Annotated in this window: 57 protein-coding genes and 1 pseudogene (1 of these 58 running past the window's edge); 13 read left to right on the top strand and 45 right to left on the bottom strand. The window is 57.6% G+C overall.

What is annotated here, in order from left to right; all coding sequences use genetic code 11:
• Positions 1-198: the final stretch of an ABC transporter ATP-binding protein gene (locus tag L9059_RS22155; protein WP_247293041.1), read on the top strand. The gene continues 489 nt to the left of window position 1, outside the view; the window shows 198 of its 687 coding nt (coding positions 490-687); the start codon falls outside the window, past its left edge; it ends in the stop codon at positions 196-198.
• A 45-nt stretch (positions 199-243) separates the two neighbouring features.
• Here the strand turns inward: L9059_RS22155 and L9059_RS22150 are convergent, their stop codons facing one another.
• The 14 genes from L9059_RS22150 to L9059_RS22085 all read right to left on the bottom strand — a co-directional run bounded on the left by L9059_RS22150 (position 244) and on the right by L9059_RS22085 (position 13,422).
• Entirely contained in the window at positions 244-867 is a 624-nt protein-coding gene (locus L9059_RS22150) for an NIPSNAP family protein (protein ID WP_247293040.1), read from the bottom strand.
• A 110-nt stretch (positions 868-977) separates the two neighbouring features.
• Positions 978-1,976, bottom strand: coding sequence for a 3-hydroxybutyryl-CoA dehydrogenase (locus L9059_RS22145; protein WP_247293038.1), 999 nt, complete (start codon positions 1,974-1,976; stop codon positions 978-980).
• Positions 1,973-3,079 (bottom strand): NAD/NADP-dependent octopine/nopaline dehydrogenase family protein, encoded by a 1,107-nt coding sequence (locus L9059_RS22140; protein WP_247293037.1) that lies wholly within the window; start codon positions 3,077-3,079, stop codon positions 1,973-1,975. Before L9059_RS22140 ends, L9059_RS22145 begins: the two co-directional genes overlap by 4 nt.
• Before the next feature lie 159 nt (positions 3,080-3,238).
• The gene (locus tag L9059_RS22135; RefSeq protein ID WP_247293036.1) at positions 3,239-4,426 is read right to left on the bottom strand and encodes an alpha-hydroxy acid oxidase; all 1,188 of its coding nucleotides are present in this window, start codon (positions 4,424-4,426) and stop codon (positions 3,239-3,241) included.
• Between the two features lie 124 nt (positions 4,427-4,550).
• Positions 4,551-5,828: an OprD family porin gene (locus tag L9059_RS22130; RefSeq protein WP_247293035.1), complete on the bottom strand. Its 1,278-nt coding sequence runs from the start codon at positions 5,826-5,828 to the stop codon at positions 4,551-4,553.
• A gap of 215 nt (positions 5,829-6,043) precedes the next feature.
• Positions 6,044-6,544 carry a flavin reductase gene (locus L9059_RS22125; protein ID WP_122838390.1) on the bottom strand — a complete coding sequence of 167 codons (501 nt, stop codon included), beginning with the start codon at positions 6,542-6,544 and terminating at the stop codon, positions 6,044-6,046.
• 19 nt (positions 6,545-6,563) lie between these two features.
• Positions 6,564-7,523, bottom strand: coding sequence for a PDR/VanB family oxidoreductase (locus L9059_RS22120; protein ID WP_247293034.1), 960 nt, complete (start codon positions 7,521-7,523; stop codon positions 6,564-6,566).
• A gap of 77 nt (positions 7,524-7,600) precedes the next feature.
• Positions 7,601-8,341, bottom strand: a complete 741-nt coding sequence (locus L9059_RS22115; protein WP_247293033.1) for an SDR family NAD(P)-dependent oxidoreductase — start codon at positions 8,339-8,341, stop codon at positions 7,601-7,603.
• A 10-nt stretch (positions 8,342-8,351) separates the two neighbouring features.
• Positions 8,352-8,828, bottom strand: a complete 477-nt coding sequence (locus tag L9059_RS22110; protein WP_247293070.1) for an aromatic-ring-hydroxylating dioxygenase subunit beta — start codon at positions 8,826-8,828, stop codon at positions 8,352-8,354.
• A gap of 19 nt (positions 8,829-8,847) precedes the next feature.
• On the bottom strand, positions 8,848-10,122 hold the full coding sequence (locus tag L9059_RS22105) for an aromatic ring-hydroxylating oxygenase subunit alpha (protein ID WP_247293031.1): 1,275 nt from the start codon (positions 10,120-10,122) through the stop codon (positions 8,848-8,850).
• Between the two features lie 30 nt (positions 10,123-10,152).
• Complete coding sequence (locus L9059_RS22100; protein WP_247293030.1) at positions 10,153-10,707, bottom strand: nuclear transport factor 2 family protein; 555 nt, start codon at positions 10,705-10,707, stop codon at positions 10,153-10,155.
• A gap of 16 nt (positions 10,708-10,723) precedes the next feature.
• Positions 10,724-11,083: an IacB protein gene (locus L9059_RS22095; protein WP_247293028.1), complete on the bottom strand. Its 360-nt coding sequence runs from the start codon at positions 11,081-11,083 to the stop codon at positions 10,724-10,726.
• A 27-nt stretch (positions 11,084-11,110) separates the two neighbouring features.
• Complete coding sequence (locus tag L9059_RS22090) at positions 11,111-12,283, bottom strand: acyl-CoA dehydrogenase family protein (protein ID WP_247293027.1); 1,173 nt, start codon at positions 12,281-12,283, stop codon at positions 11,111-11,113.
• A gap of 26 nt (positions 12,284-12,309) precedes the next feature.
• Complete coding sequence (locus L9059_RS22085) at positions 12,310-13,422, bottom strand: amidase (RefSeq protein ID WP_247293025.1); 1,113 nt, start codon at positions 13,420-13,422, stop codon at positions 12,310-12,312.
• Between the two features lie 717 nt (positions 13,423-14,139).
• Between L9059_RS22085 and L9059_RS22080 the strand changes: the two genes are divergently transcribed.
• From L9059_RS22080 to L9059_RS22050, 7 genes are all read left to right on the top strand, one after another.
• On the top strand, positions 14,140-15,291 hold the full coding sequence (locus L9059_RS22080; protein WP_247293024.1) for an ABC transporter substrate-binding protein: 1,152 nt from the start codon (positions 14,140-14,142) through the stop codon (positions 15,289-15,291).
• A gap of 92 nt (positions 15,292-15,383) precedes the next feature.
• Positions 15,384-16,421 (top strand): branched-chain amino acid ABC transporter permease, encoded by a 1,038-nt coding sequence (locus L9059_RS22075; protein ID WP_247293022.1) that lies wholly within the window; start codon positions 15,384-15,386, stop codon positions 16,419-16,421.
• Entirely contained in the window at positions 16,418-18,220 is a 1,803-nt protein-coding gene (locus L9059_RS22070) for a branched-chain amino acid ABC transporter ATP-binding protein/permease (protein ID WP_247293021.1), read from the top strand. Before L9059_RS22075 ends, L9059_RS22070 begins: the two co-directional genes overlap by 4 nt.
• Positions 18,217-19,011, top strand: coding sequence for an ABC transporter ATP-binding protein (locus L9059_RS22065; protein ID WP_247293019.1), 795 nt, complete (start codon positions 18,217-18,219; stop codon positions 19,009-19,011). Before L9059_RS22070 ends, L9059_RS22065 begins: the two co-directional genes overlap by 4 nt.
• A 90-nt stretch (positions 19,012-19,101) precedes the next feature.
• Positions 19,102-20,088, top strand: a complete 987-nt coding sequence (locus L9059_RS22060; protein WP_247293017.1) for a ketopantoate reductase family protein — start codon at positions 19,102-19,104, stop codon at positions 20,086-20,088.
• Between the two features lie 23 nt (positions 20,089-20,111).
• Positions 20,112-20,876, top strand: a complete 765-nt coding sequence (locus tag L9059_RS22055) for a class II aldolase/adducin family protein (protein WP_247293015.1) — start codon at positions 20,112-20,114, stop codon at positions 20,874-20,876.
• A gap of 15 nt (positions 20,877-20,891) precedes the next feature.
• Positions 20,892-22,463, top strand: a complete 1,572-nt coding sequence (locus L9059_RS22050) for a methyl-accepting chemotaxis protein (protein ID WP_247293014.1) — start codon at positions 20,892-20,894, stop codon at positions 22,461-22,463.
• Between the two features lie 18 nt (positions 22,464-22,481).
• Here the strand turns inward: L9059_RS22050 and L9059_RS22045 are convergent, their stop codons facing one another.
• Entirely contained in the window at positions 22,482-23,462 is a 981-nt protein-coding gene (locus L9059_RS22045) for an AraC-like ligand-binding domain-containing protein (protein ID WP_247293013.1), read from the bottom strand.
• Between the two features lie 325 nt (positions 23,463-23,787).
• Here L9059_RS22045 and L9059_RS22040 point away from each other — a divergent pair, with 325 nt between their 5' ends.
• A complete protein-coding gene (locus L9059_RS22040) occupies positions 23,788-25,131 on the top strand; it encodes a spinster family MFS transporter (protein WP_247293012.1) in 1,344 nt (447 codons plus the stop codon).
• 97 nt (positions 25,132-25,228) lie between these two features.
• Entirely contained in the window at positions 25,229-25,705 is a 477-nt protein-coding gene (locus L9059_RS22035) for a MarR family winged helix-turn-helix transcriptional regulator (RefSeq protein ID WP_247293011.1), read from the top strand.
• Between the two features lie 9 nt (positions 25,706-25,714).
• Here the strand turns inward: L9059_RS22035 and L9059_RS22030 are convergent, their stop codons facing one another.
• The gene (locus tag L9059_RS22030; RefSeq protein ID WP_247293010.1) at positions 25,715-26,647 is read right to left on the bottom strand and encodes a 2-hydroxyacid dehydrogenase; all 933 of its coding nucleotides are present in this window, start codon (positions 26,645-26,647) and stop codon (positions 25,715-25,717) included.
• The gene (locus tag L9059_RS22025) at positions 26,628-27,971 is read right to left on the bottom strand and encodes an MFS transporter (protein ID WP_247293009.1); all 1,344 of its coding nucleotides are present in this window, start codon (positions 27,969-27,971) and stop codon (positions 26,628-26,630) included. The genes L9059_RS22030 and L9059_RS22025 overlap by 20 nt, the downstream gene beginning before the upstream one ends.
• A gap of 329 nt (positions 27,972-28,300) precedes the next feature.
• Between L9059_RS22025 and L9059_RS22020 the strand changes: the two genes are divergently transcribed.
• A complete protein-coding gene (locus tag L9059_RS22020; protein WP_247293008.1) occupies positions 28,301-28,840 on the top strand; it encodes a DUF1523 family protein in 540 nt (179 codons plus the stop codon).
• 188 nt (positions 28,841-29,028) lie between these two features.
• Here the strand turns inward: L9059_RS22020 and L9059_RS22015 are convergent, their stop codons facing one another.
• From L9059_RS22015 to L9059_RS21915, 21 genes and pseudogenes are all read right to left on the bottom strand, one after another.
• Entirely contained in the window at positions 29,029-29,508 is a 480-nt protein-coding gene (locus tag L9059_RS22015; RefSeq protein WP_247293007.1) for a DUF2059 domain-containing protein, read from the bottom strand.
• Between the two features lie 63 nt (positions 29,509-29,571).
• Positions 29,572-30,423 (bottom strand): SH3 domain-containing protein, encoded by an 852-nt coding sequence (locus L9059_RS22010; RefSeq protein WP_247293069.1) that lies wholly within the window; start codon positions 30,421-30,423, stop codon positions 29,572-29,574.
• Positions 30,424-30,449: 26 nt separating this feature from the next.
• The gene (locus tag L9059_RS22005) at positions 30,450-31,709 is read right to left on the bottom strand and encodes a hypothetical protein (RefSeq protein ID WP_247293006.1); all 1,260 of its coding nucleotides are present in this window, start codon (positions 31,707-31,709) and stop codon (positions 30,450-30,452) included.
• Positions 31,710-31,854: 145 nt separating this feature from the next.
• On the bottom strand, positions 31,855-33,048 hold the full coding sequence (locus tag L9059_RS22000) for a DUF4236 domain-containing protein (protein ID WP_282615578.1): 1,194 nt from the start codon (positions 33,046-33,048) through the stop codon (positions 31,855-31,857).
• A 224-nt stretch (positions 33,049-33,272) separates the two neighbouring features.
• Positions 33,273-33,542 carry a hypothetical protein gene (locus L9059_RS21995; protein ID WP_247293005.1) on the bottom strand — a complete coding sequence of 90 codons (270 nt, stop codon included), beginning with the start codon at positions 33,540-33,542 and terminating at the stop codon, positions 33,273-33,275.
• Between the two features lie 266 nt (positions 33,543-33,808).
• Positions 33,809-34,327 carry an isochorismatase family protein gene (locus L9059_RS21990; RefSeq protein WP_247293004.1) on the bottom strand — a complete coding sequence of 173 codons (519 nt, stop codon included), beginning with the start codon at positions 34,325-34,327 and terminating at the stop codon, positions 33,809-33,811.
• A 365-nt stretch (positions 34,328-34,692) separates the two neighbouring features.
• Positions 34,693-34,932: pseudogene (locus L9059_RS21985) on the bottom strand (transposase domain-containing protein); the annotation flags it as partial.
• 114 nt (positions 34,933-35,046) lie between these two features.
• Positions 35,047-35,625, bottom strand: a complete 579-nt coding sequence (locus L9059_RS21980; protein WP_247293003.1) for a TerD family protein — start codon at positions 35,623-35,625, stop codon at positions 35,047-35,049.
• A 32-nt stretch (positions 35,626-35,657) separates the two neighbouring features.
• Positions 35,658-36,233: a TerD family protein gene (locus L9059_RS21975; RefSeq protein WP_247293002.1), complete on the bottom strand. Its 576-nt coding sequence runs from the start codon at positions 36,231-36,233 to the stop codon at positions 35,658-35,660.
• Between the two features lie 29 nt (positions 36,234-36,262).
• On the bottom strand, positions 36,263-37,261 hold the full coding sequence (locus L9059_RS21970; RefSeq protein WP_247293067.1) for a TerC/Alx family metal homeostasis membrane protein: 999 nt from the start codon (positions 37,259-37,261) through the stop codon (positions 36,263-36,265).
• 44 nt (positions 37,262-37,305) lie between these two features.
• Entirely contained in the window at positions 37,306-37,755 is a 450-nt protein-coding gene (locus L9059_RS21965) for a tellurite resistance TerB family protein (protein ID WP_247293001.1), read from the bottom strand.
• A gap of 46 nt (positions 37,756-37,801) precedes the next feature.
• Positions 37,802-38,971 carry a TerD family protein gene (locus L9059_RS21960; protein ID WP_247293000.1) on the bottom strand — a complete coding sequence of 390 codons (1,170 nt, stop codon included), beginning with the start codon at positions 38,969-38,971 and terminating at the stop codon, positions 37,802-37,804.
• Positions 38,971-39,555 carry a TerD family protein gene (locus tag L9059_RS21955; RefSeq protein ID WP_247292999.1) on the bottom strand — a complete coding sequence of 195 codons (585 nt, stop codon included), beginning with the start codon at positions 39,553-39,555 and terminating at the stop codon, positions 38,971-38,973. The genes L9059_RS21960 and L9059_RS21955 overlap by 1 nt, the downstream gene beginning before the upstream one ends.
• A gap of 4 nt (positions 39,556-39,559) precedes the next feature.
• Positions 39,560-40,318 carry an HAD-IB family hydrolase gene (locus L9059_RS21950; protein WP_247292998.1) on the bottom strand — a complete coding sequence of 253 codons (759 nt, stop codon included), beginning with the start codon at positions 40,316-40,318 and terminating at the stop codon, positions 39,560-39,562.
• The gene (locus L9059_RS21945; RefSeq protein WP_247292997.1) at positions 40,315-41,265 is read right to left on the bottom strand and encodes an HpcH/HpaI aldolase/citrate lyase family protein; all 951 of its coding nucleotides are present in this window, start codon (positions 41,263-41,265) and stop codon (positions 40,315-40,317) included. Before L9059_RS21945 ends, L9059_RS21950 begins: the two co-directional genes overlap by 4 nt.
• Entirely contained in the window at positions 41,262-42,359 is a 1,098-nt protein-coding gene (locus L9059_RS21940) for a cysteine protease StiP family protein (protein WP_247292996.1), read from the bottom strand. The genes L9059_RS21945 and L9059_RS21940 overlap by 4 nt, the downstream gene beginning before the upstream one ends.
• A complete protein-coding gene (locus tag L9059_RS21935; protein WP_247292995.1) occupies positions 42,356-43,111 on the bottom strand; it encodes an HAD family hydrolase in 756 nt (251 codons plus the stop codon). The genes L9059_RS21940 and L9059_RS21935 overlap by 4 nt, the downstream gene beginning before the upstream one ends.
• Positions 43,101-44,228, bottom strand: coding sequence for a phosphoribosyltransferase domain-containing protein (locus tag L9059_RS21930; RefSeq protein WP_247292994.1), 1,128 nt, complete (start codon positions 44,226-44,228; stop codon positions 43,101-43,103). Before L9059_RS21930 ends, L9059_RS21935 begins: the two co-directional genes overlap by 11 nt.
• 60 nt (positions 44,229-44,288) lie before the next feature.
• On the bottom strand, positions 44,289-45,428 hold the full coding sequence (locus L9059_RS21925; RefSeq protein ID WP_247292993.1) for a trypsin-like peptidase domain-containing protein: 1,140 nt from the start codon (positions 45,426-45,428) through the stop codon (positions 44,289-44,291).
• Positions 45,429-45,500: 72 nt separating this feature from the next.
• Positions 45,501-46,499, bottom strand: coding sequence for an ATP-grasp domain-containing protein (locus L9059_RS21920; RefSeq protein WP_247292992.1), 999 nt, complete (start codon positions 46,497-46,499; stop codon positions 45,501-45,503).
• Between the two features lie 680 nt (positions 46,500-47,179).
• A complete protein-coding gene (locus L9059_RS21915) occupies positions 47,180-48,319 on the bottom strand; it encodes a glycerate kinase (protein ID WP_247292991.1) in 1,140 nt (379 codons plus the stop codon).
• A gap of 122 nt (positions 48,320-48,441) precedes the next feature.
• Here L9059_RS21915 and L9059_RS21910 point away from each other — a divergent pair, with 122 nt between their 5' ends.
• The gene (locus L9059_RS21910) at positions 48,442-48,882 is read left to right on the top strand and encodes a MerR family transcriptional regulator (RefSeq protein WP_247292990.1); all 441 of its coding nucleotides are present in this window, start codon (positions 48,442-48,444) and stop codon (positions 48,880-48,882) included.
• On the opposite strand, the gene L9059_RS21905 is transcribed toward L9059_RS21910, so the two are convergent.
• The 3 genes from L9059_RS21905 to L9059_RS21895 all read right to left on the bottom strand — a co-directional run bounded on the left by L9059_RS21905 (position 48,764) and on the right by L9059_RS21895 (position 52,523).
• Positions 48,764-49,801 carry an NAD-dependent epimerase/dehydratase family protein gene (locus L9059_RS21905; protein ID WP_247292989.1) on the bottom strand — a complete coding sequence of 346 codons (1,038 nt, stop codon included), beginning with the start codon at positions 49,799-49,801 and terminating at the stop codon, positions 48,764-48,766. The genes L9059_RS21910 and L9059_RS21905 overlap by 119 nt on opposite strands.
• Before the next feature lie 614 nt (positions 49,802-50,415).
• Positions 50,416-51,240, bottom strand: coding sequence for an alpha/beta fold hydrolase (locus L9059_RS21900; RefSeq protein WP_247293066.1), 825 nt, complete (start codon positions 51,238-51,240; stop codon positions 50,416-50,418).
• A gap of 251 nt (positions 51,241-51,491) precedes the next feature.
• Positions 51,492-52,523 carry an SMP-30/gluconolactonase/LRE family protein gene (locus tag L9059_RS21895; protein ID WP_247292988.1) on the bottom strand — a complete coding sequence of 344 codons (1,032 nt, stop codon included), beginning with the start codon at positions 52,521-52,523 and terminating at the stop codon, positions 51,492-51,494.
• A gap of 245 nt (positions 52,524-52,768) precedes the next feature.
• On the opposite strand from L9059_RS21895, the gene L9059_RS21890 reads away from it, so the two are divergent.
• Positions 52,769-53,179, top strand: coding sequence for a helix-turn-helix transcriptional regulator (locus tag L9059_RS21890; RefSeq protein ID WP_247292987.1), 411 nt, complete (start codon positions 52,769-52,771; stop codon positions 53,177-53,179).
• A 10-nt stretch (positions 53,180-53,189) separates the two neighbouring features.
• On the opposite strand, the gene L9059_RS21885 is transcribed toward L9059_RS21890, so the two are convergent.
• The 4 genes from L9059_RS21885 to L9059_RS21870 all read right to left on the bottom strand — a co-directional run.
• Positions 53,190-54,137 carry a helix-turn-helix domain-containing protein gene (locus tag L9059_RS21885; protein ID WP_247292986.1) on the bottom strand — a complete coding sequence of 316 codons (948 nt, stop codon included), beginning with the start codon at positions 54,135-54,137 and terminating at the stop codon, positions 53,190-53,192.
• 134 nt (positions 54,138-54,271) lie between these two features.
• The gene (locus tag L9059_RS21880; RefSeq protein WP_247292985.1) at positions 54,272-54,835 is read right to left on the bottom strand and encodes a cysteine hydrolase family protein; all 564 of its coding nucleotides are present in this window, start codon (positions 54,833-54,835) and stop codon (positions 54,272-54,274) included.
• A gap of 619 nt (positions 54,836-55,454) precedes the next feature.
• Positions 55,455-56,255 (bottom strand): GNAT family N-acetyltransferase, encoded by an 801-nt coding sequence (locus L9059_RS21875; RefSeq protein WP_247292984.1) that lies wholly within the window; start codon positions 56,253-56,255, stop codon positions 55,455-55,457.
• Between the two features lie 167 nt (positions 56,256-56,422).
• The coding region (locus L9059_RS21870; RefSeq protein ID WP_247292983.1) for a LysR substrate-binding domain-containing protein at positions 56,423-57,047 on the bottom strand (625 nt) is incomplete at its 5' end.

Raw genomic sequence — 57,047 nt, 5'->3', positions numbered from 1 at the left:
CGCGAAACCATCTGGAGCTGCCTGGCGAGTTTGAAGGCCGAGGGTGAGACGATCCTGGTGATCGACAAGAACCTCAAGGAAATGGCGCGGGTGGTCGACTGTCACCACATTATCGAAAAGGGGCGACAGGTGTGGAGTGGGACGCCGGGGCAGCTGGCTGATACGCCGGAGTTATCCCGGCGTTATCTGGGGGTTTGAAGAGAGTGGTTCACAGTCCCTGCCGTGGCCGCTGGCTTGCCCGGCTCATTGCAGCGGCGAAAAACTCGCCGGCAGATAAATCGTCGAATGCATATCGAGCAACTGCGGCCCTGAGTTTTCCGGCGGCCAGACGCCGTCTTTCACGGCGCGGGTGCGCACATCCAGGCGTTGTTCGAGCGAGGCATAGGGCCAGATGTGCAAGTACCGGGGCAACTGACCGTCGGTGGCGTAAAAGGCCGCATACACCGGGGAGTACTGCTCGGCGGTTCTGGGTGTGACGGCTTTTTTCCAACCCTCTATCGTCGGTGCCAGGCCCGACGGCACCAGGTCGTACATGCGCAGTTCGTAGAACGGCCCGTGACGTCCGGCTGGTAACGGCTCGATAAAGGGAAACAGGCTGTAGTTTTCCACGCGCATGTTCAGTAAGTACGCCTCGATGCCAAACGCATCGGCGCTCGACAGATACCGTTCACGCTCAGCCTGGCGCGATGCCTCGTCGGTGAAACCGCGCAGTACTGCAATCTGATTCAGCGGGCCGATCTCCGAAGCCCAGCAACCCATCAATTCGCCACCCGCATTCGCGCTGCGCAGTTTCTGCTCCAGACATTCCATGGCCGTGGCAACGGTGCGCACGCGCACGGTGAACGTGATCAATTCGTACAGCTTCATGACAACCTCGATTTAAGACCAGACAGTTCGTTAACCGACGCAGCCGGTGTGGCGCGTCGGTTGGGTAAATCAGAGTGTGAACCTGAAGCGATCCTGCTCCAGCTCCGTGCTCAGGACGTTGTCACCCCGCCATTGAACACCGGCGACAACCCCATCAACTCTAGCTTGCGGGTGAACTCACCCAGCCTCTGCAATTTGTAGGCTTCCAGGTCTACGTCCTGGTAGTCATAAAACCCGTGCCCCTCGCGCAGCCCGTTGCGCCCTTGCGCCATGTTGTCGGCGATGACCTGAGGCGGCAGGAAGCGCGGATCGATGGCTTGCGCCAGGTAGTGCGAGGCATAGAACAGAATGTCGCCGCCACCCCAGTCGATAAATTCGAGCATCCCCAGGACCGAGAAACGCAGGCCAAAACCGACACGAATCGCTGTGTCGATGTCATCGGCGCTGGCCACGCCCTCCTCGACCATGCGTGCCGCTTCGTTCATCGCCAGCGCCTGGATTCTCGGCACGATATAACCTGCGGCCGGGGAGCACTGCACCGGGACTTTGCCGATGCGCTTGAGCAGGACCATCAGGCGCTGCAGCACCTGCGGGCAGGTGGCTTCGCTGCGGCTGACTTCCACAAGCGGCATGAGGAATGCCGGGTTCAACCAGTGGGCGTTGACGAAACGCTGCGGATGGGTGACCAGCGCCGCCAGTTGCGTCACCAGGAAGGTTGAAGTAGTAGATGCGATCACGGTTTGAGCGGCGCACGCCTGGCTCAACCAGGCAAAGGTTAGGGTCTTGAGTTCGAGCAATTCCGGCACGGCCTCAAACACCACTGCGGCGTCTTGCAGATAGGCGCCACTGCCCTCGCGGTTGCACAGACGCACATGGCTCATCGCTTGCTCGGCTTGTGCAGCGTCCAGTGAACCGAGGCGCACCAGCGTCGCCAATTCGCCACGCAAATGGTCTTCGACCTCGCTGAAGTAACGTGCCTGCGCCGCCGCGTCTCGTGGTTTGATGTCGATCAGGGTCACCGGCAGCCCGGCGAACATGAACGCCAAGGCAATGCCTTCGCCCATGCGTCCGGCACCGACGATGCAGATGCCTTGCAGGTCGACACTCATGCTGGCAACCCCTGGCAGAGGTACTGCGTCATCTGGCTGCGGCTGAGTTGATCAAGGCCGAGGTTTTCCAGGGTTCGGCCCTGGGCATACAGGTCGATGCCGCTGACCGCCGAGGCCACACTCAGCAGGCCCTGGGCCACCGGGGTCGGCACGCCGGCCCAGCGCCCCACCGACACCAGAAACGACAGGCCCAGGCGCGTGTCTTCAAGCATGTAGCGGTGCTTTTGCAGGTCGATATCTTCGCGCCAGTCGCCGCTGTCAGTGAGTTTGCCGTGAGCTCCACGACCATACATCCACTCATCGCCTTCAGTGGCATAGTGATCGGCCAGCGGGAAATGCGGTGCGCCATAGCCCAACGCTTCACGCACGGCGATGCGTTCGGCGTCGAGGGCATTGGTCACACGTCGGATCGAAGGGACGGTGCCTTCGTTGTGAATATCCCAGGTGTCGAAATGTTCGAGGGGCCCTGCGTTCATCAGGATCAACGGCGGATGAATGATCGGCCCGGCGTTCATCAGTGCGCCGCTCAGGGCATCCTCGATTGGCTCGACGCTGGGGTAAGCCTCGCGCAGTACGGCAAACGCAGACTCGCCCAGACGACTCGGGAAAACCCCGGTTGGCAGACGTGTCGCATAGCCGCTGATCACTACCCGATTAGCGCCATGCTTGCGCGCCAGATAGGGCAAGGTGCCGGTTTCGGCGAACGCCACTTCAGCGTGGTTGCCGACCTTGGCCATCGCTTGGGCGAACACCATGCTACCGAACGTGCCCGGTGGCAGGAAAACCACTTGTCCGTCGCGCAGCAGCGGCGCGAGTTCAGTGGCGAGGTCCTGGTGGGTGGTCGAGGGCAAAGCGATGACCAGCAACTGCGCATCGACCACGGCGTGTGCCAGGTCGAACGTCAGGCTCAGGCCGTCACCGGGCTGGCCCAGGCTTACTTTGCGCTCGCCACGAAAGTCGCGCACCAGTAGATGACCGAGGCCTTGCAAGGTTTCCAGTGCGGCACTGTCACGGCGCCACAGACGTACCGCATGGCCTTTTTCCACCAACTCTATGGCTGCCGCATAGCAACCATGCCCACCGCCGATAACACTGATATTCATGAGTACACTCCTGTAGAAGAGCCTCGATCCTAGCAACGGCCCCGGGGTTTCACTGGCCGAAACGCGCAAACCTGATTCCGATTGTGCAAAGCAATCCCCCGCGCCGCACTGGGCGCCACAATCGGCCTCGGTCCTACAGAATGGGTGTGGATGTTCAGATCATCGTGGGACGCGCCGGCGCGGGAACAGGCTGTCGCGGTCCAGGTGGTTGAGGTGGGTGCAGCCCATCAGGTTCATGGTCCGCACCAGTTCTTCGCTCAATAGATCCAGGGCCCGGGTGACACCGGGTTCGCCTGCCACGGCCACGCCGTAGAGCGTGGAGCGGCCGAGCATGACCGCATCGACCCCAAGGGCCAGCGCCTTGACGATATCGCTGCCACGGCGAATGCCGCCGTCGAGCAGCAGGCTGAGTTTGCCTTGGGCCTGGGGCGCGATGGCCGCCAGTGCGTCGAGGCTGCTCAAGGCGCCATCCAGTTGACGGCCGCCATGGTTGGAAACCACCACGCCATCGAGGCCCAGCGCAATGGCGCGCTCCACATCCGCCGGATGCAATACACCCTTGAGCAACAGTCGGCCGCTCCAATGCTCGCGCAGACGGGCCAGCGTGTCCCAGTCGAGCAAAGTGTCCATTTGCTTGCCGATAAACGCCATCGACCCCAGGGCGTTGCGTTCACTCGCTGGTAGGTAAGGTTCGAGGTTGCCCATGCCTGGCATGCCCGACGGCCACAGTGTCTGCTTGAGCCAGCGCGGGTGCCGGACCACGTCGAATTTGTTGCGCCACGACAGCTGTCGCGGCCTGGCAAAACTGCGCCGATCCCATTCGCGATTGCCCAGCACCATTGCGTCACAGGTCAACACCAGCGTCCGGCAACCGACAGCGCTGGCGCGCTGCAGCAAATCCTTCTGCACCTGAGGATCGCGCATGGCGTACAGCTGGAACCACAGGTCAACCCCCGGTGCCGCGGCAACAAGCTTCTCAAGTGAGGTGTTGGACGCAGTACTCAAGGTGAACGGCAAACCTCTGGCCGTCGCCGCCCTGGCCAGGTGAATGTCGGCATCGCGATGCAGCAGGCCGTTGTAACCGGTCGGCCCGATCAGCATCGGCAGGGGCAGCACCTGGCCCATCACCAGACGCGAAGTATCCGGGGCATGGCACGGCACCATGGCTCTGGCGTGCAGCCCATAACCACGGAAGGCCTCGAGATTATCCTGCAGTGTCAGCTCGGCTTCGGCCCCGCCGTTGAGGTATTCCCACGCGAAATACGGCAGGCGTCGTTGAGCCATGTCGGCCAGTTCGGCAATGCTGTGCACCCGACTGAGGTCGGTGCCGGTATGGAAACGCCGCATAAACAATCCTTTGAACAGAGCAAAAAAATGCCCGGGAGGAGCGGTCCGGGCTAAGGAAAAACGCTGGCCAACACTGCCCGATGCGCGGGCAGTGTTGGAAGCTGCGAACGGTTCCCGCAGGCCCTCAGAACTTCCAGGTGTAAGTGGTGATCAGGCGGTTTTCCTGATAGTCCGGGCCGGACGCATTGCCATTGCCATAACGTGTCTTGACGTCGATGCGACGCCATTCAAAACCCACGTCCTTGAGCGCGCCGCTTTGCACCACATAACCGAGCACGATATTGCGCTCGCTTTCGACGTTCTGGTCGAGGGCATTGCTGCCGCGGTCGACTCCGGTGCCGCGCATGTAACGGGTCATGAACTTAAGCCCCGGCAAACCCATGCCCGCGAAGTTGTAGTCGTAACGCAACTGCCAGGAACTTTCGTTCGGTTTGACGAAGGCCACGGTCGACCAGTTCACCAGATAAGGTTGCGGCGCATAGCCGTTCAGCGTCGGGAACGTCGATTCGCCGAGCATGCGCTGATAACCGACACCGAAGGCATGGGCGCCCTTTTTCAGGGTGGTCATGATCCCGTAGGATTTGTTGTCGATATCGCCATACAGCGCTTTGCCGTCTTCACTGTTATTGAAATAACGCAGGTCGGTCTTCAAACCGTAACCGGCCCCCAGGTCATGGTTGTAGGTCAACCCCAGATAGTGCTGTTTGTAGATATCTTCCAATTGCCCGAAGAAATAAGTACCGGACAAGTTCGGGGTGAATGCATAAGTGGCACCCCCGAAATTCAAACCGTCACTGCGCCGTTTAACATTGGGACCATTGAACAGATACATTTTCTCCCTGTCGGAAGACTCCCGGGAACTGATCTCGGTAAAGCGCCCGCCGGTCAGCGTCAGGTTGTCCACTTCCTTGGATTCGAGCTGCACGCCGTGATACGTAGTGATCAACTGCCGGGAATCATCTATATAGGCCACCGGCAAGGTCGGTCGAAGTTCACCGACCTTGAGTTCAGTCTTGTTATAACGAACCTTACCGGTCAACGCCGCACGACCGTAGTCGCGGACCTGCTCGCCCTTGCTGGTGTCGTAGGGAATGATCGTGTCTGGACCACGACCTCCCCCACCATCCAGGCGATAGGCGTACTGGGCCGAAAGGTCCAGGCCGAACTGCAGCGTGCCTTCGGTATAACCCGAAATAGCACGGAAATCGAAGCCCTGGGTCCAGCTGCCGACCCGTGATTTCGGCGCGTCATGCTGTTTGAAATCGCGGTCAATGTAAAAATTGCGCATGCCCAGGCTGACCTGACTATCATCTGCAAAATCGGCGTGCGCAAGCAACGGTGTGAAGACCCCCATCACGGCCGCGGTGGAAAGACCCCGGTTTATCCAGTTCTTCTGAAACATAAAACTTTCCTTCTTTTTTACATGCACAAAGGCACGGCTAGTGGAAGCAGATCAATTCAGCAAAGTGCAACTTTGGCAGTCAATCCGCAGTATTGTTTTTATAACCACTTACTGCAAAAAAGTCGTAACTCAGTCATTCGTCGGAACAACGACAACCGCTTATAGTTATTTTTAAACTTTCAACGACACGGGAAAGTTATAGCAATTCAACTCACTCAACAGTTGGCTTTGGAAGCATCTCCCAAGCGGTGATAGGCGCGATTGAAATACACCAGGCCCTCCTGGCTTTCGCCATTGCGAATACCCAGAACCTCGCAATAGAAAATGGTGTGCGACCCGACCTCGTGGGCCTGGGCGATCCGGCAGTCGAAACTCACCAGTGCCTCATCGAGCAGCGGCGCACCGCTTTCCAGGGTGCTCCAGGATGCGCAGGCAAATCGCTGGTCGGTATCGAGGTGGCGATTGGAAAACGCCCCCGACACTTCCTGATGACCCGCGGTCAGCACGTTCACGCTGAGCACACCGTTGCTCTTGAAATGCACGTTGGAAAACGAAGAACGATTCATGCATACCAGTAACGTCGGCGGCTGGTCGGTGACGCTGCACACGGCCGAAGCGGTGAACCCGAACCGACCTGCGGGGCCATCGGTGGTGATGACCGAAACTGCGCCACCAAGCATTGCCATTGAGTTACGAAATCCAGTTGTATCGACCATGGTCTTACCCTCCGGTCTATCAGATATCCAGTACCAGCTTCTTGGACTTGGCCCGCGAACAGCACACCAGAATCTGGTCATTGGCGGACTTTTCGTCATCCGTAAGGTAGACGTCGCGGTGATCCGGTTCGCCTTCGATGACGTCGCACAAACAGGTGCCGCAAACACCCTGTTCGCAGGACACTTCAATCTTGATGCCCACGGCGGTCAGGGCATCGACAATGCTCTGGCCTTCGGCGACCTGGACAGTCTTTCCACTACGTTGCGCTACCACCTCGAAGCCCGCACCCGAGGCATCGACTTCCACCTGGAAGTACTCGCGATGCACGTGATCATCGGCGTAGCCCGCTTCGAGGGCCTGGGCGATGACCCAGTCCATGAACCCTGCAGGTCCGCAGACATACACATGGACGCCGGCTTGCGAGGTGCCCAGCACATCGGCCAGATCCAGCTTCTGCTCAGGCGCTTCGTCGTCGAAATGCGTGTGCAGGCGGGCCGCGAACGCCGCGTTACCCAGTTCATCGAGAAACGCGCTGCGGCTACGGGAACGCCCGCAGTAGTGCAGGTCGAAATCACTGTCACGGGCATTCAACGCATAGGCCATGGCGACCATCGGCGTGATCCCGATACCACCGCCGATCAGGATCGAGCGCTTGGCATTGCTGGCCAGCGGGAAGTGATTGCGCGGTACGCTGATCTCGATCTCGCGCCCTTCGTGCAACAACTCATGCACGGCCACCGAACCACCGCGGGACGCCGGGTCCTTGAGTACGCCCAGGCGATAGGCGCCGGCGTTAGCCGGGTCGCCACACAGCGAATACTGGCGAACCAGCCCGGTCTTGAGGTGGATATCGACATGCGCGCCCGCCTCGAAGGCGGGCAAAGGCTGGCCGGCCGGATCACTCAGGTCCAGTACGACCACACCTTCGCCCTGCTCTTCGCGCCTGCGCACGACGACTTTCAACAATTGATCGCTCATACAGGACCATCCGAATTTGTTGTCAGGGGGACGCATCGGCGCGGCCCCGCTATTGGTTCAAAACATACAACGGTGTCTCAGCGCATGAAGATCCCGCCATTCACATCCCAGGTGGCCCCAGTGGTGAAGCACGCGTCTTCGCTGGCCAGTTGCACGATCAACTTGCCGAGAAACGCGGCGTTGCCCAGCTGCCTGACCGGGATCGCCTCAATCAGTTTTTCCAGGCGCTCGGGTGGCACGGCGGCACGTACCGCGGGCGACTCGATGGGACCAGGCGCGATGGCGTTGACCGTGACCCCGGACGCCGCCAGTTCCTTGGCGAAAATCTTCGTCAGCGTGATGATTGCCCCCTTGGACGCGGCGTAATGCGCACCGGTCGCGGTGCCGCCATTCTGTCCGGCGAGGGATGCCATGTTGATAATCCGCCCGTAACCCTGGTCCGCCAGATAACTGCCGAACACTTGGCAACCAACAAAGGTGCCGCGCAGATTAACGCTCACTACATGGTCGAACTCTTCCGGGCTGATCTGCATCACCGGGGTGGTCATGGTGATCGCGGCGTTGTTCACCGCCACGTGCAATACACCCCAATGCGCAATCACAGCCGCCAACGCTTGCTCAAAATCAGCCTTGCTCGATACGTCCAGCTTAAGCGCCAGGACCCGCTCGCCGGAGGCGTCGAGTGCAGTGGCGGTGGCTTGTGCCGACTCCAGCGAACGATCGCTGACTACCACCCGGTAACCGGCCTCGAGCAATTGTCCGGCGATGCTCTTGCCCAGCCCCTGGGCCGCGCCGGTGACCAATGCAACCTGTGTCATGGCAACGTCCTCAGAGGATGTAGCCGATACCGGCGAGGGTATCGGTGGAGTTGATCAGCTGGATCAGCTTGCGCTGGATCTTGAAACTGTCGCCGTGGCGCACCAGTTGAAAAGTCACATCGGCGGTGTACTGCTTGAGCACATCCTTGCGGAATTCGCGCAGGTTTTGCGCGCAGCGCACCGTGACCATCCCGTCCTCATCCGACAGCACCCGGAAGCGCGACTGGCTGCGCACTGTGCGCGCCCGCGGGGTGGTCGAGATTGACTCGCCGCTGGTCAGCCGGGTCACGCGTAACTGACGCATATGGTGATCGTCGTAGGCGTAGTTCAGGGTGTTCTCGAAATCGGTCTCCAAAGGATCGATGGGGATGATGTAGGTGGCGGTCTCGGTCCACAGGTCGAGCCATTCGACGAAGTCGCCGTGGTCGAGCATGTCCGCTTCCTGCCAGATGAAAGCGCTGACCTGATTAAGCAATTGCAGATTGATCATGGTGTTCTCCGTCGACTCAGGCCGACATCATCTTTTTCCACTGCTGGTAGCCAGCGCGCATGCCGGTCTCGGCGCTCACATCGCTTACCAGCCCGTCTTCGGATTTGGTTTCGCCCGGCAAACCGCGGTTGAGCATGATCCACAGGTCGGTGCCGGCGCTGGCGCCACGCTGTACGCGCTCCCAGGCTTCGGAATCGTCCGGGGTGCCAAAGCCCATCGGGCCCTGGAAGTGTTCATGCAGGCGCAGGCGATAGCGGTTGGCCACCGCCGGGCCGCCGTCCATGGTGATCACCGCGTGATGGATTTCGGTCTCGTCCACCGCAATCGGCTGCAACACCCGGAAGAACGCCATGGAACAGGCGATGTTGGGGAACAGGTTGAGATTGAAGCCGGACCCGCCCACCGCCCGTACGATGCGGCGAACCGACGCTTCGTCCTGGCCTTCGGCGCGAAGCTGGGTGGCCAGCTCTTGGAAACGCTCAGGGATTGGCAGGTCGAGGTTGGCTTCCAGATCGACCAAATCGGGGATCATCACCATCACGCTGTGGCCGTTGCCCAAGTCTTCGACGTAGCCCGGCCCTTTGACGAAGTCAAACAACTCCAGGGTCTGTTCATCCACGGACGACAGGAACGACTTGTGCACCAGAGGGAAGTGGTAGGCGTCGGTGGTGTTTTCCAGCTGGATCTTCCAATTGCCCGGGAAGCGGAAACGATGCTCGCCACCGACCTTGACCGGGTAGCCGGCCCCCTGTTTCATGAACAGGTCGATCCATTTTTTCGCCGGGCCGAGGAAGTCGACCAAGGGCTCGATGTCATCCTTGAAGGTAGCGAAGATCATGCCGTTGTATTGCTCGACCCGCAGGCTGACCAAAGGCAGCTCGGCCTTGTCCAGGCAGTCGCCGTAGCTTTCCGGATGCGGTACGCCGCGCAGGCTGCCATCCAGGGCGTAGCTCCAGCCGTGGTACGGGCACACGAAGCTGTTGGCCTTGCCCTTCTTGTGTTCACACACCGTGGCACCGCGGTGACGGCAGCGATTGAGCAGCACGTGCACATCCTTCTTGCGATCGCGCACGACGATGACCGGCTGCTTGCCGACGTAGGTGCTCTTGTAGCTGCCGGATTCGGGAATCTCACTGGCGTGGGCGACCCAGATCCAGGTGCTGTAGAAAATCTTGTCCAGTTCTTGATCGAAGATTTTGGCGTCGGTGTACAGCGAGGTATGCACTCGATCATGCAAGACCAGGTCGGACGGGCTGGCGTCCAGGTTTACGGCGGTTATCAGGTTGTTCACGATCACTCCTCGTCAGCTGGCTCGCCGACTCTAAGAATTCTGGGTATTACTTGAGGACTGGCCGCACTGGCCGGGTACAGGCAGGTGCGCAGCGCTGTTCCAGCTGTCCACCGGGCGGCTGAACAGGTTCTCGGTCTGGAAGTGCGCCATGCGCCACTGCCCTTGTTCCCGGGCGAACCTTACCGTCAGGCGGGCACTGTTGAGGTGCGAGGCACCCGAGGCAAAGGTCGAGGTCTGCAACATCACCCAGCTGGCATCGCCCTCGTCACCGCTGACCTGGATCAGTTCCGAGGTCAGGAAGTGCACGTTCAGCGCAAAGTGCGCCGGTTCGACCATGTAGGTGGCGAACATGGCCTTGATGGCCTCGCGTCCCTGATAACCGCCGAAACTGTTCTGGTACCTGGCACCCTTGCCTTCCCAGATCGCTTCTGCGGTGAACAGGTCGGCCAGTTCGTCGAGCGGCGATTGCACGCCCAGCTCATCGCAAAGAACCATGTAGCGGTTCATGCAGGCCCGGATCGCGTTCTCGCTTTCCAGCTGGTCGAGCCGTTGCTCCAGCGTGCGTAAATGCGCTTGTGATGACATAGCAGCCTCTCTCGACTCAGCGCTGGATGATCAGTTCGCGACCGGTACGGGCCTCGACCTTGCAGTACTTCCAGAGTTTGTAAGGTCCGTTGCCGACATCGGTGGTGCGAAACAGGTTGCACGCGGCGTGGACAGTGTCGATGTCGGGAACATCGGCCAGCAGGTACGTGGTCCAGGGCCAGCCGGCAGAGGGGCCAACCATGCTCTGATCGTCGTCCATGTTGCCCAGTACAGTGACACCCGGCAGGTCGGCGATGCCGTTCCACATGGCGCCGAACGCGGCCCAGACTTCCAGGGCCTCGGGGCGCGGGGCGTCGAAAAAATTCTGGTTGATACCAATGCAAAACAACACTCGCAGGGCTTTTTTATCGGTCATGGGGCTCACCATTCAGTAGGGAAAAATTTACAGGTAGCCAGGCAACGGCTTGTTGCCGAAAAAGATCGCGCCGGCGTTCTGGTAGGTCATATCGCCCATGAAGGCGTGCTGGGTAATGACTTGGGTGTCGTTGACGAAGCGTGACAGCGGACTGGTGCGGTACACGCCACTCATGCCCGAGAGCATTTGCGCGGTGCGCGCGACTTCGGCGGCGATACGCGTGGCATGGGTCGATGACAGGCGCAGCATGTTGGTCTGCTCGACACTCACCGGATAGCCGGCCAGGACGCTGGACCAGGCATCGTCGATAGCCTGGTAGAACCACGAACGTGCAGCGCGCAGCGACGCTTCCGCCTTGGCCATCTCGACCTGGGCTAACGGCCGGTCAGACAACGACGGCGCACCGGTCACGGAGATCCGCCCGCTGGCCATGCCGCTCAACTCGTCAAGCGCTGCCCGTGCCACGCCGAGGCCGACCACCGATAACACCTGAGTGGCGAAAGACAGTGACGGATAGCGGAAGAACGGCTCATCAAGATTTGATGGGCCGCCGCGCACGAAGGTCCACTCTTCCGGTACCACCACGCCTTCGACGACAACGTCATGGCTGCCGGTGCCGACCAGGCCGACCACGTTCCAGGTTTCCTCGATCCGCACCTTTTCCCTGGGCATTACCGCCAACCGTGGCAGGCCAAGCATGTCGCCGTTTTTCGGACTGATGCCCACGCCGATCAGCGAAGCCCCCATGCAGCCGCTGGAGAATTTCCAGCGTCCGTTGACCTCCAGGCCACCTTCGACAAAGGACGCGGGCTGTGGTGGGAAAATCCCGCCGGCGAACACCACGTCAGGCGAGTCCGCATAGATTTTTTTGATCGTTTCCAGCGGCAACGCCGACAGATAGACCGGGCTCATGCCGAAGCTGGCAACCCAACCGGCAGACCCGTCGGCGATGGAGATGTCCTCGACCATCTGGCAAAACTCGGCCGGCGAACGTTCGTCACCGCCAAAGCGCTTGGGCACCAGGGCGCGATAAACACCGAGGGTGCGGAACTGCTCGATCACATCCTGCGAGATGAATTTCTGTTGGTCGAATTCTTCGCTCCGGGCACGCTCACGAATCTCGACCAGCAGCTTCTGAAACGCTTGATTCGCCGTGATCGGCGCGCGGCGCTGTTGATCCAGCTCGCTTGGCGCAGTCATGGTTTTCTCCATAGTCAGCATGTCGATTACTCTTCCAGGCGCCGGACCAGCTCGCGGCCGACTGCACACAGCAGTTCGTCCGCGCCATGGGCGGCAATCAGTTGAAGGCCTACCGGGAGTCCCGAAGCGCTTTGCAGGGGAATGCTCAGAGCCGGGTGACCGGAAAGGTTGAAAGCGCGCACCAGGGAGGTCATCCCCAGTGCTGCGCGAGTGTCGGCCGCATCGGCGACCAGCAAGGGGAAATCGGGCATCGTAGGCATTGCCAGGATCGGCGTGATGGCCAGGGCGGCGTCCACCTCGGCGGTAAACGCGCGTCGCACCCGCTCGGCGTCTGCAACGGACTCGGCAGAGGTCAGGCTGGCGGCGCGCAGACGGTCGGCAACGTCCTGGCCGACCCGTCCTGTTTCCAGCAGATGGCCACAGGCGGCCCAGGTTTCGGCGTTGATCACCGCCATACCGGCGCCATAAGCCGCCAACATGCCAGGCAGTGATTGTTCGGTCAGCGTGAAGCGCGAACGCTCAAGGGCCTGGTTCACCACCGCGTGGACCTGCTCGTTGGCTTGTACCGCGACCACGCCGATGGATAGGTTTTGCGGGACAGCTGCCACCTTGAAGGTTGCGTCGATGACGTGCATTCCAACAATCAGGCTGTCCATGTCCCGCGCCAGCGGCCCAACGCAATCAAGGGAACTGCGCGCCGGCATGACGCCTTTGCGGCTGACCCGGCCAAAGGTTGGCTTGAGACCGAAGACACCACAGCACGCTGCGGGAATCCGCACCGAACCACCGGTATCGGTGCCCAAGGCGAAGTCGCAAAGACCCGCCGCCACAGCCGCCGCCGAACCACTGGAAGAACCGCCGGGTATGTACCCCGGGTAGCGCGGGTTGGCAGCAGTGCCCGCCCAGGCATTAAGGCCGGTGGTGCCGAAGGCCAGTTCATGAAGGCTGGTTTTACCGGTGATACGGCAGCCAGCATCCAGAACTGCTTGAACCACTTGGGCATGTTCGCTGGCGGCGGGCGCATCGACCAGTGCATGGCTGGAGGCGCGGGTCGGATAGCCGGCGATGTCGATGGTGTCTTTCACCATGACCAAAGGGCCGCTCCCGCCTAAGGCTAAATCCTCGACAACTATCGACATGATCTTTACCTGCTCGTTATGTGTCACTCGATGGACGCCCTCGGGGTGAAGGCGCCGCAAACGCTTAAATCTAAAATCGTAATTTTTACGTGAAATGTCAATTGAATTTTACCGAATAAAATAGTGTGTATTTTCGGTGCAGATTTTCCCGTCTCGCACCAGTCGCGTGCAATTTGGTAACACCGACGAAACACGAAAAAAACCGCTAAAAACTGATATTAATTGTTATTAATCAGTTACTTAAATGATTACAACAACCCCGCAGGGAACAAATATTTCCAAAAATTTCGAGTGCCCATCGTGATCAAAAAACCGACGTTCAAAAAAATAATTCAAGGAGAAAAATGACGTATAAAACGACTAGAAAACACAGTTTTTTTGATTTTTTCGATGGGCTTTTTTTGGCTAATTCGCAGCTTCGTGATCCAGATCAAAGCCTTGTTCGGCAAGGCGTGGTGGCCACTTGCCAAGCAGAAGAGCGAGCCTGTTACACCCTGGCAAAACACCCCACCTCAAGGGTGTCTCGGCAAGGGCACTGGAGGCCCCGGTAACACCCGTGGGCGATGCACCAGAAAAATTTCTGGCATGCAATCTGCTGCTTGCTCTGGCAGCAGTTAGAAAAAAACAGGGCCGTACCTTGGGCCGCTCTCGCTCACGTCGTGATCAGTGCGGTTGGCCATTAGCCTTTTGCAGCGTTGCAACTCTTCGGAGAAAGTCATGCTTTTCAGAAAAGCCGTGTCCACGTTGTTGTTGAGTGCCGCCTGCGCCGCCACCGCGCATGCTGAAGTGAAAATTGGTGTCATCACCTCCTCCACCGGGCCGATCGCACTGGTCGGCCTGCCACAGAAAAACACCGTGCCGTTGCTGCCGACCCAGGCCGGCGATCAGACGGTTAAATACATATCCCTGGATGATGCGAGCGACCCGACCGCCACGGTGAAGGCCCTGAAAAAGCTGATCGACGAGGAAAAGGTCGATGCGATCATCGGCCCGAGTGGCTCACCTAACGCCATGGGCGTAATCCAGTTCGTTGCCGAAGCGGGCGTGCCATTGTTGGCACCGGTGGGTACCGCCGCCGTGGTGCTGCCCATGACCGAGCAGAAGAAGTGGGTGTTCAAGACCACGCAAAACGATGACCTGATCGCCACGGCGCTGTTCGAACACATGGCGAAAAAAGGCGTGAAGACCCTTGGCTTCATCGGCACCGCAGACCCTTACGGCGAGAACTGGGCCAAGGTCATGTCGGGCCTGGCGGCGCAGCAGAACATCAAGGTCGTGGCCAATGAGCGCTTTCAGCGCCAGGACACCTCGGTGACCGGGCAGAGCCTGAAAATCCTCGCCTCCCGTCCCGATGCAGTGCTGGTCGCGGCGCCCGGCAGTTCGGCAGTGATGCCGCAGACCACCCTGTTCGACCAGGGCTATCGCGGCCAGGTTTACCAGACCCACGGCGCAGCACTGCCGGACTTCCTCAAGCTTGGCGGCAAGAAGGTCGAGGGCACCGTCCTGGCCGCCAGCCTGATGCTGGTACTCGATGAGATCCCCGACAGCCATCCTTCAAAGAAAATCGCCAGCGACTACACCGCCGCCTATGAAAAGCTCAACGGCAGCAAACCGGCAACCTTCGGCGGCAATACGTTCGACGCCGGCCTGCTACTGCAACAGGCTATCCCGATTGCCGCCAGCAAAGCGGCGCCGGGAACTGCCGAGTTTCGTGCAGCCCTGCGTGATGCGCTTGAGCAAAGCCACGAACTGGCCGGTACCCAGGGCGTTTACAACATGACAGCGCAGGACCACAGCGGCTTCGACGAGCGCGGGCGCGAACTGATCGTGGTGAAGAACGGCAACTGGATGTTGTTGCAGGACAACTGACCCGGGCACACAGCCCGCTGCCCGACTGCCGGCGAGCCGACCTGCGCCGGCGGGCGGGCCTGATATTCAATCTGTAGAAAAGAGCTCTCATTATGAATTTCCAGATAGCCATGCTGCTGGGCCAGGACGGCATGACCAACGGCGCGATCTACGCGCTGCTGGCCCTGTCGATCCTCCTGGTGTTCACCGTGACGAGGATCCTGTTGATCCCCCAGGGTGAATTCGTGACCTATGGCGCCTTGACCATGGCCACTTTGCAAAGCGGTCACCCGACTGCACTGGTCTGGCTGCTACTCGGTCTGACGCTGATCGACTGCGCACTGGATCTGTGGGGCGCGGCGCGCTCGAGCCAGGCGTTCCGGTTTCCCACACGTATTGTGTTCAAGCTCGGCTATGCAGGGTTGCTGGCGGTGCTGATCAACACCTTGCCGCTGGCCGAATTGCCGATGGCGGTCCAGGCATTGCTGACCCTGGCCCTGGTGGTGCCGCTGGGGCCGCAGATCTACCGCCTGGTGTTCCAACCGATTGCCTCGGCCAGTTCCCTGGTGCTGCTGATCGTGTCGATCGCCGTGCACGTCAGCATGGTCGGCATCGCGCTGTTACTGTTTGGCCCTGAAGGCGCCCGCACCCAGCCATTCTCCGAGGCCGGGCTGGAGCTGGGCCCAGTGACATTCAACAGCCAGACACTCTGGGTGCTGGCTGTGTCCCTGGGGCTGATCGTCGGACTCTATCTGTTCTTCGAGCGCACGCTTTACGGCAAGGCCTTGCGTGCCACGGCCGTCAATCGCATGGGCGCGCGGTTGATGGGCATTTCGCCGACCCTCGCCGGCAAGTCGACCTTCCTCCTTGCCGCCCTGATCGGCACCCTTTCGGGGATCCTGATCGCACCGATCACCACGCTGTATTTCGACTCCGGTTTTGTCATCAGCCTCAAAGGCTTCGTCGGCGCGATCATCGGCGGTCTGGTTAGCTATCCGGTCGCCGCGCTGGGCGCCCTGGCGGTGGGTCTGATCGAAGCATTCTCGATGTTCTGGGCCAGTACCTATAAAGAAATCATCGTGTTCACACTGATCATTCCGTTCCTGCTTTGGCGTTCGTTCACCAGCCGTCATGTGGAGGAAGAAGAATGAATCCGCGTTATCTGTTACTTGCCCTGTTACTGATGGTGGGTGTCGCGCCGCTGTTGCTGCCGCCGTACTACGTCACCCTGCTCAATTACATCGGCATGTACGCCTTGGTGGTGCTGGGGCTGGTGTTGCTCACGGGGGTTGGCGGCATGACCAGTTTCGGCCAGGCCGCATTCGTTGGCCTGGGTGCGTACACTTCGGCTTATCTGACCACCACCGAACAGTTGCCTGGCTGGCTGGCCTGGGCCGGCACCTCACCCTGGCTCACGCTACTGGTGGGCGTGGTGCTTACCGCCTCGGTGGCGCTGATTCTTGGTGCGCTGACTCTAAAATTGTCCGGGCACTACCTGCCGCTGGGGACGATCGCCTGGGGGTTGTCGCTGTATTACCTGTTCGGCACGCTGGAGTCATTGGGCGGGCACACGGGCGTCGGCGGTCTGCCGTCGATTTCATTGTTCGGCCTGAAGCTGGATAAAGGCGAGAACATTTTCTACCTGATCTGGGCGCTGCTGCTGGTGGCCATCGTCATCACGCAAAACCTCCTCAATTCCCGCGAAGGCCGGGCCATTCGTGCGCTCAAGGGCGGCCAGGTTATGGCCGAGTCGATGGGCGTGAATACCTTCCGTTCGAAGATGGTGATATTCGTCATCTCTGCAGTATTTGCGGCGATTTCCGGCTGGCTGTACGCGCACACCCAACGCTTCGTCAACCCGACACCCTTCGGCTTGAACATGGGTATCGACTATCTGTTCATGGCCCTGATCGGCGGCGTTGGCAGCGTCTGGGGCGCCTTGCTTGGCGCGGGTATCCTGACGATGCTCAAGCAATGGCTGCAGGACTGGTTGCCGCACCTGCTGGGTAACACCGGCAACTATGAAATCATCGTGTTCGGCATCCTGATCGTGGTGCTGATGCAAAGAGCGCCCGGCGGTCTGTGGCCGTTGCTGACGCGCCTGGTACCGGCCCGTTGGCGGGTCCGCACAAAGGCGCAGAAAATCGATGCAGACGCCGCTCCCCTGCCTCGTCGGCAACTGCCCAAGCATGGCGAACTGATTCTCGAGGCCCGGCATGTGACCAAGCGCTTTGGCGGACTGGTGGCCAACAATGACATGAGCCTGGAAATCCGCTCCGGTGAAATCCTCGCCCTGATCGGGCCCAACGGCGCCGGCAAAAGCACCATGTTCAACCAGCTGTCCGGGGTCGATACACCAACCAGCGGCGACGTGCTGTTCATGGGCCAGAAGATCAACGGCTTGAGTTCGCGGCAAGTCGCCCGCCTGGGCATGAGCCGCACCTTCCAGCACGTCAAGCTGCTGGGCAACATGAGCGTGCTAGAGAACGTCGCCATTGGCGCGCATTTGCGTGGCACCCAGGGCGTGCTGTCGGCGGCCCTGCACCTGGATCGTCGCGAGGAGGCCGATTTGCTCGGCGAAGCCCGGCGTCAGCTGGAGCGCGTCGGCTTGGGTGACTACCTGCAGGCCGAGGCTGGAAGCCTTTCCCTCGGCCAACAGCGCATCCTCGAAATCGCTCGCGCCCTGTGCGCCGATCCGTGCCTGCTGCTGCTCGATGAGCCAGCCGCCGGCCTGCGACTGAAGGAAAAGGAAGCCCTGGGCATCCTGCTCAGCCGCCTGCGCAGCGAAGGCATGGCAATTCTGCTGGTCGAGCACGACATGGACTTCGTGATGGGCCTGGTGGATCGCGTGGTGGTCATGGAATTCGGCCAGCGGATCGCCCAAGGCCTGCCCGAAGACGTACAGAAGGATCCGGCGGTGCTGGAAGCCTATCTGGGAGGAGTTGAATGATGAACATGCAAGTGGAACCGCAGCTCGCACCGCGTAACCAGGTCGATGACGCCGTGCTCGAGATCAAGGACCTGAGCGTGGCCTATGGCAAGGTCGAGGCGCTGAGCAACGCCAGCCTGACGGTGGGCAAGGGCCAGATAGTAACGGTGATCGGCCCCAATGGCGCCGGTAAGACCACCCTGCTGTCGGCGATCATGGGCGTGCTCGGCTCCCGGGGCCAGGTGCATTTCGACGGCAGCCTGGAAAGCTTGCCGCAAGTGGAAGTGATGGTCTCGCGGGGCCTGGGCCTGGTGCCGGAAAAACGCGAGCTGTTCACCAGCATGAGCGTGGCCGACAACTTGCTTTTGGGCGCCTTTCAACGTCATCGCCGGGGCGATCGTCGCTACAGCGAGACGCTGGTCGAAGTGTATGAACTGTTCCCGCGCCTGTGGGAGCGCCGCGAGCAACTGGCAGCGACGTTGTCTGGCGGTGAACGGCAGATGCTCGCCGTGGGCCGGGCACTGATGGCCAAGCCCAAGTTGTTGATGCTCGATGAGCCAAGCCTGGGTTTGGCGCCGCTGATCACCCGGGAGATCTTCCGCATCATCACCGCCCTGCGCGAACACGGGGTGTCGATTCTGCTGGTGGAGCAGAATGCGCGTGCTGCGTTGCGGGTGGCTGACTATGCCTATGTTTTGGAGACAGGGCAGATTGCGATGCAGGGCCCGGCCAAACAACTGGCTGATGATCCGCGGGTGATCGATGCGTATCTGGGGCTGGCGAGCAAGCATCAGGAAATGCTGGCTACGTGAGTACTTGAACACGATAGCGATCCTGTAGGAGTCGCCAGCAGCAAGCTGGTGCCTACAGGGGTTCACCCTTTTGAATAATCCGGAGTTACGATGAATGCTTCCCTCCTGCGCATCGGTATTGCCGGTGCTGGTGCTATCGGCTGCACCCTGGCTGCGCGGCTGGCTGCCGGCGGCCATCAGGTCAATGTACTGGCCCGCGGTGAAACGCTGGCCGCCATCCGCCGCGACGGCATTCGTCTGTTCGATCTGGACGGTCAGCACCATGTGCAGGTCGAGGCCAGCGACAATGCTGCCAACCTTGGCGAACAAGACCTGATTTTTCTCTGCACCAAGGCCCAGGGCTTGGCCAGCCTGCTGCCGCAGTTGCAACCGATGATCGGTGCCGAGACGGTGGTGATACCGGTGGTCAACGGCGTGCCCTGGTGGTATTTCCACGGGGAAGGCGGCCGCTACGACGGGCGCCGGGTCAACGCAGTCGATCCGCAGTCGGTGCTCAGCCAGGCCCTGGACCTGCGGCACGTGATCGGCTGCGTGGTGTTCATCACCGCGAACTGCCCCGCCATCGCGGTCGCCGAATCCCACACGCCGCACCTGATGATTTTCGGCGAACCCGACAACCGTCTCAGCCCGCGCCTGGAACAGGTGCGCGGGCTGGTCGAAAGCGTCGGGATCGAAGCGCGGGCCACCGATCGCATCCGCGACAACCTGTGGACGAAGATCATCGCCAACATCACCTCCAACCCGCTCTCCGTCATTACCGGGGCCACTCTCGAGCAGCTTTACAGCCTGCCGCAATTGCGCGAGGTGGTCAGCAGCTGCCTGCATGAAACCCTGCTGACGGCCGCCGCCCACGGCGCACGCGTGAGCATCGATCCGCAGACTTTTCTCGAACTCGGTGCCGGCATGGGCGCCGTGCGCACCTCGATGCTGCAGGACTATGACAAAGGCCGCCCCCTGGAGCTGGCCGCTATCGGCGACGCAGTGCTGGAACTGGCGGATTGCATGGCGATCCCGATGCCCATCACCCGACACCTTATTGCCCTCGCCCGCTTTCGCGGTGAACAGGCCCGTCACTGACCCACCCAGAAAAGGAATCCGACATGAACCAGACCGCATTGGCACAACCCCAGGAGTACAGCGACGAAGAATGGGCCCTGCGCGTGCAACTTGCGCACTGCTACCACCTGGTGGATTTCTTTGGCTGGACCGAGACTATTTTCAACCATATTTCCGCCCGCCTCCCCGGTCCGGCACACCATTACCTGGTCAACCCGTTCGGGCTCAATTACACCGAAGTAACGCCGGCCAACCTGCTCAAGGTCGACCTGCACGGCAAGAAGCTCGAAGACTCGCCCTATGACGGCAACCCTGCCGGTTTCGCCCTGCACAGCGCGGTGCATGGTGCGCGCTCGGACATTCAGTGCCTGATCCACACGCACACCACGCCGATTTCGGCCGTCGTGATGAAAAAGGCCGGCTTTGCCCATAACGACTTTTACGGTGCACAGCTCTACGGACGAATCGGCTACCACACCTTCGAGGGCATCACTCTGTTCGATGACGAGAAAGCGCGGATGATCGACAGCCTCGGCGACAAGCACATCCTGGTGCTACGCAACCACGGCATCGCGGTCGGCGAAAGCAGTATCGCCAAGGCGTTCTTCCTGTTGTGGACGGTGCAGCGCGCCGCCGAGATCCAGTGCCAGGCCGGGGCGTTGGGCGGCGAGGACAATCCGCTGCCTGAGGAGGTCAGCCACAAGTGCGCCGACCTCACGGCCATGCTCATTCGCGACAGCGGCTTCGCGGTGAAATTCTTCGACGCCATGGTGCGCAAAATGCGCGCTGAACGCGGCCAGTGCTGGTAATCGCAGGAGCGGTCAGTGGCTAATCCAAAGGACCAAACTGCGCCAACAATAATCTCGGCGCAACAGGAAATCCCGATCTCGCGCCTGGACATTCGCGGTCATCTGCTCGCCTGCAACGACGCCTATCTGGCACTCAGTGGTTACGCGCGCAAGGAGCTGCTCAACCAGCCCCATGAGCTGATCAATCATCCGCAGATGCCCAAGCGGGTGATGGAGCGTATGTGGGCAACCCTGCGCAGCGGCGTGCCCTGGACAGCGCCGGTGATGGGCCGCCATAAACAGGGCGAGACCTTCTGGTGCAATCTGTATGTGGTGCCGCTGCTCGAAGACGGAGAGTTGAATGCGCTCGGCACCGCTTATCACCCGATGACAGACGCCCAATGCTTGCGCGCGCAGCATCTGTATCGACGCTTGCACGAAGGCCGCGGCCCCCTCAGCTTCGCCCAGGGGCTGCAGGAGCATGCCAGCAGCCAGGGCATCGCTTGGCTGTTGGGGCTGGGGGTCACGGGCGCCATCCTCGGCGGGCAGATCGCTCTGGCACCGGGCCTGCTGGTGCTGGGTGGCGTGATCGGTGCGGCGTGGCAGTGGAGCGGCAAATTGCGCGCGGATGTGCGACGGATCATGGCCCGCCATGACCAGGTCTGCAGCGACACCCTGCTGGCACCGCTGCAGGACGGCACGGCTTCGATTGCCAGCCGTTTCGACATGGCCCTCAACAGCCAGAACACCCGGATGCGCACGGTCATGGCGCGGATCCGCATCAACGGCGAGACCGTGCGCCAGCGCGCGCAGGAATCTTCGATGCTGGTGCAGACCCAGTCGGGCCACCTGCAACGACAACTCGAAGCAGCCGAACAGTCCGCAGCTGCGGTGCATCAAATGAGCGCGACCATCCAGGAACTGTCGCGCAACTTGCAGCACACCGCAGAGGCCACTCAAGCCGTGGATCATCTTGCTCACGATGGCGTGCGCCTGTCCGGTCAAAGCCAGGGTTCGATGACGGGCCTGTGCAACTCGGTTGAGGAGATCGGCCAGGCAGTCAGTCGCCTGGCCGAGTCCATCGAATCAATCAGCGGCGTCGCCCATGTGATTCGCAGCATCGCCGAACAGACCAACTTGCTGGCCCTGAACGCGGCCATCGAAGCCGCTCGCGCCGGTGAGAGCGGACGCGGATTTGCAGTGGTCGCCGATGAGGTCCGCAGCCTCGCCACCCGAACCCGTGAGTCCACCGAGCAGATCCAGCGCTCCATCGAGCAGTTGCGCGACGGCAGCACCCTGGCACTGGCCACCGCCCAACGGGGCGAGTCGGCTGCACGAAAATCGCGCGCGGATGTGGCGCAGGTGCAAACTTCACTGCAGCGCATCCGTGAGGAAGTGGGGCAGATTTCCGGCATGAGCTTGCAGATGGCTTCAGCCATCGAGCAGCAAGGGCAAGTGGCGCAGGAGATCAACGGGCAAATTTCGCAGATCGTCAGCCTGGCGCAAACCAGTCGCGATCAGTCTCGCCGCAGTACTCAGATTGGTGAAGAGCTGTATCAGTTGGCCAATTCGCAATTGGATTTGGCGCAGCGTTTTGTGCAGGGCTAAAGGGCACAGCGGCAAGCTTCAGGCTTGACGGCGCAGGGTCTCGGACGGCAGGCAACCATATTGCTTGCGGTACTGCATGGCAAAGTGACCGAAGCTGGCGACACCGTGACGCAGTAGGATATCCGTCACGCTGTCCGCCGGCCCAGCCTGTTGCAAGGCCTGGTGCACCAGCGCCAGGCGACGGGTGCGCACATAGTCGCTGGGGGTTTGCTGGAGAAAGCGCGTGAAGCCATTTTGCAAGGTGCGGATCGACACTTCGCAGAACTGCGCCAGGCTCGCCAGGGCAATCGGTTCGGCGAGGTGCTGTTCGATGTAGTCGCGGGCTTTCTTGACGTGGTGCGGCACGGGCTGTCGCTGGTCCTGCAGCAGGTCGACCGAGTAATTGTGCGGTAACTGGGTCAACAGCACCGACAGCAGATAGTCCGACAGGCTGGCGCCCATGGCCGAGGTCAGCAGCGAATGGCTGGCGTCGCCATACAGTTGGCAGATGTAGTCCAGGGTGGTGCGAACCGTCGCCATACCCTGATGCGCTGGGTCCACCTGGATATCGAACACCAGCGGCTGACGCAAACGCCGGTTCAGCAACACCTGCAACTGGCGTTCGAGAGCTTGCCTATCGACACGCAAAATGAGGTTGCGGCAGTCCTTGTCGATGCGGATGAAACTGCGTTGCGAAGGCGAAGAAATGGTCAGCCCACCCTTGCGCAAAACAGCCTGCTGCTTGCCCATGCTGACCATGCCGCCACCTTCAAGAGTGACGCGAATCAGGTAGTAGTCGCTGATATCGCCAGCGTCGATTTCCACCGGCGCGCCGTAGTGCAGATCGAACAGCGCCGAACTGCCGAAGAACACGCCATACAGCTGCGATTGCAAGGCGCCGCCCTGCTGCATTTTCATCTGATGGGGCCACAGGTAATGACTGACCCGATCCCGGACCTCGCCGAACCCGCCGGAACTCAGCAGGCAATGCTCGCGGAGCGAAAAGCGTTGATCGAACATGCACAAGTGCCTCCAGAAATGATTGCGCCCAGCTGCAGACGCCTCGAATTTTAGTGGAAATGGAAAGCAATTTTCACGCCACGAAAACGCTTTCTGCGCGCCCGGAACAGCCTCTGCGCCTGGCGCATAGAGACCCGGCAAACAAGGGCTTAAAAAGGTCCTGCAACACCCTTATGCCAATGGATTGGCAACCTGGACAGCACAACAAAACCAATAAACGCACCAGGGCAACGCGCTCGGGTAACGATGGCGTCACCGACACACCCAACTGCGAACACACGCTGCCGCCGACTGACTGATTGCCAACCCTGAAGGGGCCAACAGCATGACCAGCAAAACACCCACCGAGGTCACCCGTAAAAGCTATGCCTATGAATGGTACATCGTAGCCATTTGCATGCTGGCGTACATTTTTTCGTTCATCGATCGGCAGATCCTGGCGTTGATGATCGAGCCGATCAAACACGATCTGCAGCTCTCCGATACTCAGTTCAGCCTTCTGCACGGCCTGGCTTTTTCGCTGTTCTATGCCTTCATGGGCATGCCCATTGCGCTACTGGCAGACAAATTCTCCCGACCGAAAATCATCGCCATCGGCGTCGCGTTCTGGAGCCTGGCAACCGCTCTTTGCGGGCTGAGCAAAAACTTCCTGCAGATGTTCATGGCGCGCATCGGCGTCGGCATAGGCGAAGCGGCCCTGTCACCGGCCACCTACTCAATGCTCAGCGACATGTTTCCCCGGGAAAAGCTCGGTCGCGCCGTGGCAATCTACTCCATCGGCTCGTTCATTGGCGGCGGCGTGGCCTTTCTGATTGGAGGCTACGTCATCGATTTGCTGAAGAACCTCGACAGTGTCGTCGTCCCGCTGCTGGGGGAAATGCGGCCCTGGCAAGTGACGTTTTTCCTGGTGGGCCTGCCGGGGGTATTGGTGGCCCTGTTGATTGCACTCACGGTGCGTGACCCGGCGCGCAAGGGCCTCAAACTCGATGCCGCAGGTAAGGTCCATGCGCCCAGCATGAAGCAGGCGTTCAAGTTCCTGGCGGTGCACCGCAAGACCTTCTCCTGCCACTACCTGGGCTTCTCGTTCTACGCGATGACGCTGTTCTGCATGCTCAGCTGGACCCCGGCTTTCTACATGCGCAAATTCGGCCTCGCCCCCAGCGATACCGGCTACATGCTCGGGATTGTAGTGCTGCTGGCCAACACCAGTGGCGTGTTTTGCGGCGGCTGGCTGATCGACTGGCTGGCGAAGAAAGGCTACAGCGACGCGCCGATTCGCGCGGGCGTGATTGGTGCAATCGGGATGGCCGTGCCCGCTGTCGCGTTTACCCAGGTCAGCGAACTGTGGATGTCCCTGGCGCTGCTGGCGCCGGCCATGTTCTTCGCCTCGTTTCCGATGCCGGCGTCAACTGCAGCCATGCAGATCCTGCCGCCAAACCAGATGCGGGCGCAGATCAGCGCGCTATTCCTGCTGATTTCCAACCTGATCGGCCTGGGTGTCGGCACCACGGCGGTCGCGCTGCTCACCGACCGGCTGTTCGAAAACCCGGCACTGGTCGGCTCGTCGATCTCCCTGCTCAACGCGTTCGCCGTCACCCTGACCCTGCTGTTGCTGGTCAAGGGCTGCCGGCACTTTCGTGAGAGCCTCAAGCACGAAGGCCTGGCCTGAGGCACACCGTGGCGCGTCCGCTGGTTTTTTGCGGCGGGCGGCGCGACAATGGCGCCCGCTACCCAACCCAGCTCATCAGAAAGACTACGCCACCTTTATGACCACCCCGAAAAAGCGCCTGAGCCGATACAACCCCGCCAGCGAAGACTTCAAGAAGGAAGAGTTCCCCTTCTATTGGCTCGCGCGCCTGCACGGGCGCTACTCCATGGCGATGGAGAAAGCGCTGAAAAAGATCGACATGGACATCCCTCGCTGGCGGATTCTGTTCATCCTCAAGGAAAATGGCGAGTCGAGCATTTCGGAAATCTCCATCCATGCCATCGCCAAGCTGTCGACCATCACTAAGATCGTCTACCGGATGAAAGCCGACGGCCTGGTGGAAACCAACACCAGCGCCAGCGACGGCCGGGTGACCCAGGTCTCACTGACCGATGTCGGGCGCCATACCATCGAAGAAATCCAGTTGGGCACCAGCGATATCTTCCGCACCAGCTTCAAAGGCCTGACCGAAGCGCAGATCACCAAACTGAACGGCACCCTGGAAAAAATCTTCAATAACCTGCCGCAAGACTGACCCGGCGCGTCAATCCGGAACCGGCGTTGGCAACGGCTGCCCGGCAAAGTGCGCGGCGAGGTTGGCCAAGGTCAGGTCCGACATCGCCCGGCGTGTGTCCCAGGTGGCGCTGGCCATGTGTGGCGCCAGCAGCACGTTGTCCAGGTCCAGCAAACCCGCCTGCGGCCGCGGTTCATCCTCGAACACGTCCAGCCCCGCCCCCAGAATCCGCCCCTCGGCCAACGCCTGAGCCAGCGCCGCCTCATCGACCACACTGCCACGCCCCACGTTGATCAGGATGCCTTGACTGCCCAACGCATCGAGCACGCCGGCATCGACCAGGTGATAAGTCGAGTCCCCACCGCCCACCGCGACCAGTAGAAAATCCACCGCCGCCGCAAGCTCGGTGACCGAAGCGTAATACGGGTAATCCACCGCCAGCGGACGCCGGCCGTGGTAGCTGATCTGCATGTCGAACGCGGCGGCGCGCAGTGCAATCGCCCTGCCGATCCGCCCCAGGCCAACGATTCCGAGGCGCTTGCCACTGACCTTGCGAGTGAACGGAAAAGGTCCCTGCTGCCAGCGTCCATCCCGCACAAAACGGTCGGCCCGGGCGATACGCCGGGCAGTGCCGAGCAGCAAGGTCATGGCGAAATCAGCGACGTCGTCGGTCAGCACGTCCGGCGTATGGGTGACGGCAATGCCACGGGCGCGGGCCGCCTCGACGTCGATGCCGTCATAACCGACACCAAACACCACGATCACTTGCAGATCCGGCAGGCGCTCGATCAAAGCGGCGCGCACCCGCGACTCGCCATTGGCGATCAGCGCGCGAATACCGCGCACAGTTTGCGCCTGCAGTTCCTCGCCGCTCTCACTGCCCTCCAGCACGTCATACTCGGCATACAGCCGCTCGCTGAGCATGTCCGGCAGATGCGCAACTTTAAGCACGGTTGATTTCATCGATGCCCCCCTGGACAGAAATGGTAGTGACCTTGCGGCTGCGTTTGCCGCCTCCCAGATAGAGCCCCAGCAGCCCCCCGGCCAGCAGCGCGGCAGCCACCAGCAGCAAGGCATAGTCATAGCTCTGGGTGGAGTCCTTGATCCAACCCATCACGGGCGGCAAGCCCAGGCCGGCAATGTTGGCGATGGAGTTGATCAAGGCGATCGACACAGCAGCAGCCGGCCCGGACAAGTATTCGGTGGTGGTCGCCCAGAAAACCGGCGTCGCCGCCCAGTTCAACCCCACCGCCACCACCAGCAGCACATACGCCAGCCACTGGTTGCCAGTAAACACCGCCAGGGCCAGCAGCACCCCGGCCGCCAACAGCGGCCCACCCAAATGCCAGCCCCGCTCGCCCGTACGATCGGAGTGACGCCCGTTCAAGTACATGAACACGCACGCCAGGAAGAACGGCATCGCCGACAACAGGCTGACCACAAACGAGCCCTGCTTGGATACCGACTGCACAATCAGCGGCAGAAACAGCGTGACGCCAATGGTGCCAAACGCCTGCAGCAACCAGAACAGGCTGAGCAACCACACCTGGCGACTGCGAAAAGCCACGTGCCAGGCGTCCTTGTGCGAAATCACCGTCGTCGCCTGCTCGGCCTGCATAGTGCGGCTGAGCCAATCCTTCTGCGCGCTGTCCAGCCAGTGGGTGGAGGCCGGCGTTTCAGGCATGTAGCGCAACACAACGTAGCCCAGCACTATCGCCGGAATACCTTCGAGCAGGAACAACCAGCGCCAGCCGTTAACGCCGAACAGGCCGTCCAGATGCAGCAAGGCGCCGGACATCGGCAAACCAATCACCGAGGCCAGGGCAGCGCCGATGTAGAACCAGGACATGGCCCTGGCCCGGTCGCTGCGCGGGAACCACTGCGACAGGTAGTAGATGATCCCGGGCGTGAAACCGGCTTCGGCCGCGCCCAGCAGCAGGCGCATCACGTACAGCTGGTTGGCGCTTTGGATCAGGCTCATGCCCGCGGCAATGATGCCCCAAGTGATCATGATCCGCGCAATCCAGCGCCGCGCACCGACCTTGGTCAGGATCAGGCTGCTGGGCACTTCGAACAGGATATAGGTCAGGAAGAACAACCCGACGCCGATGCCGTACATGCGCAGACTGAGGCCGAGGTCGGCATTCATCGTCAACGCCGCCACCGAAATGTTCGACTTGTCGATGTAAGCCACCATGTACAGCAGCATCAGAAACGGAATCAGCTTCAGGTTGAGCTTCTTCATGGTGCTGGCGTGCAGACGGCTGTCCAGCGAAGGACCGGTCATGGGGGAATTCCTCTTATTGTCTTTATTCTCGGTGGCCGGACGGCGTCGGGTCACTGGGTTGTGACTGACCTTAAACCAGCAGAGGGCTTAGTTCAACATGTGAATTATAAACCCATTATGTGGGATTTATAGCCGAATCGAAAAAGCCCTGCACAGTGGCCGGGCTATCTGGGGAAAACGTCTCTGCCCCTTGAGCTTAGAAACATCAGCTCGCCCACCCGCATCTCCTACACATTTGCTGAACATATTTCGATGTAATACCCCAGCTAAAAATGCCTCTGGCCAACAGAAATGGTGCAATATCAAATGATTTGAAATGGAGTGCATCAATGAAATGGTTGAAGGGCGTGATTCTAGGCGTAGTTTTTCTAGGAGTCGCCGGCGGCGCACTGGGTCTTTACTACGTCCTTCCCCAATACGACGTGGTCCTCATCACCGGAGGTGAAGTTAAACGCGTTGACGATGACGGTGTCATCAATGCTGAGAATCCAGCGGACGGTCCAACACGTGACGTTTACTTCATCAACACTGAGCATCCGGAAAACAAGAAGGTCATGGTGTATCGCAACGAAGATACGGGCTGGAGTTTTCCTTGGTACTTCAAATTTGACTCAGCTGACATTCAGGCGAAGGCTCAAGGTTACTCACGGGATACCCAGCAACTGGCACTTATTCGGTACTATGGCTGGCGCATTCAGATCCTATCGGTATTCCCCAACATTACTGATATCGAAGCCACCGACACGCGGGACGAACCATTCCCATGGTTCAACACGCTATTTTTCAGCGTAATAGCACTGGTATTGGTTGCTCTGTCTATCACTGTGAAAATACGCAGGCGGCCACGATTCAAAGTGCCCTCCAATTGACAATTGACGCGACCCGGCCGGGTGTGTGCAGCTGACCTGCTGCTGCAGACGCCCAATCAAAATATGTAGATCTACCGGCGTGTCAGCATCAGGTTGCTGGCCTTAACCAACGCTTTTCACTGACCAATTCGCGCTTTTCCAAATATGAAAAACCCGGCCTAGGCCGGGTTTTTGATTTTCGATGCAGATCAGCTGCGGGCCTCATCCTGCAGGTCGTTCAACTCATCCAAAATGTCCTCGTCTTTGTCCTGCATTGCTTTCGCCATATCCATCTGCAGGTCGTTTTGAACCCTAACGGCTTTCATCGCCAGCTTCTGCCCATCCTTGGAGCCCATTATGATGCTCATCGCGTTCGCAGGGTTTTTATTGGCCTTGATCATCAAGTCGAGTTCGTCCGAGTCGAACGTATCCGCGTACACATCTACCATAGTCTGCTTCAGAAATTTCAGCGGGATTTTGTCTTTGACAACTGTCTTGATCTGATCAGGTTTCACATCGCGAAACTTTGGCGCGTACCCGGCTGCTGCGGCCTGAACGATCAGGCCGTAGTTGGCATCCACGTTCATCATCTCGACCAACTCTTCTGCTTTATCCTGGCTCGAGCCGCACCCCGTCAGAAGGGCCGCGCAAATAGCAGTGAGGGTCCAGTTGGTAAAGTTGTTCATCATTTGTCCTGTCCAGGGCTGCATCAATAGGGCGACAGCGCGCACGGCTTTTTTCGAAGAAACCCCTTAGATGAGTTCCCAAGTACCATTGGCCTGTTTGCAGAACGTGTTCTGCTCTTGCTCAGTGTTACCGTCCGCCGCTTTCAGGCTCACGGTCACCGGTCGGCATGATGTTTCAGCAACAACCTGCTGAGTCGGCAGCGAGGGGATCGAGTCGAGGTCAAACGCCTTGGTTTCTTTGTCCGCCGCAACATTCATCTCGTCGAGATTTACCGACTTAAGATTATTAGCCGCAGCTTCAGACTTGGGAGAAACCAGTGATTTGCTGATGTAGCCGACGGTCACACCCTTACGGCCTACAAGAATCCAGTCGCCAGTGGAGCCAACCGCAGTAAACTCCGTGCCTGGCTGCAAGCCACCCACTTTCTCAGCACCCTTATTCGGTGCCGCGCGAACATTGGAGCTGCTGTTGGTCACGTATTGTTCATTGATCAACTTCATCGACGGTACGGCAGTAACTTTAGGGGCACGCTTCACTTCAACCGTTTTGCTCTGCGTGAACTCTTTGCCCTGTTCGATTTTCGCACTCGCGCCCGAGTGAGCCGAAGTCCAGGACACGGGTTGAGTAGAATTACTGGCCGACGAATTTAAAGCTTCTTGGGTGCGTAGCGCTAATGCCTGCTTATCTTGATCATCAAGCATCGAGCCAATTTTATTACCGATGAAAGCACCGATTGTGCTCGTCAGCAGCACCGCGACAATCTTGCCATTGCCCTTACCAATGAATGCTCCCGCGACCGCGCCTGCTACGCCGCCGATCACAGTTCCGGCCTGCTTTTTATTGAGACCCAGTTGAGCGCATCCAGAGCTTGCAGTAATAGCCAATGCCAAGACTGTGACTAGAAACCTTTTGTGCACGTTGACTCTCCCTATTTGTAATTTTTTCATTCTGCTTTGAGCAGAGGCTTTGTGATGTTGTAGAGCATTGCTTCTGCGGACATGGCCCATCTGAAAACCTTGGCCAGCAACAGAGGTTGTTTACCTGAACCACTGAACGCATCCGAGTACCCGGTGCTGTCCACAATCTTGTTTCCGATGGCGAGGGGGACTATAACGATGAGGGCAATGGCGACTGCTCGCGCCAGACGATTACGCCCTTGCACCTGTCTGAGTGCTTCAATGCCTGAGATGATCAAGACCACGAGACTGATTGCACTAAAGAACAACCCGCTGAGAAGCGAAAATGGAATGAACCACATGTTCTTTAAGACATTCAGCCCCTCTGGCCCCCGTATGTCGGTGTGCGCAACATCGAATGCCATGTTGCTGGCGATCCCTGGCAAGTAGGCCTGAAATTGCTCGTGGGTAGCCAAAAGGTTCATTCCTTTGACGTAGAGAGGGCCGAGCGCGGTCTTTGCCATGTAGCGAACCTCAACAGTGTTCGCAATTGCTTCTCGAGTTCTTACACCTGGATTAATTGAGCGGGCGTATTCATCGGCCGTTGGGGTATAGCCCAAATCCTCTCCAGGTTTTGGCCACTTAATCGGCGTCCAATCGTTGCCCGGAATTCCAGCCGCTCGTAACCCCTCGAGTTGTACATACACTCTTGTGATGTCACCTATGTTTAGCACGACAGTTTCCTGAAGCCGCTCGTAAAGGGCATCACTATTTCGTTTCGCGAAACCCTGGAACACCGCTACAGAGAAACCTTGGAAGTTCTTATCGATTTTCTCGACATAGGAGCTCTGTACGCTCATCAGGACCCCCAGGTTTGCTATAAACGCCTTACCCTCTCCCTGGTCTTTGAACTCCTTGTACGGGAGGTTAGGGATGGTCAGTGTGTCGTACAGCAAGCCTTTCTTGGTGACGTACGCATACAGACTGCTGACGCGCAGGGAGGTTGGAAATTGCTCGGCGATCCAGTCTGGAGCGGCCCCCTGAAACCACCACGAAAGCGGCGTAACAAGTGCCGTGGAAACTGCGAGCGAAATCCACAGAACCCGCCCCTTTCCTTGATAACGGTGATAGCAGATCCGCCACACGAGCAGACACATGCTGGTGGCCGCCAGAACCTGGCTGTATAGCTCAAGGACTTCGAGTTTCTTCAACGGAATGTCTGCACCCGCCATGTTCAAGAGTTCGGCGTTGAACAGGAGACTGCAGATCAAATAGAGGGCGTTCAGGATTACAAGAGCGATAAGCATCCAACTGATCCTTGTCAGAAATTCAAACGTCGACCCCTGACGCCTAGAGCCAGCGCATGCGGGGTGTAGCATAGTGCCACCTAGCCTGGAGCAGCACCACTCAAATGAAACCTGCGACGGCTACAGCCCGTCGCGGAACTCGCCTTTAGTTCAGCGCAGTCATATCCATTGGTGTTATTTCAACAAAGCGCGCGGAACGATCGAGCTTCGCAAGCGCCCCGCACGACTTAAGGGTGGAGGCTGGGTCAATGGCCTCCAGACGATTGAAGTCCAGCGCGTCCCACTCAGGACGAGTAACCAGGGCAGAAATCACGTAGTGATCCTCAATCGTCCCATTCGCCGGGTTGTCTCTTTGGATGTAACCCGACACCAGTACCTTTTGAATTCCAGGTAGAAGCGCCAAAACTTCGCCGACCACACGAAACAAAGAGCCATAGCAGAGGGCGACGAAATCCCGACGCACTTGCGCCTCAGTGCGGTTCTTGAACGTCAGCTTGCCGTTGCCACGTGCCTCGGCAATGCGTCGAGGCACATCACGTTCATCTGGAAGATCGACATCAAGTGCGACGCCGGTTACGTCTTGTGAGAACTCGTAACTGACCTGTGTTTGCTTGGGCCAGGCAATTCCACTCAAAACGTAATCAAGCGCCTTCTCCATATGAGCGCTGAATCCACGTGCGGCTAGCCGAAAGGATTTTTCGATCTCCGCGCGCTCAAATTCGTGTGCATCCCGCGTCGCCTGCCAGACGTTCAGGTCCTGGCGGTATTGTGCTTCGGCGGTTTCTGCATCTCGCTCCATCTTGGCGCTCCGCAGGAGCATCCGATCCATCAGCCCTGGTGCCTGCTGAGCAGGTAACCAAGGGGCATCTATGGAGAACGGGCCGGGGATGACAGGCTGTGACCCCGGGCGAGGCGTCGGAAGGTGTACCCCCAAGCAGTCATCAAGATCGCGATTGATTTTTTCAGCAGCTTTTTCAAGCAAGTCCTGGATTGGCCTCGCGTTCTCGGATTTAACCCGTTTAACGATTACGGGCGGGAGCTCGTTATCGTCCATGTCGGTAATCAGCAGGCAGCCATCGTCGGACACCTTAATTTTAACCTGTCCTGAGTGCCCTCCTCCTGCACCGCCGTCTTGCGCTTCATTGGTTCGTGAGGGCCTGTCGAGACGCTCGCGATAGGACAAGCCTGTGCCGGGTATTGCGGCATTGAGATAAGTACCGTTGCGTCCCATGGTCATGCTCAAGCCCCGAGGGCCTATCGATGTACTGACTCCCGAGCGACTGATGTTAAGACGGACCCCTGGCATAATCGTTATCCGCTTGCTGAACCGAAATCCCATGCGTGCTCCTTGATCCATTTTCCTGAAAGGCCACGGCTTACCACGGCCATTGATCATTAACGGCTTAGGTTCGACCGGCGATGTAGTCATCGATCGAAGATAACTGACGGTTGCGATACATCCGGGCCCATGGTTTTTTTGGAAAAACTTGCGGCCTTCGTAGGGAGCGAGCATTGGATGACGGCATGCTGGCATGCGGCCCATTTGAACACGACTTTTTTGAGCTAGATCATATCGGACTCAAGAAAAAGCTGGTTGCGCGCATCAGAAAAGGGTTGGGCGTCACCCAAAAACCATCGTGCAAATATTCCCGGACGCATCTTTTCATGACGATCGATTAGGTCATCAATCACTTCGTTTCCAGCGTTGACAATTCGCTCGTATCCGTCATGGCCAACGGATTTCGTCAGGATCTTCTTCTGGCGGTCTAGGTTGCTACGCGCAAGCTCGAGCATGACAATGTTCGTATCCTCCCAGGTTGCTTTCGCAATCATTTGTAAAACTGCCTGTGCAATTTAAACGGTAATCCTGAACGGCATTGCTAGTATTGAAGTCGTGAGAAAAACCGCAGCCCGACAACACGACAATAGCCGCGACTGTCATTGAGTGTTCGTAGTCTGGCACACAGAGCCTCGGCCAATTTTTCATCAATGAAATCGACCCATAGCGGATACTTAACGGCTCATTAAGACGTGCGGGAATGTCGTAGGGTGCCAGTGCTTACGGCAAGTCATGCGTATTCCCGCACTTTCGGGCTCTGCTAGAAGTTCCACTCCTCAGCCCGAACTAGCTGGCAGAACGGCCCATCAAGAGTTGCATTGTGATGAGCGACGATTTTCTCAGCTTTCATCACTGCCGTGTCTGAACAGGTATGGCCTTCGGCGATGAGCACCGCATCGAAGCCTAGATCACGAGCAGCACGGCAGGTGCTGTCGACGCAGTATTGAGTTTTCATCCCAGTGACTACCACACCGGTAGCGCCGCAAGAGCGCAGATTGTCAGCTAGGTCGGTCATTTCAAAGGCGTTGGGCCGCCGTTTTTCGAACACCACTTCTCCACCCAGCAACTTCAGCTCCTGTGCAACCATCGTAAGCGGGCTGCCTGGTTCAATTGGAGATCCAGCGGGCCCGATGTGGCGAGCGAGAAAAATCGGAGCGCCTGCGCTACGTGCCTTGTCCATCAGGGTATTCAGTGTTTCCAACAACTCTTCGCAGCGCCATAGTTTTTCAGGGCCGTGAACAAGCCCGACTTGGATATCGAGTATCAACAGGGCGTACATGGGTGCATCTCCTTGCGTTTGAGCCAGCGACACAAGGGCATAAAAAAGGCCCTGTCCATCGCTGGCGGGCCTTTGAAGTTCGTCTGCTATCGGCTCACGAAACCTCGCACGCTCCGCTTTCAGCGGTCGTGGTGGTGGTGGTGGTGGTAGTCGAGGTGAGGCAATAGGTAGTCATGAATCGACACTAGCAATATCGCAGCGAGCTGACAAGCCAAGATACTGGAGTGAGTGTTTTTGGCAGCTGGGGTAGTTTAAGTTTACGGATATCAGGCCTTGTGTAACTCAGGCAGGCTGCCAGTTATGCGGCAGCAACTGGTCTATTTCGCTCGCCCGCCGCGTCGACAGGCGCGTGAGTACGTCCTTCAAGTGCGTGGAAGCTCAGCCGGCAATGCAGTGGGCCTGGGCTTCTGCTTTTTCTCGGTCGCCGCTGGTGCTATTTGCAAGACTTGAAGCTCGGCTTCAATCGTTGCGATATCGGTATCAATCAGGTCATCGATCAAGCTGGCCTGTTCAGGATTCATCTGCTCGCTGCGTTTGGCGAACTTCAAGCGCTTGAGCTGTGCGATCTCGTGGGTCAGCTTCTCAATGATCGTCTGGTCGTGGTTGGGTAAATAACTTGGACGGACGGATACGGTTGAGCGCGCAATTCCGGCAGCCTTCAAAATTCCGTAGACAAGAAAAAGCCCCCTACTTGTGGGGGCTTTTTCAACCCTTGCGGGTTAGCCGATGCTCACGCCATGAGCTTCGGCCAGAGGCTTCAGCCCACCAGCGAAGCCTTGGCCGATCGCCTTGAACTTGAACTCTTCGCCAGCGCGATACAATTCGCCGAAGATCATTGCGGTTTCGGTAGAGGCGTCCTCGCTGAGGTCGTAGCGAGCCAACTCTTGACCATCAGCTTTGTTTACAACGCGAATGTAAGCGTTGGCAACCTGACCGAAGCTCTGCTTGCGTGCGTCCGAGTCGTGAATGGTCACAGCGAACACCAGTTTTTTTACTGCCGCCGTCAGGCCAGTCAGCTTGACGGTGGCTTGTTCGTCATCACCTTCGCCCTCGCCAGATTGGTTGTCGCCCATATGCTCGACCGAACCGTCAGCAGATTTCTTATTGTTGTAAAAGATGAAGCTATTATCGTCCAGCACTTTGCCGTTCTCGCCCACGATGAAGATTGAAGCGTCGAGGTCGAATTTGGCACCGTCAGTAACTCGAGCATCCCAACCTAGGCCCACAACTACTTCAGTCAGACCAGGGGCTTCTTTAGAAAGTGAAACGTTGCCGCCCTTAGCAAGTGAAACTGCCATTTGTCTTTCCTTTTCAATTAGTTAGGTACGGCTTAAAACGCCATGCCATAGTTGTTTGCCAGAGCTTTCAGACCGCCGGCATAGCCTTCGCCAATGGCGCGGAATTTCCATTCAGTCCCGTTGCGATACAGCTCAGCGAAAACCATTGCGGTCTGGGTCGACGCGTCTTCAGCCAAGTCATAACGAACTACTTCAGCACCAGTCACCTCGTTGACGACCCGAATAAACGAACCACCGACCTGACCAAAATTCTGCTTACGGGCGTCTGCATCATGGATGGTGACGATAAAAACCACTTTATCCACGTCGGCAGGCACACGGCTCAGGTCGACCTTGAGCACTTCGTCATCTCCGTCGCCTGCGCCGGTACGATTGTCGCCGGTATGCTCAACGGAACCGTCAGTGCTCTTGAGCTGGTTGTAAAACACGAAATCGGCTTCGCTTCGGACTTTGCCGTTTGCACCCAGCAGCAGAGCGCTCGCATCCAGGTCAAACTCAGCACCGTCAGTAGCGCGAGGGTCCCACCCAAGGCCGACCAGAATTTTGGTCAGGTTTGGGTCTGTTTTGGACAAACTCAGATTTCCGCCTTTCGAAAGTGTCAGGGCCATGATTTGTATCTCCTTGTGATGGGTGCTTCTCAGTTGTTTTCGGGTTGTACTTCTTCTTTGCCTGGGAAGATCAGGCTTGCGATGACACCTATTACCAAGACGACCAAAACGATCATCAGGCTGGTGTTTGCATCAATTGTGTAGCCGTGGTTGAACATGTGGTCGGTCGCATTCAGACCCAGCTTAATCGCGATGAAGAACAGTAGAGCAATCACCGATTTTTCCAGATGGACCAGGTACCGTTTCAACGCTTCAAGTACAAAGTACATGGTACGCAAGCCAAGGATGGCGAAAAGCATTGCCGAGTAAACGATCAAGGGTTCACGGCTTACCGCGATCACCGCCGGCACCGAGTCAAACGCAAAAAGGATATCGGATACTTCGGCAACAACTAGGCAAAGGAATAGAGGTGTAGCGAACAGCGTGCCCTTCGCCGCTAGGGTCATGCCTTTGTTTTCTGGTTTTTGCAGTTCAACCTGCAGCTCTTTACGGGTGACGAAGAACCTATTGCCGTGCAGCTTTGGCCAGACCGGGAACAGCTTTTGCGCGAAGCGGTAGGCCATATGCTTGGAGTAATCCTCCTCCTCTTCGTCATTACCACCCGCGCGCAGCATCATAACCGCAGTCCAGGCAACGATCACTGCAAAAACCACTTCAACCCACGGCCCGAAAGCCAGGAGCCCAGTACCGATGGCAACGAAAACACCGCGGAAAACGATCGCGCCAATAATACCCCAGTAGAGAACGCGGTGACGGAGGCCGTCTGGCACTTTGAACCAAGCGAAAATAGCCATGAAGACGAACAGATTGTCCACACTCAAGACTTTTTCAAGGGCATAACCAGTGACGAACAAGCTGGCTACATCGGGGCCGTGTTGAACGTAGAGGAAGCCAGCGAACGCCAGCGATATCGCGATCCAGAAGATCGACCAAATGGACGCCTTAACTAGCGATACCGGCTTGTCGCCGCGGTGCGTGACCATGTCGAGTAGCAGCGCGCCGACGGCGAGCCCTACGAAAACCGCCATGGTCAGGGGAGGAAATCCGATGCTAGTTTCCAAGGTAAAGCTCCTTAAAGATCGAAGTCAGCTGGGTTCAGATCCAGCTCGGCGCACACCAGGCGACACGCGGCCTTTTCTTCAGCGTCGAAATCACCATCCGAGGCACCAATAGCGCACCCAACGCGAACCAGCAGGCGGGCCGCACCGGGATCATTTTTGATCTTGCTGATAATCTTCAGCGCTTCGGCTTGACCAATCTGGAAATCAAATTCGAATTTTTCGCAGTGAGCCGTGAACGATTTGATTACGTCCGCCATGTCGAAGACTTTCAACTCAGGCGACTGGCTGATGAAGGCTGCCATTTTCTGCTTTTCAGCAGCCGACACGCCTCCGGACGCTGCGGCGATTAGCGCGCAGTTCGCCGTCATGGCGTTCATAAAGTTGGTATTTTTGTACTTCGTCACCTCAGTAGATAATTTGTCACGGGCAGCAGCCACGTTGTTTTTAAGCCATGAAAGCATTTGGGTCTTCCTCAGAGAGCGGGGCCAAAGGACCCCGCCGAATAATTTATTTAGAGCCAGCTCGCCAACTCATGCCCCAGCTGTAAGCCTTGTCCAACTGCGAGTGACCCCGATGGAAGTCGACACGCCGGGAGACCTTCACGGCGCCTTTATCATTTTCAAGCATCGCAATGGCACACATTCCTTCACGGCCGCCTTCTTCGTTGAGGCGAACCTCAATCTCGGGCTGGCCAGGAATGAATATCGTCACGACACCGTCGGTTTCCTTCCAGTTGGGAGCCCCTTCGTAGATGAAAGCAAAGACCAAGATGCGCTTGACCTCATTCCACTGCTGCCCGTTGATGTGCAGCCATTCACCACCGTCAACTGAACCCGTGCGGTCGTCACCCATCAGCTGGATATACGGTTCACTTTTCAAACTGCCGAACGAGTTGCCCAGGGCTTGAACAACGCCTTTGTAGCCGTCCTGCATCTCAAAGAGACAACCTACGTCCAAGTCGATGGATTTACTGGATTTGAAGAAACCACCGCTCTTCCCTTTGTTCCAGTTCAAGTTGACCTTGATTTCACCAAATCCTGCAGCAGTCTTTTCAAGACTGATCGTCGAACGAGTCTTGTCGAGGGTGATTTTGGTCAGGCTGATCGTCGGCTTCGCAGCTGGAGGTACAGTTGGTGCCGGCGGCGCAACTACTGGAGCAGGCGCAGGGGCAGGGGCAGCCACGTCGACACCGAAATTCTTGGCCAATGGTTCAAGCCCGCCGTTAAAGCCCTGTCCAACACACCGGAATTTCCACTCACCCTGACGACGATAAAATTCGCCAAGGATGAGCGCGGTTTCCTTCATGCCGCTAGTTGGGATCTGAGCTTCAATCCCACCAGACACGGCAACCGACAGTTGCGATACGCGTTCGAAGCTGGCTTTGTTTTCGTCGATCGTAGCGGTCAAAGCCACTTTCTCAATCACAGCTTCCAGACGGCTCAGATCCAACGTAAACACAGCGCGGCCGGAAGACGACTCAGTGAGTTGCACAGCGCCACCCAAGATGCTTGTTTGGCCGTAGAAACACATGTCCGAATCGCCACGAACCTTGCCCGAGGCACCGAGAATGAAAGCAGAAACATCTATATCTGCCCCCGGGATTGGAGAGTAATTGACATCAACTCGAAGCTGGCCGCTGGCAACCGGCGCGTTTCCACCAGGTACGAGGGCCGGCATTAGCTGAGCGCCTGTACAGCGAGGCTCACCAAGTCGTCCGCAGTCCGACCGTTGGTGGTCGTGCCGATTGCTTTGAAGTCCCAACCGCCGTTCTGCCGCGACAGGCTGGCCATGACTATGCCGGTGTGGCGACCACGCTCTGAAAGGTTGAAGCGGGCAAGTTCCGAGTTGTTGGCGGCATTCACAATACGGCAGTAAGCGTTTTCCACTTTCTCGAAGTTTTGGCCAGTGAAGCTGTTCACCGTAAACACCAAGTGCTGAACGCTGGCAGGGAGGCGCTGGAGATCCACACGAATAGTCTCGTCATCACCGTCGCCATCACCGGTCCGATTGTCACCAGAATGTTGGATCGAACCATCGCGCGACTGGAGCTGCCTGAACCACACCAGGTCAATGGGTTTCAGGCTGCCATCCAGGAGAATGCAGGAAGCGTCCAGATCGATCTCCCCTCCATTGCCCATCAACTTGCCCAGGAAGCCGGACTTCGCCGCGTCCCAACCCAGGCCGAGACCGATACTGGTCAAAGCGCTACCGGCCGTTTTTTCCAGAGAGATGGTTTGTTGTTTGCTCAGGGTAAGTGCCATCTTGTTACGCTCCTTGTTGATCGTCAGTATTCGCGTCGCGATCGAATTTGACCGCTATTTGCTGGTTGGTATGAGCAGCGACGCCCACGCCTGGTTTAACGCCAATGGCTCCCCGCAGCCGCAGACGGCGCCACGCAGGATGAAAGTATCGCCAGTGAGCTTCTTGCGCTGCGCTTAGCAATTCATAGTCTCCACGTGTATCTCCCCATGCCCTCAATCGGTATTGGGTCAAAGGTCCATACACTGCTTCAAGCCTTAGTACCTTGTTTTCGCACCTGCAGTTGTTGCCGGCAATTCGCCCGGTTAAAACGCCGGCGACTACCTCCAACTCGGTACCGATTAATTTGATGCCCAAGCGATCAGCGAATGGTTTAAGAATTAGAGCCGGAGATGCAGAACAGAGCGTCACCTCTGAGCCCGACTCAAGCTCGGCGACGACCGAACTCAACCCGGAGGGCCGCATAAGCTGAAACCAAGACACTGCGCAGAAATCCACAGCTTTTTTGCTCACCCATTCAGCGTCAACACCGGTCAGGAAAGTGCTGACCAATCGTGATTTGAGCTCGTCACGCGTCATTCGCCGGGCGAGGAAACTAATGCTTGGTAACGCAAGCATCAATACACGCCGGCTAAACTCACGACGTCCAAAAGCAAACTTCAGAAATGGGACAAAACTGTCATGCCGAGTAAGAGTTCCGTCAAAGTCAAAAACCGACAGCACTTTTTCCCCTCGAGTCTCAAGCCCAAGCACTTTCTCTTTCATCGAGCCACCTCGGCCAAACGAATCGGTGCGTCGCCGTGCACTGCATCGGGTTGCCGTACACCGTGCCACTCAGCGCGTTCAAGGATTTTCACCGCCCATTTGAAATGGGTTGCAGGCTCACACATCACGTCGTTGTGCTTGAATACGGCTGGGGCGATATCGCTGAGAATCAATTTCGCGCTGTTGAGATCCTCGAGACTCACCCGCAGCATGTCCTGAATAATGCTGATTTGGCTGGGATGAATTGCCGTTTTACCAACAAGTCCATGAGCAATGTCGAGCTCCAACTCCTCACTCAGCAAATTCGGAGTGGCGAGTTGCTCAAAGACAGGCGCAGTGAGAGCAAAACCCTGCGATCCCATAACTCCGGCCAACATCGGAATGACGTATCCCATAGGAGTGCTGTAGAGAGTCGTTGCTGGATTACGTCGAAGCCCCAGGCCGCCCATTAGATCGTTTCCGCCTATGCGCAAGGCAATTATTCGGTGATTCAGGTTTGCCTTGAGGGCTTGGCCCAACTCGACCATCGCGACCGGATTGAATACGTCAGCGGTCTCCAGTGTTGGCATCAGGAACAGTTCAGGATTAGTCACCGCCTGCTCCCAGGCGCCGAGATTTCGCAACGTTAACTTCGGAACTACGAACCCATCGACGTGCTTCATCAACGGCCAATCATTCAGCACCGCCGCCATCCCCGAGTCTCGGGGTCGAACGAACAGCAAAGGGCCGTCCGCCGGGCGACCACCACGGTCGTTGATCGCCGATAGCAGGACATGAAGGTTGCTCAGTGCCGTTTCTACATCGATGGCTGCTACAGCGTCTTCGAGACAAACCACCAAAGAACGCAGCTCCGGTAACTTGCCACGGAAAACCACATCCAGCAGATCTACCCGAGTTGCAGGCATGTAGAGAGTCGCACCCAGCGCACAGGGCGATAGGATCTTCATCCGCTCACACTCCGAATGATGGTCACTGCTCTGTAAGGCCCCAACGCGTCGCCAACCTCCTCGACAGGAACGCCGGCACTTTCAGTCAGGTGCATTAATAGCTGCACGTCGCTATCGCTACGATCGCGAACCAGTACATGGTCAGGAACGCGGCGCAACACTGCACGTGTTGCCTCAGCAATGCCCGGCTTAACCCGATTTAGATTGGTAATGTCAAAACGAGCGGCCAACGACTCAATCACATGCCGGGCTGCGGCTTGGAGTTCGAGTTGCTCGCTGTAAGTCCAAGGCGTAGCAGGTGCGACAGTACCCAGCGCTTTGCGATGAGTTTCAAGGCGCTCGATGAAATCGCGGGTCACATCGTGCATTTGCAAATGGTCGTACACGACACAGCCATGGAGGCCCCCATTGGCAGGCCAGATTGAACGTGAAACCAGACCCGACACGGTGGCCCCAAGAATGCCGGATGGAATGACCCAGTCTTCGGCTGAGGCGCATAGCCAGGCTCGACCGCATGGGTCCGCCAGAACAACCAGGCGCGGAGCTAGCGGAAACCGAGAGTCTCCATTGAGGCACCGTTGAATCTCGCCAGAGATTGCACCCTTACCGGTCCAGCCGTCGACGAAGACGATGTTCTCAGCGCCATGCGCCTTGACGATCGCTTCAAGCGCTACGGTGTCGATGCCTCGATCACGAACGATGCTGATGCCGTAATGGTGAGCGTCGCGACCCATGTCGATCAGTGCACGACGCAGCAATACACCCAGCGGCAGTCCGGCACGAACGAATGAAACCAGAACAATCGCATGGCCGGTACAGTCCTTATTCAAGGCCAAAGCGAGAGCCTGAACATCAGTGGCCATGCGGACACCGTTTTGTTGGAGCGAGCGCTCATAGAGTGCCTTGTGGACGTCAGTTGGTGCAGTCTCCAGGCTGATCATCTCGGAGTAGTGCTTCTGCTTCGATTGAATCAGGCGCTCCTTCTCTTCGAGGTCTGTTACCTCCATCCGCACAGGCTGCAGCAGGAAGTGGACGTCGTTGGGAAGATAGCTACCGCTACCCACAGTGTTCAGGTCAGCCATGGGGAGAGTCATTCCGTTTGATCTCCAACTAACCTGGCCAGTTGGCTGCGCGCCGGAGTCGCCCACATATGGCATTCATCCATGAAACCGAGGTCAGTAATGCTGTCGCCAAAGCCAAGCACTGGCCGGTCACCATTGATCTCACGATCGCGGCGCAGCAGTTCCTGGACAGCTGCCTTCTTGGACAACCCCGTCGGCAAAAAGGCGAGATTGTTGCTGTTCGTGTGGATGTGCATACCATCCAATAGACCCCGGGCCCGGACTTCTTCCAGCACTGTTTCCAAGACGTCATCATTGGATTCGTTATGCTTGGTCACCACGTAGTTGCGCAGACCTTCCTCTTCAACCACCCAACCGCGCAATGAGATGCCGAGCGCTTTGCCGATAGCCAGCGTCTCGGCGCTCAACTCCGGTAGTCGGCGCTGGAAGTCGACTAAAACTACGCTCATGTGTGATTGCCATTCCTGATCGAGCTTTCCATCGGGACCGAGAATCACGCCGCCATGGGAACAGACAGCGCCGTGGGCAAACGGAAGCCTCACCCGACGGAATGCCTCGATACTACGAGCTGTAACGGGCACAACATCTGTCGAAGACAGCAACCATTCGAAAAGGGATTTTTGGACGGAACTCATATATCCGTTTGGCTGACCTTCAATGTCGAAGGTTGCGGGATGACGTGGTGTACCCTCCTTCATTTTGCGTGCAGTCTGGAACAGAGTGTCGTCGAGGTCGGCCAAGACCAATGGACGATTATTGACCATCGACAATTACCTCCGCGTTCAAGGCTTCAACAAGTTCGGCGGGGACTGCTTGTGCCGGTGTTTCCGCACAGATCAGCACACGATCGAATTGACCCGGGCGCACGTTGTAGAGGTAATTAGGAATGCCGAGGCCATAGTTGTCCGAGAATGAAAGGGCGTGACCGATGGCGTGGCCCAAGGCGATCGGGGAACGACTTGTAGAGCTGAAATGCACATCGCCCCCCAAACGTTCCAGTCGTTCAGCAAGCAGGAATGGACGCCATACAAACTCACTGGTACCAACTACGAGAATGCGTTCTCCCTCCTTGATCTGCAGGTCGGGCGCCAGGCTGTCTTCAACTTCGCGAACACCAAGACGGCCCCAATCATTTTTAGGGGAAAGCGGCCACTCGCCTGCTGCGACGGTGCCAACCGATGGCATCACCGGCAATGGAGCCTCTACGTCCTCATGGAATTCGTAGGAACCCTGCAACAAAGAAACCTGGTGCGCGGATGCGCCAATGGTGTTGCGGACAGCATCGCGGGACCAATCCGTCAGCACGCAAGTCACGACTTGCTCAACCTGGGTCAGCCCAGCATCAACCAACGCACGGTGCAGATTGATAAACGTTTTTCCGGTAGAGGCTTCGTCGTCTACCAATACCAACGAACGGGCATTGAGCATCATTTCCCGAACATCAAGATCGACTGGCAAATGTATCAAGTGAGCACTGGCGTGGCTGTGCTCCTCTTCAAAGCGTGTGAAGAGCTCGGTACCCGTCGGGTGTCGGGTACTGACCAAATAAACCGTGTCAGGGCGAGTAGCACTGAAGGCTCTATGAACGCCAGCGCCCAAGCCAACGGCTGTCTCCGCCATCCCGATCACGAGCACCGGACCGGGCAAATTTGCTGGAATTTCCGCTGCCAGGCTTTCGAAACTTACATTCATAACAGATGGGCGTACGGGGATATGACGGCCCAGTACTTTGGACACGAACAAAAACGCACGCTTCGGATTGTGACGCTCGGCAAAGCCGAACAAAGAGTTCGGGGCGATGAGTGATCCATCTACTTTCACTTCGAGCATTCCGCGCATCAGTTGCGCGCTGAGCGCTTGTGTACCTGCGTTACTTTCCATGAACAACATTCCTAGGTATGCGTGAGGTCAAACCCGCAGGTTTTCAAGTCAAATTAGAGGTCAGAAATTCCGGGCTTCGACACGCCACAGAGACGACTGAACATCACGCGCCAGCTCAGCCGTTGTAAAAGTTTTTCCAGTAGGCGTTTTTCTGGAATCGACGCGGCAAGCCTCAAGGAATGACAGGAGGAGCGAAGCCTTAATGGCAAAGTTCATGTTCTGCGCGTCTTGCACTGTTGAAGTTACCAAGCCGACAACCCCTCCTGTGCAGTCGAACAGCGGGCTACCACTGGAGCCAGGTTGAATGGGGGCTGTAAACTGAAACAGGCTTGCATCGTTATGCAACCCGAACAATCCTGAAACTCCACCCTGAGTCACCTGCACACCCCCCCCCGCAAAACCGGAGAGTGGGAAGCCCAAAGCGACTACACTTTCGCCCAGGTCGCAGCCAAATCCTTCTCTAAAGGTCACAGGGTTCAGGGCCGGGGATTCCAGCACCCTGAGAAGCGCTATGTCATTTCGTCGATCAACCACCACGGGCTCGGCGCGAAAACGCCCTTCGAAGGAAGATATGTAAATTTCCTGCATGCCTTCAACTACGTGAGCGCAGGTTAAAACGTGACTGGGGGAAATTGCGAAGCAGGTGCCTGTTGCACCATTAGCGGGACGGTCAACATCGGACGGGCTTGTCCGCGCCTTAGGGTGAGCATCATTGATTTCCAGCCCGATGCGGCGGCCAAACGCGGCAAGGCCATAGGCTGAGCCTTCGGCCAGCCCACGAAACTTCCATTGTTGATTACGGCTGTAGAACTCGCCGATGATGATCGCCGACTCGCCGTTTTCGCCAAGATCCAAGCTGTAATCGATTTGGCCATCTACCTGCAAACGCAAAGTCCGAAGGTCGCTCACCGGGCCGACAGCGGAGTAGGTGTAGACCATGAGCAGAACGCGATCACTACCTTCGGGCAGCGATGCCAGATTCAACTTACAGCCGACTTTGTCCTTGTCTCCACTCCATTCCATCCAACCATGGACAGTTTGGAACAGCGCGGGCTCGCCTGTGGGACGTCGTTTATCGTCGACCGGCAATATCGCGACCGCAGCATAGTCCCCGAATGCCGAGGACTTGCCGCATTCCAGAGTCCATTCACTCCGTGCGCTAGATATTGCGGTGTTTGCGCCAAGCGCCAGCACCATCATTCCTTGACTTCTCCTTGACTACTCGCATCTAAACAACAAATGCAGAATCGTATCAACAACATACAGGCAGTATCAGAATGATGCTACAGCCGCAACCGTGATACCTTTCACGCGAACGTTCGGCCGCCAGATGGTCTTCGGCTCAGGTAGGCCCAGCCGTCGGGCAGCAAAAATACCCGGCAAATTGGTGCCTGTAGCACGGGTGTAGCCGATACCACCTGAGTAGCGCGGGTTGATTTCCAATAAATGCGGTTTCCCAAACGCGTCGTCTCTGGTCTGCACATTCACAATGCCATCACAGCCGAAATGTTCAGCAGCTTTGAGCGCAAGTTCAACAGCGGGCCCTTCGCGATCAAAACTCTGAAACGCGCCCTCTTTTCGACGGCTGACAAAAGCAACTGCCCTCCCCGATTCGCAAACCATATCAATGGAGCACTCACTGCCAACCATGTAAGGCATCATGAGCATAGGTGCCGGGGTGTCACCCGCGCAGTAAGCGCGCATGTACATTTCGAAGTTAGTCTCTCGTGCGTCTGGGTCTGCAAAGCAACGAAACGGATCAGCGTCCGCTTTGAAACGCCAGAATCCCTGGCCATAAATACCTACCGCAGGTTTAACGCATACCTCACCAATTGCCGATATGGTCTCGTAAGCTGCGAACATCTCTTCGGCGTTCACAGCAGTGATGCCAGGCACGCAGGCCAAGCCAGCTTGCTCTGCTTCAGCGGTGAATCGGCTCTTGTCATCAACCCTGTCGAACGTGGACATGGACCTGCCACCGGTGACAAGCACAAGCGCCGCTTGTTCAAATCGTGCGCGAGCCTGCTCGAAAACGTTGCCGACACGTCCTGCTACTATGACCTTGATATTGTGAGCCAGAGCAGTAGCGATGACCCACTCAATTCGCTCTTCATTCTCTTTAGGTTCCATGAAACTGAAGTCAGCTAGTGAGGTAATCTCAGGACGGTCCTGGCGATGTGAAGCAAAAATTTTCACTTCTACCGGCAACGCCTCGCGCGCACCGATAATTACGTCACGCTGGCTGGATTGCCCTTCAAGAAACCAGATCATAAATTGCCTCGCTGAGTGATGCGCTCTGTTAGCAGCATTTGTTTGTATATCGACGCTGACAAATTCCGATTGTAGGACTGGAAAATAACGTCTCCAGGTAAAGCCTCAGGGCAAAAATTCACTAACGATTTCAACACCGTGTATCAAGCAAGCTGGATAACAAACCTGAGTGGCCGCAGGCTGTTCCGACTTTGCCCTGTGAGAAAATTAGCATTTGAGACCTGAATCGGTGGATAAATGTCAGGGCGAAGCAACAGCGAAAAGGCTGTGTAGTCAAGACTTGTTGTGGCACAAGCCCATTGAGCTCTAATAAATATGAATACGAAAAGCAGCTCTACTATTCCTATTCTGCTGGGTAATTAAATCAACAGTCCACCAGCAAACCATTTCAACATATGAAAACCTACACACCTAAAAATGGTCCTGCGGTTCCAGTCTCTGCCCCGTCGCTCGACCAGAAGCAGATATGACCACCATGTTGCACCCGCTATGCTGAGTAGGTTTCCATATAGCACCTCGCATGCCACAGCGGGCGCTGACTAAACGCCGCGGTGAACAATCAAAGGATTTGATGGGTGGGAGCGTGGCGAATCGAAGCGAGAATTTGATCAAAAACGAGCTCCACGCCCCCCATAGCTGCTCATGTCGAAGACATCTCCTCACGTTTCCCGAGTGAGCCTCTACCTCTTAGAGGCTGTACGCCAAAGAAGTGCAATATCGCGTGCGCGCTCCTGCAGCAGTCGAGGCGCTTGTGAGCAGGCATCCGCGAGAGTCATTGGACCGGAAACTAAAGCAAAGGCGGCGGTAATCGAGTGGTCGTAAAGTGCCTCATATCCTTCACCTAGGGTGCCGGCGAGAAGCAAAACCGGCACATCATGCTCACGCGCTATGCGTGCTACTCCGATGGGGGTTTTACCCCTCAGCGTTTGAGCATCACAGCGGCCTTCACCAGTGATCACCAGATCCGCCCCTTTAATCTTTTCCGAAAGACCAACTAACTCTGCGACGACTTCGACGCCGGGCCGAAAATTAGCACCAAGAAATGCCCTGGCCGCGAACCCCATGCCACCGGCAGCTCCTGCACCAGCAATGTCGCGTACGTCTTCGTCGAGCACAGAAGCACTACAGTCGGCAAAGCGGGCCAAAGCAGTATCCAGCAGTTGCACCTGCTCGCAACTTGCTCCCTTCTGGCGACCAAATACATGCGATGCACCCTGCGGGCCACACAAGGGGTTGTCGACGTCTGCAGCCACCTCAAAGAGGACTGCTCGGAGACGCGGATCCAGACCGGAGAGCTCGATGCGAGACAAGCTCATCAATGCCAGTCCGCCAGGTGGAAGTTCGTTTCCTCCAATGTCGTAAAAACCGGCCCCGAGTGCGCTTAACATTCCAGCCCCCCCATCATTTGTCGCGCTGCCACCGATAGTCAGGATGATCTTTTTCGCACCAGCATCCGCGGCTTCAAGAATCAGTTGCCCAGTACCAAAAGACGAGGTAATGGAGGCGTCACGGCTTGCTAAGGGTATTAGTTGAAGGCCGCTAGCTTCGGCCATTTCGATGATCGCCGTTTTGGTGTTGGGCAGCCACGCCCACCGAGCGGTAACAACGTCTCCCAACGGCCCATGCACTTTTGCCTCGCGTCTTTCACCCTTTACTACAGCGAGGATAGCGTCAACGGTCCCTTCCCCGCCGTCTGCCATAGGGCAAAGCACCAGCTCGGCATTTGGGAGTGCCTGTAGAAGGCCGCATGCGATCGCTTCAGCCACTCCCTCGGAACTCAAGCTGTCTTTGAACGAATCTGGAGCAATCACAATTTTCATAATTATTCTCAATCGGTGGGCGGACCAGGTGTAAAATACCTCATGAGATTAGTACCGGATTAGCGATTTTTTGTACACAATACTTGAGATTATTGAGTACATTTAATGGAAATAAATTAAACATGTTCATCGGACGACTCGCCACTTTGACCGGCTGCACACCCAAAGCTATCCGGCTGTATGAACAGATGGGCTTGATCAACGAGCCGCAACGCCAAGGTCGCTATCGGATCTACAACGCTCATCACGTGGAAATCGTTCACCTCATTCGCAAGGCGCAAAATGCCGGCTTCAAACTGGCGGAGATGAGCCCGCTCATCAGCGCCAAGAACCAGCTCAAGGCATTTCCATTGGCGCTAGCCAACGACGCCGTCGACGCCAAGCGCCAGCAAATAGACGAAAAAATCACTGAGTTGCAGGCGCTGGACCTGCACTTGCTCGAACTCAAGGAAGAGATGAACTCAATGTTCGGTCCTGCGACAGCTCCTGATAAGGCTGAGCTGATCGCCTGCCCAGATAAACCAACGCCGACCGCAGCACCTCCTCAGGCGGTCGCGGGTTGAATCCCAGCTCAGCCTTCGCCTTGACGAGGCTGTACTCCTGCCGAACTTCATGGAACATCCGCACCTGACTGACCAATAGCTGCGCAGGCTTGCCCGTCAGTTGCGCGGCCCGCTCCTGCAGCCAGGCGAGGCAGGCCAACAGCCAGCGCGGGGCTCGCGGTGGCTGGCGATAACCCGGCCACAGTGAATTTGCGGCGTCGACCAGATCGACGAGCGACGATGAGTGCTCATTCGCCAGAATATAGCGCTGCCCTGCCCGGCCCTTTTCAGCAGCCAGCATCAAACCCTGCGCCACGTCCCGCACGTCCACAAAATTGAAATAAAATCGCGGATCCAGCGGAAGCTGACGCAGCCTGACGGACTCCAGAAACCTCATGGTGTCGGTTAGCTGCGTTGCATTCGGCCCCACCATCGCCGAGGGCAACACCGACACCATCCACAGCCCCAGTTCGGCGGCAGTCCGCCAGGCCATTTGCTCGGAGAGAATCTTGGATTTGTAATAGGCGTTATCAGCCTCGTCATTCCAGTGTGTTTCATCCATTGCACTGCCGTCATGGCCGATCGCGGCGACAGAACTTACATAGACGACACGCTTGACGCCTGCCCGTGCCGCGGCCTGCAACACGACACGTGTGCCGCGCACATTGGGCTCTACAATCTCGGTTTGTGGGTGTTTGGCCCAGTGCTTGAAAACTGCCGCGGCTTGAAACAAGACGTCTACGCCGGTGAGTGCCTCGAGCATGGCGGGGCCGTCCAGCAACTCGGCGTAGACCAGTTCGCAATCGAGGCCGACAAAGGGCGTCGTTTGGGTGATGTCACGCACTCCGGCCCGGACTTTGTAGCCCTTGTTGAGTAGTGCCCTGACCAGGGTGTTGCCGAGGTGACCGTTGGCGCCGGTGACGAGACATAGTTTGCTCATTGAAGCTCCTTTTTCCTGGCGGTGAAGGGTTTTTCTTTCAGGATTGGGAGGATCGTAGAGTCTGTCCCTTGGGACAGAGTCAAGGCGCGGAGGATTTGAGTTTCGTGCTGAAAAACTGGTGTGGGTTTCAGTGTTTTTACCGATTAAACATCCTCCAGAACCCGTTTAAATAGCGGCCTGCTTACCTCCTGAAAACTACAAGAACTTGCGTCGTTGCCTACTGCAAAATTGCACTCCACTTGGCCGCCCGTTTGCATTCAACCTGACCAGTCATTTGCATTCGTTCTGAACACCGATTGCATCGGAATTGACCAACACGATTTGTAACCATCACCGGCAGAGAAGGGTCAAAAGCTGCCGGTGGCGACCGACAGGAAATGGCCAACTTTTGCCTATCGCCACCGCCACCGTTGGGGCGAAAATGATCGCATAAGAAGTTGCTGCACTTCCTTAGCAGCCAAAAAAGTCGAAGCAAAATGGGGCTAGAGCCGCATCAGGGGGAGCGGACTGAATGGATGGGTATGCAGCATGCCGAAAGGTGTCATACCCAACATGAGACGGCCTCCAACTAAGGCGCTTCGATGGATCTACGCGCCGTTTCAGATATGTGCTCCTCAGGATTTTACAAACGCCAGAAGGTCGGCATTCAGCCGTTCTTTATGGGTGTCGGTAATGCCATGAGGAGCGCCTTCGTAGACGATCAATTGGCTGTTCTTGATCAGTTTGGCCGAAGCACGGCCAGACGCATCGATAGGTACGATCTGATCGTCATCACCATGGATGATCAGTGTTGGCACATCGAACGTCTTCAGATCCTGGGTGAAATCGGTTTCCGAAAATGCCTTGATGCTGTCGTAAGTATTTTTGTGGCCACCCAACATGCCTTGCATCCACCACGCATTGATGACCCCTTGCGATGGCTTCGCACCTGGGCGGTTGTAGCCAAAGAACGGACCACTCGGGATGTCGATGAACAACTGTGATCTGTTGGCCACAAAGTCTGCGCGAATGTCATCGAATACTTTGATGGGCAAGCCACCGGGATTGGCTTCGGTTTTGATCATCAGGGGTGGTACTGCGGAAATGAGCCCGGCCTTTTTCACGCGTTTGGTGCCATGACGACCGATGTACCTCGCGACCTCGCCTCCACCCGTGGAGAAACCGAACAGGGTCGCGTCCTTCACATCAAGGTGGTCGAGCAACTGCGCCAGATCATCCGCATAGTGGTCCATGTCATTGCCGTCCCAGGGTTGGCTGGAGCGACCATGACCGCGCCGATCGTGGGCGATGCAGCGACAGCCGTTAGAGGCCAGGTGAAACATCTGAGATTCCCAACTGTCCGCGTCTAGCGGCCAGCCATGGCTGAAGACCACAACCGGGCCTTTACCCCAATCCTTGTAATAAATGTCTACGCCTTCTTTGGTGATAAAAGTACTCATGGTTTTGCGCACTCCCTTGGAGGTTTTCTGGGTGGAAGCGGGTGTAGCGGGTTGCGAAGCCGCCAGGCTCAAGCTCGGCAGCCAGGAGCCAATCGCCAGGACGGCGCTGCCCATGAGGAGCGTGCGCCGGGCTTGATCAATGTCGGATTTTCGTTTTGTCATGATGTCCTCGAACTGTTGCCATGGCTTAAACCTCACTGCCTATCGAGCAGTGGAATCTCGAAACTCACGAGATTCCACCGCGTGACCTCCTATTCCCACTCATCCCCGCTGGCAGCCGTCAACGGGAAAGCCAGGTTGGCCACGATCATCCGTTTGCCCTGGACCGCACCGCCGGATGGAAACAGCAATCCCTTGGGCGCACCGTCTGCGCCGATGCCCAGAAATTGCCCGACACGCGCCCTCACCCGCCCCTGCTCGTCGAGGGCGACCATCGCATCAGACTGATTAGACGCCACCCATAAAGAGCCATCGTGAAACAACAAGCCATCGGCCCCGAAAACACTTTCCGCGAGGACACTCACGGGCCCACCGAGCATGAGCATTCGCAACACACGACCATCGCCAGCATTGTTGATATAGAGCAAGGTTTCGTCGGCATTGAACGCGAGCCCGTTGGCGCCGAATGGCAATGTGGCTGTCGCGGCCAACAACGGATCACGGGCGATGGTTGATAAGGCGCAAGGCGCGCACGAGGTAGCCTTGTCGACGCGATAGATCGCGCCTTGAAAAGAGTCGGAGATGTACAAGTTGCCGTGACGATCGAAAACCATACCGTTAGGTCCGGGCATGCCCTTGGAATCAAAGGTGATCAAATCCTGGCTGCCGTCCGGATTAGCGACGTGGTGCGGCGGTGGCGCTGGGGGCGTCAGCGCGACGAATGTCAAAAGACCCTCGACGGGGGTTGCGGACGTGAAGTCGGCAGCTATGCGCTGCAATTTCGAACCACCAAAATTCAGGATGTAAATCTGGCCATCCTTGAATTCGACGCCAGTGAGTGGCGTCTGACCAAAGTGACGCTGGGCAAGCAGTTTGCCGTCGGCTGAGTAGCGCAGCAGCTGGTTGTTGCGCAATGTCGCGGGAGCACGTACGTCAAATGTGCCAATATAGACTTCGCCATTCAGCGGATTCACCGCCAAACCCTCGGGGTTACGAACACCTTCAGGCAGTTCGACGAAAGGTTTTACCGGCCCGTACATCACGTCCGGCTGCGCCGCTTCGAGCAAGCCGACCGGCAATAAGGAAAAGGCGAACACCACGGCCATGCAGAGCCTTATGCTCACTTCTGGCACTCCCATTACTGTGAGTCGGACGATCAAGCGGATTTGCTTACAGGTTCGACAGGCAAAGCATGCGCAAATTGATCAGGTGCTAACTACGTAAATTCGGCAAGTTGAACGGCTGCAAGCAATTATCAGAGCCCTACGCCGCCAAGAGAATATCTGGCGAATTTGCCTGTTTTACGTAGTTCCGTCCTCCAGATGGAGAGAATCTTTGCCAACTTGACCGAGCTTGATAGCAGGTTGAAATGGATAAGCCTCTGGCCATGCTCTTGATTAAAAATACTGTGCCGTCAACGGCGCGTGCCGGCTGGCAGCAAGCAAAGCGCCAAGCCAAAATCGCTAGGGTGATGGAGTTACTGAAACGCTACGACGAGCAACCTATTCGCCTGTCCGAGCTGTGCCGCCAGGCGGGTGTCAGCGAACGTACATTGCGCTCGATATTTAAGGAAGTGTTTTGCGTCGGCCCCAATCGCTACCTGCACATCCGCCGGCTGCACCTGGTCCGCGTAGCACTGTCGATAGCTAATCCGAATAGCGAGACTGTCAGCCAGATAGCCCTGCGATTCGGCTTTTCCGACAGCGGCCGCATGGCCTCCGATTACCACAAGCTGTTCGGCGAATACCCAAGCAAAACCCTGATGCGTATGCTGTTGTGAGAGTCAGCACTTATGGATGAGTCAACGACTTCGCGGCTTTCAGTGATTGCGCCGGGAGCGCTCCAAAATACTGGCGGTATAGGCTGGCGAATCGACCAAAGTCCCACACGCCGAAGCGCGCGCATATGCTTGTAATCGTATCTTCGGGCCCAGCGTGACGGATAGCATTGCGAATCCCATGCAAGCGGCGAATCATCAGATAGCGATGCGGACTCATGCCCAAGTATTCGTTGAAGACATTGCGTACTGTGCGCTCCGAGGCACACGTCGCCTGACAGATGTCTTCGGTGTAAACCGAATGGATCTCCAGAGTATCCAGCAATATCAGCGCACGCTTGAGTATCTCTTGGTGATCACGATGGTGCCGTGGTGCGGAGTTTAGAGGATCGACAGGCAGCAGCATGCGGAACACCACATCCATCACCTCCCGACGAGCGGCCTCCTCAGCTTCCTGGCTATGCAGAACCTCGGGGGTTTGGGCCTCGATGTGGAACAGACGACGTGCCAGCCACAGCAAAGGACCTAGATTGCGCTGGGCGTTGCTGACTAGGTTGCGATGCAAAACGCAAAAGTCGAACTCATCTTCTCGTGCCGATGCCCAGCGGAGCACTAACTCGGAGGACATCGCTACGGTAAGCCAACTGGCCGGGCTCTTCGCGTTGATGTGGAACATCGCATTGGGCACCATCCAGCCAATTCGTCGGCGGTTGAAGGAATGACCGTCGACCACCGTGGACTCGTGCCCCGTGAGCGGTAGGAAGATGTTGAAGTAACCTGGCAGGCCAATGCCGGTGTACACAGTGCCGGCACCCTCGCGGCCACTCATGAGTGCCACGCCGTTCAGGTCAACGACGTTGAGTTGCCAGTCGCGCTGCTGCCGCGTGCGCAGCACATACCGGCCTTGCACCCCGTATAGCGCCTCTTCGAACTCGTCGAACTCCGAGCAGATCAACTGCATCGTCCCACCTCACTGATCCCCTACAGTGGAAAGCAGCCTCCATGCCTAATCGGTCCAAGTGATGAGCATAGACTACGAAAATGAAAGGCAGACAGACGCCCAAGGCCGCCCATCTGCCTGCTCGGCACCACGGGTCAGCGGCTCAAGTAGTCCGAGGTGGAGATGACCGGTGCATAACCGAAGCTCAGCGCTGCCATGAATGCTGCATGCACGTGCGCGGCAGGAACCTTGACCCCGTTGAACTCAAGGTCTAGCGTCGCGCACGCATCGTGCAACACCGTGGTGGTGTAGCCGAAATCTACGGCTGCGCGAGTCATGGCATCCACACACATGTGGCTCATGTTGCCGACTACAACTACTTCGTTGATCCCATGCCGGTCGAGGATAGCTTTCAGTTCGGTATCACGAAAAGAATTGATGAAGTGCTTGAGCACCACCGGCTCGTCCTCGCGATTCTTCGCACTGTCGTGTATTTGAGCACCCTCGCTGCCGGGGCGAAAAAAAGGCGCGTTTTCGTCCTTGAACTCATGACGGATATGTACCACCAGATCACCCCGCTCGCGGAACCGGTCAATCACCCGCACCGCCTGCGCGGCAGCTTCCTCGACGTGGGAAAGTGCCCATCTGCCACCTGGAAAGTAGTCGTTCTGGATATCAACGACCACCAGAGCTTTCTTGTTCGAATCACCATTGCTCATGATCTTTCTCCCAATAACAGGTGCCGGATGGCATCGATTTGATCGCCAGTGTTATCGATTTTGATTACTGGCGGCGCTGCACCGCTCGGTATTGTTCGAGCACTTTAAGAACGAGCAAATATTCCTGAACTGCCAGGGTGATGGCTACGTAAAAACGGCAATTATTTGGGTGATGCGCATCCCCTCTTTGGATGTATTGCGAAACCACTGGAATTTTTCAGTGTTAGAAGGCATGCACTCAGTGCTCAGCCTTCCCAAGCCCCCCGCAAAAAAAACTCTGATCGTGATGGGCTCGGTGCCACTCGGCTATCTAAGCCTACGGTTTGTTGAGAGGAATTGCGAAACACCGGATTGAGTTGCGGTAGAAGTATGGATCGATTCTGTTGAAAAAGTCGGCCATGGTTGCGCATCGGAAAAATACGCGTCCGAGATTGAAATCTTTACTTTTGGAAGAGGCTTCCGGACTCGGATTTCACGTAGCAGCGTGCAAAAAAGGCGTTTTCACCAGTCAGTGGTCAGGTAGTTTGGGCTGACCGACTTTTTCAACAGAATCGATCGAAAGCGCTCCGTCGCGACTGGAGGCATCGGCCAAGAGAAGACGCTCCTGCACTGACATATTTCAACCATCCGCCAACCGATACAGCGCCTGAACGTGGGATATCACTAGCCCTGCGCGCTGCAAATTACGGCGACTTTGCGAGCCGGGCAGTGCTGTTGCGGCGATCACAAGGCTGCCGTGTTTCTTTGCTTGCTCTATCCGGTGAGATATCAGGGCTCCATGGTAGCCCAAGCCTCGCGCATTTTTTTGGGTGGCAGCCGTCCCAAGGTAGGCAATTCCATTGCTGGCCAAGTACATCAACGCTCCTGCAACGACCTGCCCATCCGCTTTAAGGACGTAGATTTTCAGACGGTCATTTGACATCAGCCCTGCAAACGAAGCCTGGCTCAACTGACGATGCTCTGGCGTGGTATGAAAGCCACTCGCATGAACAGCTGCGAACTCCGGAAGAGAGTTTGAAGTGGCCTCTTCGATGTCGAATGATAGGGGTTTCAAGATCACGTCTTCGATCGAGCACGCAAGCTGCAGGTGCGTCCACCCTCTCAAGCGCTCCAATCGCTCCGCCCCCGCAAAAGCGTACTGCTCCAACGTCGAGGCCTTCCCGATAAGAGGCGTTACTGTCGAATACTCTGCTGATTCCTTGAGCAAGCTCAGCAGTGACTGAGGGTTGCCGGTGTTATCACCGTAGATGCGATTGAACATCGGACTAGGTGTTGCCTTCACTTGAAAGCACGGAAAAGCCCCGTTGAAAAAAACACGAGCACCAAAAGGATTTCCACTCACCCGCGACAAGCTCTCAACGCGTGAACACAAATACTCGCTTTCTGCAGCCTCGATCGCATGAACCATTCCAACATCCATGTGCACAGTCCTTTTGCAAGATTTCCAAGGAAGGTAGCGGTAAATCAAACACTACGCACCTGCAACGACACCTACCAGTAGATAGGGCGCCCAACACTACGTTGGTCACTACTTGCTCACTGCGAACACCATCACCCGCCCCCGGAAGGCTCAGCTGCCACCACCACTTAGATCCGATGATGCTCCAGCAAAAAGTCCACAAACAATCGCACCCGCGCCGGCATGGCCGAGCCACCTACGAACACCGCATGAATCGGCTCCCGGTCGCCCGGGTTCCAGGCTTGCAGCAGTGGTATCAGGTCGCCGCGCTGTAAATCCTCGCTTACGGTGAACTCGCCGATACGCGCAATGCCGGCACCGACTCGCGCAAGTTGTGCCAGCGCTTCACCACTGCTGCATTCGATGTTGCCGCTGACCTTCAGGGAAAATTCTTTCCCTTCGCGGATGAACGGCCAGTTGGGTTCGGCACGCCGGAAGTTGAAGCCTAGGCAGTTGTGGCGTTGCAGGTCTTCCGGTTCCTGGGGGGTGCCGTGGCGCTGCAGATACGCGGGCGATGCCACCACGACCTCACCGGTGTCGCCCAGCCTGCGCGCGGTCAGCGGGCTGTCGGGCAGATGGCCAAAGCGTACCGCCACGTCGGCCTGGCCGCCGAGAATGTCGACCACTTCGTCGCCAAGGGTGAGGTCGACGACGATGTTCGGGTAGCGCGCGCTGAATGCTGCCACCAAAGGCACGATGGTCTGCCGCCCATGGCCAAGGGCGGCGCTGACCCGCAATCGCCCCCGGGGCACG

The sequence above is a fragment of the Pseudomonas violetae genome, assembly GCF_023072615.1.
Taxonomy (GTDB): Bacteria; Pseudomonadota; Gammaproteobacteria; order Pseudomonadales; family Pseudomonadaceae; genus Aquipseudomonas; species Aquipseudomonas violetae.
Note: the sequence above shows the minus strand (reverse complement) of the source record. Positions and strands in the feature narration are given on the sequence as shown.

Coding starts and splice junctions, on each gene's coding strand:
- L9059_RS21950 (WP_247292998.1), bottom strand. CDS start 40,318: ATGAAAGAGAAAGTGCTTGGGCTTGAGACTCGAGGGGAAAAAGTGCTG.
- L9059_RS21880 (WP_247292985.1), bottom strand. CDS start 54,835: ATGAGCAATGGTGATTCGAACAAGAAAGCTCTGGTGGTCGTTGATATC.
- L9059_RS21890 (WP_247292987.1), top strand. CDS start 52,769: ATGGATAAGCCTCTGGCCATGCTCTTGATTAAAAATACTGTGCCGTCA.
- L9059_RS22000 (WP_282615578.1), bottom strand. CDS start 33,048: ATGGGATTTCGGTTCAGCAAGCGGATAACGATTATGCCAGGGGTCCGT.
- L9059_RS21960 (WP_247293000.1), bottom strand. CDS start 38,971: ATGCCGGCCCTCGTACCTGGTGGAAACGCGCCGGTTGCCAGCGGCCAG.
- L9059_RS21885 (WP_247292986.1), bottom strand. CDS start 54,137: ATGCAGTTGATCTGCTCGGAGTTCGACGAGTTCGAAGAGGCGCTATAC.
- L9059_RS21995 (WP_247293005.1), bottom strand. CDS start 33,542: ATGATTGCGAAAGCAACCTGGGAGGATACGAACATTGTCATGCTCGAG.
- L9059_RS22005 (WP_247293006.1), bottom strand. CDS start 31,709: ATGCTTATCGCTCTTGTAATCCTGAACGCCCTCTATTTGATCTGCAGT.
- L9059_RS22115 (WP_247293033.1), bottom strand. CDS start 8,341: ATGACACAGGTTGCATTGGTCACCGGCGCGGCCCAGGGGCTGGGCAAG.
- L9059_RS22015 (WP_247293007.1), bottom strand. CDS start 29,508: ATGATGAACAACTTTACCAACTGGACCCTCACTGCTATTTGCGCGGCC.
- L9059_RS22150 (WP_247293040.1), bottom strand. CDS start 867: ATGAAGCTGTACGAATTGATCACGTTCACCGTGCGCGTGCGCACCGTT.
- L9059_RS22130 (WP_247293035.1), bottom strand. CDS start 5,828: ATGTTTCAGAAGAACTGGATAAACCGGGGTCTTTCCACCGCGGCCGTG.
- L9059_RS22085 (WP_247293025.1), bottom strand. CDS start 13,422: ATGTCGATAGTTGTCGAGGATTTAGCCTTAGGCGGGAGCGGCCCTTTG.
- L9059_RS22055 (WP_247293015.1), top strand. CDS start 20,112: ATGAACCAGACCGCATTGGCACAACCCCAGGAGTACAGCGACGAAGAA.
- L9059_RS21935 (WP_247292995.1), bottom strand. CDS start 43,111: ATGGTCAATAATCGTCCATTGGTCTTGGCCGACCTCGACGACACTCTG.
- L9059_RS21975 (WP_247293002.1), bottom strand. CDS start 36,233: ATGGCCCTGACACTTTCGAAAGGCGGAAATCTGAGTTTGTCCAAAACA.
- L9059_RS22030 (WP_247293010.1), bottom strand. CDS start 26,647: ATGAAATCAACCGTGCTTAAAGTTGCGCATCTGCCGGACATGCTCAGC.
- L9059_RS21990 (WP_247293004.1), bottom strand. CDS start 34,327: ATGTACGCCCTGTTGATACTCGATATCCAAGTCGGGCTTGTTCACGGC.
- L9059_RS21940 (WP_247292996.1), bottom strand. CDS start 42,359: ATGACTCTCCCCATGGCTGACCTGAACACTGTGGGTAGCGGTAGCTAT.
- L9059_RS22075 (WP_247293022.1), top strand. CDS start 15,384: ATGAATTTCCAGATAGCCATGCTGCTGGGCCAGGACGGCATGACCAAC.
- L9059_RS21900 (WP_247293066.1), bottom strand. CDS start 51,240: ATGAGTACTTTTATCACCAAAGAAGGCGTAGACATTTATTACAAGGAT.
- L9059_RS21915 (WP_247292991.1), bottom strand. CDS start 48,319: ATGAAAATTGTGATTGCTCCAGATTCGTTCAAAGACAGCTTGAGTTCC.
- L9059_RS21980 (WP_247293003.1), bottom strand. CDS start 35,625: ATGGCAGTTTCACTTGCTAAGGGCGGCAACGTTTCACTTTCTAAAGAA.
- L9059_RS21905 (WP_247292989.1), bottom strand. CDS start 49,801: ATGAGCAAACTATGTCTCGTCACCGGCGCCAACGGTCACCTCGGCAAC.
- L9059_RS21920 (WP_247292992.1), bottom strand. CDS start 46,499: ATGATCTGGTTTCTTGAAGGGCAATCCAGCCAGCGTGACGTAATTATC.
- L9059_RS21910 (WP_247292990.1), top strand. CDS start 48,442: ATGTTCATCGGACGACTCGCCACTTTGACCGGCTGCACACCCAAAGCT.
- L9059_RS22145 (WP_247293038.1), bottom strand. CDS start 1,976: ATGAGTGTCGACCTGCAAGGCATCTGCATCGTCGGTGCCGGACGCATG.
- L9059_RS22140 (WP_247293037.1), bottom strand. CDS start 3,079: ATGAATATCAGTGTTATCGGCGGTGGGCATGGTTGCTATGCGGCAGCC.
- L9059_RS22060 (WP_247293017.1), top strand. CDS start 19,102: ATGAATGCTTCCCTCCTGCGCATCGGTATTGCCGGTGCTGGTGCTATC.
- L9059_RS22090 (WP_247293027.1), bottom strand. CDS start 12,283: ATGACTGCGCCAAGCGAGCTGGATCAACAGCGCCGCGCGCCGATCACG.
- L9059_RS22040 (WP_247293012.1), top strand. CDS start 23,788: ATGACCAGCAAAACACCCACCGAGGTCACCCGTAAAAGCTATGCCTAT.
- L9059_RS21965 (WP_247293001.1), bottom strand. CDS start 37,755: ATGCTTTCATGGCTTAAAAACAACGTGGCTGCTGCCCGTGACAAATTA.
- L9059_RS21970 (WP_247293067.1), bottom strand. CDS start 37,261: ATGGCGGTTTTCGTAGGGCTCGCCGTCGGCGCGCTGCTACTCGACATG.
- L9059_RS21925 (WP_247292993.1), bottom strand. CDS start 45,428: ATGATGGTGCTGGCGCTTGGCGCAAACACCGCAATATCTAGCGCACGG.
- L9059_RS22065 (WP_247293019.1), top strand. CDS start 18,217: ATGATGAACATGCAAGTGGAACCGCAGCTCGCACCGCGTAACCAGGTC.
- L9059_RS21945 (WP_247292997.1), bottom strand. CDS start 41,265: ATGAAGATCCTATCGCCCTGTGCGCTGGGTGCGACTCTCTACATGCCT.
- L9059_RS22095 (WP_247293028.1), bottom strand. CDS start 11,083: ATGACCGATAAAAAAGCCCTGCGAGTGTTGTTTTGCATTGGTATCAAC.
- L9059_RS22080 (WP_247293024.1), top strand. CDS start 14,140: ATGCTTTTCAGAAAAGCCGTGTCCACGTTGTTGTTGAGTGCCGCCTGC.
- L9059_RS22135 (WP_247293036.1), bottom strand. CDS start 4,426: ATGCGGCGTTTCCATACCGGCACCGACCTCAGTCGGGTGCACAGCATT.
- L9059_RS22020 (WP_247293008.1), top strand. CDS start 28,301: ATGAAATGGTTGAAGGGCGTGATTCTAGGCGTAGTTTTTCTAGGAGTC.
- L9059_RS21875 (WP_247292984.1), bottom strand. CDS start 56,255: ATGGATGTTGGAATGGTTCATGCGATCGAGGCTGCAGAAAGCGAGTAT.
- L9059_RS22045 (WP_247293013.1), bottom strand. CDS start 23,462: ATGTTCGATCAACGCTTTTCGCTCCGCGAGCATTGCCTGCTGAGTTCC.
- L9059_RS21930 (WP_247292994.1), bottom strand. CDS start 44,228: ATGGAAAGTAACGCAGGTACACAAGCGCTCAGCGCGCAACTGATGCGC.
- L9059_RS22100 (WP_247293030.1), bottom strand. CDS start 10,707: ATGTCATCACAAGCGCATTTACGCACGCTGGAGCAACGGCTCGACCAG.
- L9059_RS22120 (WP_247293034.1), bottom strand. CDS start 7,523: ATGAGCGATCAATTGTTGAAAGTCGTCGTGCGCAGGCGCGAAGAGCAG.
- L9059_RS21955 (WP_247292999.1), bottom strand. CDS start 39,555: ATGGCACTTACCCTGAGCAAACAACAAACCATCTCTCTGGAAAAAACG.
- L9059_RS22070 (WP_247293021.1), top strand. CDS start 16,418: ATGAATCCGCGTTATCTGTTACTTGCCCTGTTACTGATGGTGGGTGTC.
- L9059_RS22025 (WP_247293009.1), bottom strand. CDS start 27,971: ATGACCGGTCCTTCGCTGGACAGCCGTCTGCACGCCAGCACCATGAAG.
- L9059_RS22035 (WP_247293011.1), top strand. CDS start 25,229: ATGACCACCCCGAAAAAGCGCCTGAGCCGATACAACCCCGCCAGCGAA.
- L9059_RS22125 (WP_122838390.1), bottom strand. CDS start 6,544: ATGGTCGATACAACTGGATTTCGTAACTCAATGGCAATGCTTGGTGGC.